The organism is Micromonospora sp. ATCC 39149 (genome assembly GCF_000158815.1).
In the GTDB taxonomy this organism is placed as follows: Bacteria; Actinomycetota; Actinomycetes; order Mycobacteriales; family Micromonosporaceae; genus Micromonospora.
Window position 1 is genome coordinate 6,244,787 of record NZ_GG657738.1, and the last position, 57,671, is coordinate 6,302,457.

General features: G+C 70.2%; 32 protein-coding genes and 3 pseudogenes (1 of these 35 cut by a window edge). 24 read left to right on the forward strand and 11 right to left on the reverse strand.

Going from position 1 to position 57,671, the window contains the following annotated elements:
• The 4 genes and pseudogenes from MCAG_RS29995 to MCAG_RS27070 form a co-directional block, all read left to right on the forward strand.
• A partial coding sequence (locus MCAG_RS29995; RefSeq protein ID WP_232290304.1) for an acyl carrier protein occupies window positions 1-924 on the forward strand: 924 nt, incomplete at its 5' end.
• Window positions 921-5,000, forward strand: a complete 4,080-nt coding sequence (locus MCAG_RS27065) for a type I polyketide synthase (protein WP_050778093.1) — start codon at window positions 921-923, stop codon at window positions 4,998-5,000. The genes MCAG_RS29995 and MCAG_RS27065, both read left to right, overlap by 4 nt.
• 79 nt (window positions 5,001-5,079) lie before the next feature.
• Window positions 5,080-6,450 (forward strand): annotated as a pseudogene (locus tag MCAG_RS36440) (polyketide synthase); the annotation flags it as partial.
• A gap of 61 nt (window positions 6,451-6,511) precedes the next feature.
• Window positions 6,512-9,586, forward strand: coding sequence for a thioesterase domain-containing protein (locus MCAG_RS27070; RefSeq protein ID WP_050778095.1), 3,075 nt, complete (start codon window positions 6,512-6,514; stop codon window positions 9,584-9,586).
• A gap of 170 nt (window positions 9,587-9,756) precedes the next feature.
• Here MCAG_RS27070 and MCAG_RS27075 read toward each other — a convergent pair whose 3' ends face one another.
• Window positions 9,757-13,302 (reverse strand): ThuA domain-containing protein, encoded by a 3,546-nt coding sequence (locus tag MCAG_RS27075; RefSeq protein WP_007076134.1) that lies wholly within the window; start codon window positions 13,300-13,302, stop codon window positions 9,757-9,759.
• 524 nt (window positions 13,303-13,826) lie between these two features.
• Here MCAG_RS27075 and MCAG_RS27080 point away from each other — a divergent pair.
• The 6 genes from MCAG_RS27080 (at window position 13,827) to MCAG_RS27105 (ending at window position 20,100) form a co-directional block, all read left to right on the forward strand.
• Complete coding sequence (locus MCAG_RS27080) at window positions 13,827-15,338, forward strand: sugar ABC transporter ATP-binding protein (protein WP_007076135.1); 1,512 nt, start codon at window positions 13,827-13,829, stop codon at window positions 15,336-15,338.
• A 55-nt stretch (window positions 15,339-15,393) separates the two neighbouring features.
• Window positions 15,394-16,368 (forward strand): ABC transporter permease, encoded by a 975-nt coding sequence (locus tag MCAG_RS27085; protein ID WP_007076136.1) that lies wholly within the window; start codon window positions 15,394-15,396, stop codon window positions 16,366-16,368.
• 2 nt (window positions 16,369-16,370) lie between these two features.
• Window positions 16,371-17,354 carry an ABC transporter permease gene (locus MCAG_RS27090; RefSeq protein WP_007076137.1) on the forward strand — a complete coding sequence of 328 codons (984 nt, stop codon included), beginning with the start codon at window positions 16,371-16,373 and terminating at the stop codon, window positions 17,352-17,354.
• A 20-nt stretch (window positions 17,355-17,374) separates the two neighbouring features.
• A complete protein-coding gene (locus MCAG_RS27095) occupies window positions 17,375-18,556 on the forward strand; it encodes a substrate-binding domain-containing protein (RefSeq protein WP_232290305.1) in 1,182 nt (393 codons plus the stop codon).
• Window positions 18,557-18,562: 6 nt separating this feature from the next.
• On the forward strand, window positions 18,563-19,414 hold the full coding sequence (locus MCAG_RS27100) for a sugar phosphate isomerase/epimerase (RefSeq protein ID WP_007076139.1): 852 nt from the start codon (window positions 18,563-18,565) through the stop codon (window positions 19,412-19,414).
• Between the two features lie 257 nt (window positions 19,415-19,671).
• Window positions 19,672-20,100 (forward strand): GNAT family N-acetyltransferase, encoded by a 429-nt coding sequence (locus MCAG_RS27105; protein ID WP_007076140.1) that lies wholly within the window; start codon window positions 19,672-19,674, stop codon window positions 20,098-20,100.
• On the opposite strand, the gene MCAG_RS34045 is transcribed toward MCAG_RS27105, so the two are convergent.
• Complete coding sequence (locus tag MCAG_RS34045; protein WP_007076141.1) at window positions 20,078-20,476, reverse strand: hypothetical protein; 399 nt, start codon at window positions 20,474-20,476, stop codon at window positions 20,078-20,080. The genes MCAG_RS27105 and MCAG_RS34045 overlap by 23 nt on opposite strands.
• 281 nt (window positions 20,477-20,757) lie before the next feature.
• Between MCAG_RS34045 and MCAG_RS27115 the strand changes: the two genes are divergently transcribed.
• The 5 genes from MCAG_RS27115 (at window position 20,758) to MCAG_RS27135 (ending at window position 28,311) form a co-directional block, all read left to right on the forward strand.
• The gene (locus MCAG_RS27115) at window positions 20,758-23,160 is read left to right on the forward strand and encodes a PEP/pyruvate-binding domain-containing protein (protein WP_007076142.1); all 2,403 of its coding nucleotides are present in this window, start codon (window positions 20,758-20,760) and stop codon (window positions 23,158-23,160) included.
• A 101-nt stretch (window positions 23,161-23,261) separates the two neighbouring features.
• Window positions 23,262-23,837, forward strand: coding sequence for a TetR/AcrR family transcriptional regulator (locus tag MCAG_RS27120; protein WP_007076143.1), 576 nt, complete (start codon window positions 23,262-23,264; stop codon window positions 23,835-23,837).
• Window positions 23,838-24,510: 673 nt separating this feature from the next.
• A complete protein-coding gene (locus MCAG_RS27125) occupies window positions 24,511-26,001 on the forward strand; it encodes a non-reducing end alpha-L-arabinofuranosidase family hydrolase (RefSeq protein WP_036375474.1) in 1,491 nt (496 codons plus the stop codon).
• A gap of 151 nt (window positions 26,002-26,152) precedes the next feature.
• Window positions 26,153-27,193, forward strand: coding sequence for an IS630 family transposase (locus tag MCAG_RS27130; RefSeq protein WP_036372447.1), 1,041 nt, complete (start codon window positions 26,153-26,155; stop codon window positions 27,191-27,193).
• Between the two features lie 293 nt (window positions 27,194-27,486).
• Window positions 27,487-28,311 carry an SDR family oxidoreductase gene (locus MCAG_RS27135; RefSeq protein ID WP_007076146.1) on the forward strand — a complete coding sequence of 275 codons (825 nt, stop codon included), beginning with the start codon at window positions 27,487-27,489 and terminating at the stop codon, window positions 28,309-28,311.
• Between the two features lie 245 nt (window positions 28,312-28,556).
• On the opposite strand, the gene MCAG_RS27140 is transcribed toward MCAG_RS27135, so the two are convergent.
• From MCAG_RS27140 to MCAG_RS27160, 5 genes and pseudogenes are all read right to left on the reverse strand, one after another.
• Entirely contained in the window at window positions 28,557-28,940 is a 384-nt protein-coding gene (locus MCAG_RS27140) for a VOC family protein (RefSeq protein WP_036375477.1), read from the reverse strand.
• Between the two features lie 105 nt (window positions 28,941-29,045).
• Window positions 29,046-31,085 (reverse strand): NACHT domain-containing NTPase, encoded by a 2,040-nt coding sequence (locus MCAG_RS27145; protein ID WP_036375480.1) that lies wholly within the window; start codon window positions 31,083-31,085, stop codon window positions 29,046-29,048.
• Window positions 31,086-31,307: 222 nt separating this feature from the next.
• Window positions 31,308-31,586, reverse strand: a pseudogene (locus MCAG_RS27150) (IS5/IS1182 family transposase); the annotation flags it as partial.
• 613 nt (window positions 31,587-32,199) lie between these two features.
• The gene (gene ectB, locus MCAG_RS27155; protein WP_036375483.1) at window positions 32,200-33,450 is read right to left on the reverse strand and encodes a diaminobutyrate--2-oxoglutarate transaminase; all 1,251 of its coding nucleotides are present in this window, start codon (window positions 33,448-33,450) and stop codon (window positions 32,200-32,202) included.
• Window positions 33,451-33,641: 191 nt separating this feature from the next.
• Window positions 33,642-33,839, reverse strand: coding sequence for an MbtH family protein (locus MCAG_RS27160; protein WP_007076152.1), 198 nt, complete (start codon window positions 33,837-33,839; stop codon window positions 33,642-33,644).
• 177 nt (window positions 33,840-34,016) lie between these two features.
• On the opposite strand from MCAG_RS27160, the gene MCAG_RS27165 reads away from it, so the two are divergent.
• The 9 genes and pseudogenes from MCAG_RS27165 to MCAG_RS27205 all read left to right on the forward strand — a co-directional run bounded on the left by MCAG_RS27165 (window position 34,017) and on the right by MCAG_RS27205 (window position 54,736).
• On the forward strand, window positions 34,017-34,964 hold the full coding sequence (locus MCAG_RS27165; protein ID WP_007076153.1) for an ornithine carbamoyltransferase: 948 nt from the start codon (window positions 34,017-34,019) through the stop codon (window positions 34,962-34,964).
• On the forward strand, window positions 34,961-36,433 hold the full coding sequence (locus MCAG_RS27170; RefSeq protein WP_036378091.1) for an amino acid adenylation domain-containing protein: 1,473 nt from the start codon (window positions 34,961-34,963) through the stop codon (window positions 36,431-36,433). Before MCAG_RS27165 ends, MCAG_RS27170 begins: the two co-directional genes overlap by 4 nt.
• Window positions 36,430-37,317 (forward strand): annotated as a pseudogene (locus MCAG_RS27175) (threonine/serine dehydratase); the annotation flags it as partial. The gene MCAG_RS27170 and the pseudogene MCAG_RS27175, both read left to right, overlap by 4 nt.
• Window positions 37,318-37,483: 166 nt before the next feature.
• Window positions 37,484-38,494 (forward strand): 2,3-diaminopropionate biosynthesis protein SbnA, encoded by a 1,011-nt coding sequence (gene sbnA / locus MCAG_RS27180; protein WP_036375486.1) that lies wholly within the window; start codon window positions 37,484-37,486, stop codon window positions 38,492-38,494.
• Window positions 38,488-39,498, forward strand: coding sequence for a 2,3-diaminopropionate biosynthesis protein SbnB (gene sbnB / locus MCAG_RS27185; protein ID WP_007076157.1), 1,011 nt, complete (start codon window positions 38,488-38,490; stop codon window positions 39,496-39,498). The genes sbnA and sbnB overlap by 7 nt, the downstream gene beginning before the upstream one ends.
• Complete coding sequence (locus MCAG_RS27190) at window positions 39,495-45,935, forward strand: non-ribosomal peptide synthetase (RefSeq protein WP_007076158.1); 6,441 nt, start codon at window positions 39,495-39,497, stop codon at window positions 45,933-45,935. Before sbnB ends, MCAG_RS27190 begins: the two co-directional genes overlap by 4 nt.
• Window positions 45,932-53,089: a non-ribosomal peptide synthetase gene (locus tag MCAG_RS27195; protein WP_036375489.1), complete on the forward strand. Its 7,158-nt coding sequence runs from the start codon at window positions 45,932-45,934 to the stop codon at window positions 53,087-53,089. The genes MCAG_RS27190 and MCAG_RS27195 overlap by 4 nt, the downstream gene beginning before the upstream one ends.
• A 5-nt stretch (window positions 53,090-53,094) precedes the next feature.
• Entirely contained in the window at window positions 53,095-54,378 is a 1,284-nt protein-coding gene (locus MCAG_RS27200) for an MFS transporter (RefSeq protein WP_157548279.1), read from the forward strand.
• A gap of 94 nt (window positions 54,379-54,472) precedes the next feature.
• The gene (locus MCAG_RS27205; RefSeq protein WP_007076161.1) at window positions 54,473-54,736 is read left to right on the forward strand and encodes a hypothetical protein; all 264 of its coding nucleotides are present in this window, start codon (window positions 54,473-54,475) and stop codon (window positions 54,734-54,736) included.
• A 206-nt stretch (window positions 54,737-54,942) separates the two neighbouring features.
• Here the strand turns inward: MCAG_RS27205 and MCAG_RS27210 are convergent, their stop codons facing one another.
• The 4 genes in view from MCAG_RS27210 to dmpG are tightly spaced (each overlapping or abutting the next) and all read right to left on the reverse strand, a layout consistent with a single transcriptional unit that may run on beyond the window.
• A complete protein-coding gene (locus tag MCAG_RS27210) occupies window positions 54,943-55,875 on the reverse strand; it encodes an LnmK family bifunctional acyltransferase/decarboxylase (protein ID WP_007076163.1) in 933 nt (310 codons plus the stop codon).
• Window positions 55,872-56,921, reverse strand: a complete 1,050-nt coding sequence (locus MCAG_RS27215) for a histidinol-phosphate transaminase (protein WP_157548281.1) — start codon at window positions 56,919-56,921, stop codon at window positions 55,872-55,874. The genes MCAG_RS27210 and MCAG_RS27215 overlap by 4 nt, the downstream gene beginning before the upstream one ends.
• The gene (locus MCAG_RS33055; RefSeq protein WP_036375496.1) at window positions 56,914-57,141 is read right to left on the reverse strand and encodes an acyl carrier protein; all 228 of its coding nucleotides are present in this window, start codon (window positions 57,139-57,141) and stop codon (window positions 56,914-56,916) included. Before MCAG_RS33055 ends, MCAG_RS27215 begins: the two co-directional genes overlap by 8 nt.
• On the reverse strand, window positions 57,134-57,671 hold the 3' portion of the coding sequence (dmpG, locus tag MCAG_RS27225) for a 4-hydroxy-2-oxovalerate aldolase (RefSeq protein ID WP_007076165.1). The gene runs 527 nt beyond the window's last position; only the last 538 of its 1,065 coding nucleotides appear in the window; its start codon lies off the right edge, out of view; it ends in the stop codon at window positions 57,134-57,136. Before dmpG ends, MCAG_RS33055 begins: the two co-directional genes overlap by 8 nt.

Here is a 57,671-nt window from a genome sequence, read left to right on the forward strand (position 1 = left end):
CCGACGACGCTGCGCGAGTTGGCCGGTCTGGCGGCCGGGCTGGTCGGCGTCGCCGCGGCCGAGCTGAACCCCGGCGACGACCTCGGCGAGTACGGCTTCGACCAGGTCAACCTAGCCCAGCTCGGCGCCCGCGTCGATGCTCGGTACGACCTGCCCGTCGACCCGGAACGCTTCGCGGCCTGCCGTACCCTCGCCGACTTCGCGGCCGTGCTGCCCTCGGACCGCACCGGAGTGCAGGCGATCACGACCCCGGCCGTGCGACGCGCGCCGGTGGGCTACGACCTCGAATTCGCCCGGCTGGCCTACACGCTCCAGGTCGGCCGCGACCAGATGACCGAACGGCTGGCCATCGTCGCCACCAGCGTCGCCGACCTGCGGGAGCGGCTGGTCCGTCACCTCGCCGACGACCCCACCCTCGACGGCGTGTGGACCGGCGGCGGAGCACAACGCGGAGTCCTCTCCGACCTGCTGCTCGACGGCCGTGAGGGCGCCGAGTACCTGCGCGTGCTGCGCGAGGACGGCAACGTGGACAAGCTGGCCCGGCTCTGGACCGCCGGCGTCGACCTGGACTGGGAGGCGCTGCACGCCGGCCCCCGTCCGACCCGGCTGCCGCTGCCCACGTACCCGTTCGAACCTCGACGCTGCTGGGTCTCCGGCCGGCTGCGGCCCGACGGCCTGATCGACCGGCCCGCCGGACCGCCCGGGGCCGGCGCGGACCCGGCACCCGTCACGGAACCCGCGCCGGCGTTGCCGAGTGCGCCGGCGGCGGCGACCGCCGACGGGACCGCCGACCAGCGGGAACGGCTGTACGACCTGATCGCGGAGGTGCTCGGTTGGCGGCGGGAGGAGATCCGCCCGGACGCCAGTTTCGAGGAACTCGGCTTCACCTCGATCCTGGTGCACGAGCTGTCCGGGACGGCTTGACCGAGCGGTTCGGTCCGGTGCCGGTCACCGCACTGTTCGAGTACAAGACGGTCGACGCGCTGGCCCGGTACCTGACGGCCCTGCCCACCCCGGCACCGGTCGAGGTGCCCGCACCGGCCCCGGCTGTCGTCGCGGCCCGGCCGGCGCCGGCCGCCTCCGCTCCGGCAGTCCCGCAGGGCCCCACGGCGCCCAGCGAGCCCGCCGGGTTCGCCATCGTCGGCATGAGCGGGCGGTACCCGATGGCGCGCGACCTGCACACCTACTGGGAGAACCTGCGGGCCGGTCGGGACTGCGTGGGGGAGATCCCGCTGGACCGGCCGGGTTGGCGGCAGTACGCCGAGCTTGCCCGGGAACGCTACGGCGAGGAGTACCCGCGCTGGGGCGGCTTCCTCGACGACGTGGACGCCTTCGACCCGCTGTTCTTCGGTATCTCCCCGCTGGAGGCCCGGTTCCTGGACCCGCAGGAACGCTTGTTCATCCAGACCGCCTGGGAGTGCGTCGAGGACGCGGGACACACCCCGGCCACCATCACCGCGACCCCGGCCGGCGACGGGCGGGCCCGGGTCGGAGTCTTCGCCGGGGTGACCTACAACAACTACCAGATGTACGCTGCCTCCCAGTTGGAGCGCGGGCAGTGGCTACCGGTCAACTCGCAGACCTTCTCGGTGGCCAACCGGGTCTCGTACCTGCTGAACCTCGGTGGGCCCAGCCTCACCGTCGACACCGCCTGCTCCTCATCGCTGTACGCCGTGCACCTGGCCTGCGAGGCGATCCGCCGGGGTGAGTGCGAGGCGGCCATCGCCGGGGGCGTGAACCTCTCCCTGCACCCCAGCAAGTACGTCACCTTGGCCGAGGCCAACTTCACCTCCCGCGACGGCCGGTGCCGCTCGTTCGGCGAGGGCGGCGACGGGTACGTGCCGGCCGAGGCGGTCGGCGCCGTGCTGATCAAGTCGCTGGCCCGCGCGCTGGCCGACGGCGACCACGTCTACGCGGTCATCCGTGGATCGGCGGTCAACCACGACGGTCGTACCTTCGGCTACAGCGTGCCGAATCCCGTGGCCCAGGCCGAGCTGGTCCGGGCGGCGCTGGACAACGCCGGTGTGGAGCCCGGGACCGTCGGATACGTCGAGGCGCACGGCACCGGCACCAGCCTGGGGGACCCGATCGAGGTGCGGGGGCTCGCCGAGGCGTTCGGCGAGCGGCCCCCCGGTGTCGGGCCCTGCGCGCTCGGCTCGGTCAAGTCCGGCATCGGTCACGCCGAGGCCGCCGCCGGCATCGCCCAGCTGCACAAGGTGGCGTTGCAGTTGGCGCACCGCACGCTGGTGCCCTCGCTGACCCACTCCGCCGGGCTCAACCCGCACATCGACTTCGACCGGGCCGGGTTCCAGGTGCAGCGTGAGCTGGCGCCCTGGCCCACTCCCCCCGGTGGCGCACCGCGCCGGGCGGGGATCAGCTCGTTCGGCGCGGGCGGGGTCAACGTCCACCTCGTGCTGGAGGAGGCACCGCCGCGGACCGCCCCGGTGTCCACCGCCGGGTCCGGGCCGGCGCAGCCCGCCGTCCTGGTGCTCTCCGCGCGCACCGAGCCGGCCCTGCGCGAGTACGCCGCCGCGCTCGCCGCCCATCTGTGCACGCTCGGCGACGGCGCGGACCTGACCACGATCGCGTGGACGTTGCAGGCCGGTCGGCAGCCGATGGCGCACCGGCTGGCGTTGGTGGCCACCGATCCGGTCACTGCCGCCGACCGGCTACACCGGTACGCGACCGGCGGGACCGGCCACGGCCTCTGCATCGGTGTCGTCGCCACCGGTACCGCCGCCGTCGGGACCACTGCCGCCGGCACCTCCGTCGGGGCCGGCGACGCGCTGGCAGGCACCGGCGAACCGGTCGAGCTGATTGGCGCCGACAGCTGGGAGCGGATCGCCCGAGACTGGGTGGCCGGCCGTGTCCAGTCCTGGCGCGCGTTGTACCCGGATGGGCAGCCGCCTACACGGGTGTCGCTGCCGACCTACCCGTTCGTCCGCGAGCGGTACTGGATCGTGGACCCCTTCGCCGAGCCACCCGTCGACCAGGCGACCGGCACGCTCACGCCGTCCCGTGGCGGCGACGCGCCGACGCCCACCGCGACGGGCACCCCGCCGACCAGCACGACGGACACCCCGTCGCCCACCGCGACGGTCAGTGTGCGACCAGGCGACGAGATCGTCGCGTCGGCCGGCGGGGGAAGCGCGTCGGTGACAGCCGTACCCGAATCGGGTGGGATCCGTGCGGAGCTGGCCGGCGCGGCACCCAGTGAGCGATTCGCGCTGCTCGCGGCGTACCTGCGACGGAAGGTGGCGGCGCTACTTGAGCTGCCGGCGGACACCCCGCTGGATCTGCGCTCGGGCTTCTTCGAACTCGGGATGGACTCGGTGTTGGCCACCCGGCTCGGCACCCGGCTCGAACGCGACCTGGACGTGGAGGTCTACGCCAACCTGGTCTTCGACCACCCCAACGTCGCCGAGCTCTCCGCGCACCTACTCACCCTGCTGCCCGAGCAGAAGGCCCCGGAGCCAACCGTCGACGATGGCCTGACCCGGGTGACGTTCACCGCCCGCTGGGAGCCGGCCGACCCGCCCGCCGGCAACCCCGCACCGGCCGACGCCGGTCCGCTGCTGGTCTTCGACACCGACGACGCCGTGCACCGGATCCTCACCGCCGAGCGTGCTCCGGGTTCCGTGCCGCCGGTCCTGGTGCTGCCGGGTGACCGGTACGCCCGGCTGGGTTCGGCCGCGTTCCAGCTGCGACCGGACGAGCCGGACGACCACGCGACGCTTCTGGCCGACCTCGGCGCCGCCCCGTCCCGGATTCTCTACCTCTGGCCGCGCACCGACGCGGACGGACCGGACCGTGCCCTGGCCACCGGCCTGCACCCGGCCTTCCACCTCACCCGGGCGCTGCTGACGGCCCGGCCGGCCAGCCCGGTGACCCTGCTCTACCTGCACCGGTTCGGTGCCGACGGCCCCGACCCGGTGCACGAGGCGTTCGCCGGGTTCGGCCGGTCGGTGCTGCACGAGAACCCACGGCTGTTCCTGCGGACCGTCGGGGTGCAGGAACCCGACGGCGGGCCGGGGGCGCGCCGGGCGTACCTGGTCGACGTCTGTCGCGCCGAGCTGCCCGTCGACTCCTACGAGGACCTGGAGATCCGTTACCGCTGGGGCCGGCGGTGGACCCGCCGGCTGCGGGAACTGGACCCGGCCGGCGGACCGTCCGGGCCGGACCCACTCGCCGGTGACGGAGCCTGCCTGATCACCGGTGGTGCCGGCGGACTGGGGTTGATCTTCGCGCGGCACCTCGCCCGGCGCGGCCCGGCGCGGCTGGTTCTGACCGGCCGCACCGCACCGCAGGACACCCACCGGGCGGCGCTGGCCGAGTTGTCCGCGCTCGGCGCCGAGGCGATCTACCTGCCCGCCGACGTGACCGACCGCGACTCGGTGGCGCGGGTGGTGGCCGAGGCACGTGAGCGGTTCGACCGGATCAGCGGGGTGATCCACTCGGCCGGTATGTTGCGCGACGGGATGCTGGTGTCCCGCACCCTTGCGCAGGCGGAGCAGGTGATCGCGCCCAAGCTGCGCGGCGCGTTGCATCTCGACGCGGCCATCGGTGACGACGACCTCGACTACTTCGTGCTGTTCTCCTCGCTGGCGGCGGTCGGCGGCAACGCCGGGCAAACCGACTACGCCTTCGCCAACCGGTTCCTCGCCGCGTTCGCCGCGCAGCGCGAGGAACGACGGGCCGTCGGCGAGCGGCACGGGCTCACCCGGGCCCTGGTGTGGCCGTTCTGGCGGGAGGGCGGTATGCGGGTCGACGCCGAGACCGAGGAACTGGTGCTGCGCAAGCTCGGTATCGGGCAGCTCGACACCGGGGTGGGACTCGCCACGTTCGACACCGCGCTGGCCACCGCAGAACCGGAGGCCGGCGTGGTCCAGGCCGACCCGATCCGGTTGCAGCGACTGCTGCCGATCCTGCCGCCGGTGGCGGACCCGCCGTCCGCCGCCGAGCAGGCGCTGCGCGAGTTGCTCGCGGAGCTGGACGGGTGAGGGCGGTTGACACCCCAACTTGCGGGACCCAGCAAGACGGAGGAACCGCGACCGACACGGTGGAACAAGGGGACTGTCGATGAGTAACGAGGCGTTGATCCAACGGTCGCTGGCGACGATTCGAAGCCTGCGGGGCCAACTGGCCGAGAGCGAGGCCCGGCGTACCGAGCCGATCGCGGTGGTCGGCATGGCGTGCCGGTTCCCCGGTGGCGCCGACACTCCGGAGCGATACTGGGAGCTGCTGCGCTCCGGGCGGGATGCCATCGTGGACGTGCCCCCGGACCGCTGGTCGGCCGCCGAGCACTACGACCCGGACCCGGACGCGCCGGGCAAGGCGTACACCATGCGGGCCGGCTTCCTCCGCGAGGACCTGCACGCCTTCGACACCGGGTTCTTCACCATCTCCGAGGCGGAAGTGCGGGAGATGGACCCGCAGCACCGGCTGCTCCTGGAGACCGGATGGGAGGCGCTGGAAGCGGCAGGACTGCCGCCCAACCGCGTGCCGGATCGCCGGGTCGGCGTCTTCGTCGGCATCTCCGGTTCCGAGCACGCCATGCTGCCCCGCACGGCCGAGCGGATCGGACCGTACACGGCGACCGGGTCGACGGTGAGCGTCGCGGTGGGACGCATCGCGCACACCCTGGGCCTGCGCGGCCCGGCCATGGCGGTGGACACCGCCTGCTCGTCGTCGCTGGTCGCGGTGCACCTGGCGATGGAGAGCCTGCGCCGCGGTGAGGTCGACGCGGCGCTGGCCGGGGGAGTGAACCTGCTGTTGTCGGCCGGTACGTTCCTGGTGCTGTCCAAGATGCGCGCGCTGGCCCCGGACGGGCGCTGCAAGGTCTTCGACGCCGCCGCCGACGGGTACGTGCGCGCCGAGGGCTGCGGCATGGTGACGCTGCGCCGGCTCTCCGACGCGCTGGCCGACCGGTCGCCCATCCTCGCCGTGCTGCGCGGTGGCGCCGTCAACCACGACGGCCACAGCAGCGGGATGACCGTCCCCAACGGACCCGCCCAGCGGGCGCTGATCACCCGGGCCCTGACCGATGCCGGGCTGAGTGCCGACCGGGTCGGCTACCTGGAGGCGCACGGCACGGGTACGCCGCTGGGCGACCCGATCGAGATGGAGGCGTCGGCCGCCGTGTACGGCGCGGGCCGGGCGTCGGACAACCCGCTGCGGGTTGGCGCGGTCAAGTCGGTGATTGGGCACCTGGAGGCCGCCGCGGGCATCGCCGGTCTGATCAAAGCGGTGCTTGTGTTGCGCGCCGGGCAGGTGCCGCCGAACGCGCACCTGACCACTCTCAACCCCCGCATCCAGGCTGGCCGCTGGGCGGTGCGCTTCCCCACCAGCCCCGAGCCCTGGGCGGCCGGCCAGGACGGTCGGGTCGCCGCGGTCAGCTCCTTCGGCTTCAGTGGCACGAACGCGCACGTGGTGCTCGCCGAGGCCCCACCGCCCGGTGCCGTCGCGCCGGACGCGGACGGCGTCGACGCGCCAGCGCGGGCGGCGTACCCAGGTGCCGCTGTCCGCACGCGACGGTGCCGCGCTGACCGCGCTCGCCGAGCGGCTGCTGACCCATCTGCGCGCGCACCCGGACCTGCCGCTGGCCGCGGTGGCGCACACCCTCGGCGCCGGCCGCGTCCATCACCCGTACCGGCTGGGGCTGGTGGCCACCGACACCGCCGACCTCGTGGCGCGACTGGACCGGGTCGGACAGGAGCCGCCGTCGGTGGTCCCGGCCGGGGCCGGGCACGTCGCGCTGGTCGTCGGCGACGAGCCGGACGACCCGGCGGCGCTGGTCGATGCGCTGCGCGCCGAACCGGTCTTCGTCGAAACCTGGGCGTCAGCCGAGCAGTGGTGGCGGGCCCGCACCGGCCACGGGTTCGACGGCGCGGCCGCCGACCCGGCGACCCGGGCGGCGCGGTCGTTCGCCGCCCGGGTCGGCCTGGCCCGGCAGTGGGAAGCCTGGGGGATCGAACCGGCGGCCGTGGTCGCCACCGGGGAGGGCGACCTGGTGGCGGCGGTGGTGGCCGGGGTGCTGGACCCGGAGACGGCCCTGGCCAACCTGCGTCACCGGCACGGCGGACCGGCACCGGACGGTGCCACCACGCCCCGCGCTCCCCGGCTGCGGCTGGTCTGCGGCGGTACGGCCGAGCACACCGACCCGGCGCGTTGGTCGGCTCCGCCCGCACCGGTGGACCTGCCGGCTGTCCTGGCCGACCTGGCCACCCGGGGGTACCGCGCCGTGGTGCAGATCGCCGGTGCGCCGGTCGCCGTGCCGGCGGGGATGGTGCTGGCACCCGCGCTGAACGGCGTCCCGGTCTGGGTGGCGCTCGCAGAGGGAGTGGCTGCGCTGTACCAGGGCGGGTGGGACGTGGACTGGGCCGGCTACGCCCGCTCCGGGCGGCCCGAACTGCTGACCCTGCCCACGTACCCGTTTCAGCGGCGCCCGTACCGGACAGTGGTGTCGGCGACGGTGTCACCGGTGGCGGCGTCACCGACGGTGCCGGCGGTCGGTGCGGCGGAGCCGGTCGCACCGGTGACGGTGCCGGGTCGGCTGCTCTCCTCGCCGCTGCCGCAGCGGCAGTACGAGGCCCGGCTCAACCACACCGTGCTGCCCGAGTTGGCGCACACCGGCGGTGTGCTGCACGTCGGCTACTACCAGCAGATGCTGGCCCAGGCCACGGCCGAGGTACTGCACGGGCGTGACCACGAGGTACACGGGATGCGCTTCGCCGAGGCGCTGCACGTGGCCCCGGACGCCGATCGGATTGTGCAGTTCGTGCTGGAACCGGCCGACGACGAGGGCTGGCACGACTTCCGGGTGCACAGTCGGCCCTACGACGGGCGGGTGTGGAGCAGCCACGTGCACGGCCGGATGCGGCCGCACCAGGTACCCATGCGGCCGAAGGTCACCGCGGCGGCCCGGGACGAGATCCGCGACCGGTGCTCCGGGCCGCTGACCGGCGAACGCTTCTACGCGGACCTGGTGGCGCGTGGTTTCGCCTCCGGTGCCAGCGTCGAACTCGTCGAGGAGGTCTGGGCCGGCGAGGGGGAGGTGCTGGCTCGGCTCCGGCCCGCGCCGTCCAACACCGCGGCCGCCGGGTCGATGGCCCTGCATCCGGGTGTGCTGGACGCCTGCGCACAGCTCATCGTGGCCGCCGGTGCCGACCGGTTGGCCCCGGACGACCTGTTCATCACCGTCGCGACTGCCGAGTTCGACCTGACCAACCGGCCGCCGCGCGGCGACGTGTGGTGCCACCTGACGCTGCTGGACGACCCGGACGAGGGGCACCTGAGCGTCGACTATCGGCTCTTCGACGCCGACGGCTACTTCCTCGCCCGCGCCGGCGGATTGCGGGTGCGGATCATCCCAGCCGACGCGCTGAAGGCAGGCCAGGCGACGCACGAGGAAGGGGCGACCGGGCCGGCGGGCGACGCCGAACGGCCGGCGCTCGCGGCGGAGCTGCTCGCGCTGCCCACCGACGCCCGGCAGGCGCGGATCCGCGACCACCTCTCCACGGTGCTCGGCGAGTTGCTGCGCCGCGACGCCGGGGACGTGCCGACCACCGTTTCCATCGCGGAGCTGGGCATCGACTCGCTGGCTGGCCTGGAACTGCGCCGCTCGGTCAAACGCGACACCGGCGTGGACCTGGCCATGGAGCTGATCATCCAGGGGCCGACCGTGGACGGGCTCGCAGAGACGCTGACCAACCTGCTGGAGCCCGGCGCGGACCCGGTCGCGGGCGTCGACGGTGACTGGTACACCCGCGATTACGAGCTGGACCGGGACCGCTGGCTGGCCCACCATCGGATCAGTGCCGCCCCCCGGGTACGGCTGTTCTGCGTCCCGTACGGGGTCAAGGGCGCATCGCTGTTCTCGTCGTGGACCGGCTTGTTCGACAACGACGTCGACGTGTGCCCGGTGCAGTTCCCCGGCAAGGAGAACCGCATCCACGAGCGGCCGATCAGCGACATCGACGAGGCGGTGAACGCCCTGGAGGTGGCGCTGGACGGTCTGCTGGACCGGCCGTTCGCGATCTACGGGCACAGCGTCGGCGCGCTGATCGCGTACCGGCTGGCCCACCGGCTGCACCAGCGGCACGGGGACCTGCTGCGGCATCTGTTCGTCGGGGCGTACACGTCCCCGTCGATCGTCCCGAACCCGGTCTACCGGCGGGTCATGGAGTCGTTCCAGGCGTTCGGGTTCGACTCCATCCCGGACATCGAGGAGCTGGCGACGGTGCCGAAGGAGCGCCAGCGGGACTACGAACGGTTCGTCGAGGACCAGTTCGGCATGGAGATCGACGACGAGATGCGCAACGCGATCAAGCCGGTCGGCTACTCCGACTTCCGGATGGTCCACACATACCGGCACGACCCGGCCGAGCCGCCGCTGCCGGCGCCCATCTCCGCCTTCCACGGCAAGGAGGACACCTTCGTCACCGAGGACGAGATGCGGGCCTGGAAGGGGCTGACCGCTAACGCGTTCGACCTGACCGTGCTCTCCGGCGACCACTTCTTCATTCACCCCGACCAGGACGAGCAGGCGCTGGTGCGGGAGATCGCCCGTCGGTTGGCGGCCGAGTGAGGTCAGGCGCATCCGGCCCCGTCACGGGGCCGGATGCGCCTCACCGGCTCGAAGGCGAAGACGGCCGAGCGCCGAACTCGGACGACGAGGTGTCGCCGGTAGGGACCGACTCCGTTTCTTTGGAGCCGGCCCCTACCGGACCATCGCCGTGACTGCGGTAGCGCGGTTCGTCACGCCAAGGTGAACCGCCACTGCTGGTTGGTGCCGCCGTGGCAAGTCCATTGCACCAGCCGGGCGCCGTCAGCGGTGGAGCCGCCGTTGACGTCCAGACAGAGCCCGCTCTGCACGTTGCGCACCGTGTAGATCCCGGAGGTGGTGGTTGCGGTCGCGGTGAACTTCTGCTGGTTGCTGTTGTTGCAGGTGGCCTGCTGGAGGAAGGCCCCCGTCGCGGTGGAGCCGCCGATCACCTCGGCGCACTTGCCGCTGTGCACCGCCTTCAGGTAGACCGCGCCGCTACCGGCGTCGACGGCCTGCCACTTCTGGTTGTTGCCACCGGTGGCTGCCCACTGGGTGAGCTGGGCGCCGTCGGCGGTGGAGACACCGCTGACGTCCATCAGCTTCCCGCTGTGCTGCGCGGTGAGCGTCCAGGTTCGTCCCGCCACGCCGCTACCGGTGCTGGGCACGCCGACGCCGGCGCCGCCGAAGGTGTGCGAGTCGAGATCGAACCAGTTGCTCGAACTGCCCTTGAACACCATGTAGAGCGTCTGTGTTCCGGCCAGGGCGGACACGTTCACCGGCGGGGTGGACTGGTAGTTGTCCCAGCCGCCGGTGCTGGGCACGGGTGTGGTGGCCAGCAGGGTGCCGGTCGGCGAGCCGGCACGCAGCTCGATCGAACCGCCACCGGACGGCGACGACAGCCGGTAGCTGACGGTCGTGATACCCGAAAGGCTCATCGGGGTGAACGAGATCCAGTCGTTGTTGGAGATGTCCCCGACGCGCTTGCCGCTCTGCGCGCCGGCCTGGTCGATGACCCGGATGCCGGACTGGCTGCTGTAGTACTCGGCCTGCTTGTGCTTCGGCTGGAGGATCGCCTGCGCGGTGCCGGTGAGCGGGGACGCGCCGCCCGCGCCACCGCTGTCGGTGTAGCGCGCGTTCAGCACGTAGAACAGGTTCGCGCCGTCGGGGTGCCCGCCGAGCAGGTCGGTGGAGATGGTGCCCGAACAGCCCGGATACTCGGTGGTCTCGTGCGCGTGGTCGTCGTGGCCCAGCGCCGGGTTGAGGAGCACCTTCGTGCAGTCGACCGTGCCGCCGTCCGGGTCGGTGACGCTGATCTGGTACGACACCTTGTCACCGAAGGTGAGCATGCCGCCGTTGGCCGGCGTGGTGATGGTGACCACCGGCGCGGTGTTGCCGACGGTGATCTGGACGTTGGCGAAGCCCGTCTTACCGGTGTTGTCGGTGACCTTGAGCTGCGCGGTGTAGTTGCCGTTGGTGGTGTAGACGTGCGATGGGTTGGCCGCCGTCGACGTGGTGCCGTCGCCGAACGTCCACTGGTAGCTGAGCGTGTTGCCCGGGTCCGGGTCGGCTGTGCCGGCGCTGCTGAACTGGACGTTCAGCGGGGCGAGGCCGCTGGTGGGCGTGCCGACGGCCTTGACGATCGGCGACCGGCCACCCTGGATGTAGTCGATCCGGTAGAGCCCGGAGTCGCTGTTGCCGCCACCGAAGTTGGTGCCCCACTCCAGCAGGTAGAGCGAGCCGTCCTTGCCGAACTCCATGTCCATCGGCTTGTTGAACCTGCCCCCCGGCAGGAACGGGTTGGTGCGGGTCACCGCGGTGGCGGAGTCGAAGTGCACCTCCTTGATGTAGTTGCGCGACCACTCGTAGAAGAAGTGCACACCGTCGTAGTAGGGCGGAAACTTCGTCGCCGACGGGTTCGCCGCGTCGTACCGGTAGACCGGCCCGCCCATCGGCGCGGAGCCGCCGGAGCCGAGCTCCGGGAAGGTCGGCGAGGTGCCGTAGCCGTACCAGATGTTGGGCGCGACGATCGGACGCAGGCTGGTCAGGCCGGTGTTGTTGGGCGAGTTGTTGACCGGTGCGTTGCAGTTGAACTTGGCACCGACGACGCCCGTGTCCGGGTTGAACGGCGCGTAGGGTTGGTTGTCGCCGTGGCAGAACGGCCACCCGTAGTTGCCGGGTGCCTTGATCACGTTCAGCTCGACCAGGCCCTCGGGGCCGCGGTTGGTGGTGGGCGGGTTGCGGTCCGGCCCGTAGTCGGCCAGGTAGACCCAGCCGTTGGCCGGGTCGATCGAGAATCGGAACGGGTTGCGGAAGCCCATCGCGTAGATTTCCGGCCGGGTCTGCGCCGTGCCCTCGGGGTAGAGGTTGCCCGTCGGGATGGTGTAGCCGCCGCCGGCCGAGGGCCGGATGCGCAGCAGCTTGCCGCGCAGGTCGTTGGTGTTGCCGGCGGTCCGGGCGGCGTCGAGGTTGGCCTTGCCCGGCCGCCAGTCCAGCGGGGCGTAGCCCTGCCAGTTGGGGTCGAGGTTCGGCGGCGTGTCGTCTCCGGTGCCGATGTAGAGGTTCCCGTCCGGGCCGAATTCGATGTAGCCACCGGTGTGGCCGGGCTCGGGGAAGGTGCGGTCACGGTAGGCCGGGATGTCGATGATCCGGGCCTCGCTGGAGAGGTTGAGCGTGTCGCCGGTGAGGGTGTAGCGGGAGACGCGGTTGACGTCGGTCGTGCTGCTCGCCGGCGAGTGGTACAGGTACACATATCCGTTGCTGGCGAAGTTCGGGTCCAACGCCATGCCGGTGAGGCCGTCTTCGCCTCCGGTGTAGACACTCAGCGTGGCGGCGGTGACGGTGCTGTTGGTGGTGGGCTTGAAGATCTTGACCTGTCCGCCGCGCTGGACGTAGATGACCCGGCCGTCCGGCAGCGCTGCCAGGGCCATCGGGTCGACCGTGTTGTCGTCCAGGGTGCGCTTCTCGAAGTTGCCCCAGACGGTGCCGCCGCAGTCGCCGGGGGCGTTGCCGGCGGCCCACTTCACGCCACCGAGGACGTGGTTGCGGAAGTTCGTCTCGCTGTAGGACTCGATCGCGTGGCCCATCGCGGTGGCCCACACCCGTCCGCCGCCGACGTTACGGCACCAGGAGATCGGATGGTCCGGGCCCATGGCCCGGGACCCCGGGTTGTACGTGCGCTCGTCGGCGGTCACCAGAACGTGTACGTTGCCGCGCGGGTTGGTGTCGAAGTTGTACCACTCCTCGCTGCGGTTCCAGCGGTCCGGCAGGCCAGCCGTCGACGGGTGTTGCTTGTCGGCGACGATGGCGGTGCCGGGCAGCACGCCGGGGGAGTGCTCGGGCATGTGGGCGCCGCCGTTGAGGGTCTGGTCCCACCAGGGGTACTCGGCCTCGATGCCCATGTCGGTGGCGTTGTGGATGCCGACGATGCCCTTGCCGCTGGCGAGGTAGCCCTCCACGGCCTGGCGTTGGGCGGCCGAGGTCCAGACCATGCCCGAGGTCTGGAACATGATGATCACGTCGAAGGTCGCGAGGTTGGCCGGCGTGAAGACGCTCGCGTCCTCGGTGTGCACCACCTCGAAGTTGTTCGCTGTCGCCTGCTGCTGGAACATGCTGACACCGGCGGGGATCGAGTCGTGCCGGTAGCCCACGGTCTTGGTGAACAGCAGGGCGCGGAAGGTCGGGGCCGCCGAGGCGGGTGGTGCGAGGCCGAGCGACAGTAACAGGGCGGCGATCATGGCAATCCATGTGGTGCGACGCATGCCGTCTCCTAGGTTTCGGCGGGCAACGGAATTACGACCACGGACCCGACGTCGCGCCAGGCGGTGCCTGGGACGCGTGAGGGCACGAGTGTGCTGCTCGGGTCGTCGTGCCGTCCGCCGCAACGGCCGTCGGCCCCCACAGAAATGTCACAGAGAGTAGTGCTGTTGCTGTTCTCGTCCCCGTGGGCCGCGAGGCCAGGATGAGTCAGTCATCGGCAAGTGTCAATGGATTGAAGGATGTTCGACGCCCTGCCGGGATCGCGGTGGCCGCGCCGAACCCCTCGGTGCGGCGCCAGTGCCGAGCGAGTGGCGGACCTGGCAGCCGCCTCAGGTTGAGGATTGTGAACCCGCATCCAAACATCTATCTTCATACGTGTGATGTTTCGTCGATGTCAAGGGAAAGTTCCCGGTGAAACGTAAACGCCCTTGGCTACCAGCGAAAGTTCGCTCTCCAGCACCGCTCGGACGAGCCGAACGCCATGCCCGGATCACGTCGATGACTACTGTCTGTGAGGGTTTCCGGAATGCCTGACCCACCGCCGGCGCCGCTGCTCACCCTTCGGGGCATCGGCAAGTCGTTCCTCGGGGTACGCGTCCTCGACGGTGTCGACCTCGATGTCGCGCCGGGCGAGGTCCACGCCGTCGTCGGTGAGAACGGAGCCGGGAAGTCCACCCTCATGAAGATCGTCTCGGGCGCGTACGTCCCGGACGAGGGCACCGTCGAGCTCGCCGGTGAACCGCGCGCCTTCCGTGGACCAGGCGACGCGCAGCGGGCCGGGATCGGCATCATCCACCAGGAGTTCAACCTGCTGCCGGAGCGCACCGTCGCGGAGAACGTCTACCTGGGACACGAGCCGGTCCGCCGCGGATTGGTCGACCGTCGGGCGATGCTCGACCGCACCGGCCGACTGCTCGCCTCGATCGGGGAGACCGCCCTGCCGGCCGACGCCCGGGTGGGGCGGCTCGGCGTCGCGCAGCAGCAGGTCGTCGAGATCGCCAAGGCACTCGCCCTGGACGCACGGCTGCTCATCATGGACGAACCCACCGCTGCACTGGCCGACCACGAGGTCGAGCTGCTCTACGGGCTGGTGCGCCGACTACAGGAACGGGGCATCGGCCTGTTGTACGTCTCGCACCGGCTCACCGAGGTATTCGACCTGTCCGGTCGGATCACGGTCCTCAAGGACGGCCGCCGAGTCACCACCGTGGACACCGCCGACACCACGGCCGACGAGCTGGTGCGGCACATGGTCGGTCGGGAGCTGTCCAGCTACTACCCGGATCGGGCCGGCCCCGGCGACGTCGGCCCGGTGCGGCTCACCGTCCGCGACGCGGGAAACCAGAAGCTGCGCGGCATCGACCTTCAGTTGCGGGCCGGCGAGGTGCTCGGCGTCGGTGGCCTTCAGGGCTCCGGGCGGTCCGCGCTGGCCCGTGCGCTCTTCGGCGTGTCCCCGTTCACGACCGGCGACGTTACGCTCGACGGCAGACCGGTCCGGCTGCGCTCACCCCGTACCGCGATGCGGGCCGGCATCGCCTACGTCACCGAGGACCGCAAGGGCGAGGGAATCGTGCCCCGGCAGTCGGTGCTCGACAACGCGCTGCTCGCCAGCCGGGCCATCTTCGCGGCCCGGTCCGGTCGCGCCGCCCGCACCGAACGGGTGCGTGAACTGCTCGCCGCCGTCGAGGTCCGCGCCGCCGGCGACGACCAGGAGATCCGCTTCCTGTCGGGCGGCAACCAGCAGAAGGTCGTCCTGGCCCGATGGCTCGCGCTCGACCCGCGGGTCCTGCTCTTCGACGAACCGACCCGAGGCATCGACGTGGGCGCGAAGTCAGCCATCCACGATCTCGTCCGCCGCCTTGCCCGCGACGGCGCGGCCGTGTTGATGATCTCGTCCGACCTGCCCGAGCTGTTGGGGATGAGCGACCGGATCGTCGTCATGCGCGACGGCCGCCTCGCCGGCGAGCTGCCCGCCGGCGCGACCGAGGAGGACGTCGTCGCCCTGGCCGTCGGCAACGTACCGGAGACAGCCCGGTGAGCGTGAGGAGTGAGCTGGGTTTGCGAGCCCCGCAGTCGCGAACGGAGACGACCCGGTGAGTGCCCGGTCGCTCCTGCCGGCCCGACGCCCCGTACCGGGCGTGTTCGTGGCCCTGGCCCTCACCCTCGCGATCGGCTGGCTGGTCGTCCTGGTCGACGGCGGTCAGCTGTTCAACCAGTCCACCACAGTGAGCCTGCTGCACGTCGCCGCCGGCCTCGGGTTCGTCGCCGTCGGCCAGACCCTGGTCATCCTCGGTGGCTCGCTCGACCTCTCCGTGGCGTACGTGATCAGCCTCAGCACCCTCGTCGCGGCCGAGACGATGAACGGCAACGACGGCGCGGTGGTGCCCGCGATCGGCCTGGCGCTCGCGGTCAGCGCCGGCATCGGGCTGCTCAACGGGCTGCTCGTCACCAAGCTCCGGGTCAACGCGTTCATCGCGACCCTCGGCGTCGGGCTGCTGCTCAAGGGGTACCTCGACAGCGGTTACGACGGCCCGGCCGGCACCACCTCACCCACCCTCGTGCAGACCCTCGGCTACCAACGCGTCGGTCCGGTACCACTGTCGTTCCTCCTGCTGGTCGCCGTGACCGGGATGGCCTGGTTCGCGCTCTCCCGGACCCGCTTCGGCCACCACCTGGTCGCCGTCGGCGGGGACGCGGAGGTCGCTCGGCTCTCCGGCGTCCGTAACGACCGGGTCCTCGTCACCGCCCATGTGCTGTGCTCGCTGTGTGCCGGGCTCGCCGGGATCTACCTCGCCAGCCGGCTCGGCTCGGGCGCGCCCCGGGTGGGCACCGAGGGTCTCTACGACCTGGAGTCGATCGCCGCCGTGGTGATCGGCGGAACTGCCCTCGCCGGTGGGCGCGGCGGCGTCGTCGGCACCGTCGGTGGGGTGCTGCTGCTCGCCAGCATCGACGCGGTCTTTAACCAGCTCGACGTCGACGCCTTCTTCAAGCAGGTGATCAGGGGCGCCATCATCATCGCCGCGGTCGCTGTCTACGCCCGCCGGGCCCTGCGAAAGGCGGCGTCCTAGCCATGCAGATCGTCCAGCGTCGTCGGCTGCCACTGCGCCTCATCCGGGTCCGCCCCGGCGGGGTGCTGCCGATCCTGACCATTCTCGCGGTGCTGCTGGTGCTCGTCGGCATCCGGCAGCCCGACTTCCTCGACCCGCCGTCGTTGATGTCCTTCCTCGGCCGTTCCGCGCCGATCATCCTGCTCGCCGCCGGCCAGTACTTCGTGATCGTTTGCGGTGAGTTCGATCTCTCCGTCGGCTCGCTGGTCACCGCGCAGGTGGTCGTCGCCGCCCGGCTGATCGACAGTGACCCGGCACGCACCTGGCCGGTGGTGCTGCTCCTGCTCGCCTTCGGGGCGGCGGTCGGGCTGGTCAACGGCCTGATCACGACGCGACTGCGGGTGCCGTCGTTCATCACCACCCTCGGCATGTTCCTGATCCTCGTCGGGGCGGTGTACCTGTGGTCCGACGGCTCTCCGAAGGGCGGGCTCTCCGAGGAGTTCCGGCGCTTCGGCCGGCGGGCCGTCGAGGACGTGCCGCTGCTCGGCCGTGTGCCGTACGCCCTGCTGGTCCTGCTGGCCGTCGCGGCCCTTGCCGTGCTGCTGACGCGGTCCGACTTCGGCCGGACGCTGGTTGCCGTCGGCGACAATCCGCGTACGGCGGAACTGAGCGGGGTACGCGTCTGGCGTACCCGGACCATCGCCTTCATCCTCAGCGGGCTCGCGGCGGCCGTGGCGGCGATCCTCCTGGGCGGCTACAGCGGGGTGTCGTTCCAGGCCGGTGCGGGCCTGGAGTTCGGTGCGATCACCGCAGTCGTCCTCGGCGGCGTCGCGCTGGGCGGGGGGCGCGGCTCGGTCGTCGGCGCCATGCTCGGCGCGCTGACCCTCGAACTGCTGTTCGCCCTCATGAATTTCTACGGCGTCTCCGGCGCCCTCAGGTCGACCGTCCAGGGCGCGATCATCCTGCTCGCCGTGGCGGTCTCGGCAACGCGTTCCTCGGCGAGATAACGAGACAAGGGGAAACCATAGTGCGACGTTCCATGGCGGCGCTGGCCGCCGTTACCCTGCTGGCCCTCACCGCCTGCGCCACCGACGAGCCCGCCGCGGGCCCCTCCGGCAGCGCCTCCGCCGCCGGATCGGGCACGGGGGAGCAGTCGAAATTCTTCGTGCAGGCCGACTACGACGCCGAGCTCGCGCTGCTCGACGCGGCCCCGACCGGCCCGGCGGACAAGCCGTGGGAACAGGTGCTGAACCCGACGATGGTCGACACCGCCAAGTTCAAGAAGAGCGGTCCGCACAAGATCTGCTTCTCGAACGCGGCGCTGAACAACCCGTGGCGGCAGGTCGGGTTCAAGACCATGCAGGCCGAGGTCGAGGCACAGCGCAGCCGCATCTCGGAGTTCGTGCACGTCGACGCCGAAGGTAAGGACCAGAAGCAGATCGCGGACATCAACGACCTGCTCGGCAAGGGCTGCGACGCCCTCATCGTCTCGCCGAACACCACCGCCACGCTCACCCCGGCCGTCGAGGCGGCCTGCAAGGCAGGGCTGCCGGTGGTCGTCTTCGACCGTGGCGTCAACACGAAGTGCCCGGTGACGTTCATCAACCCCATCGGCGGTTACGGCTTCGGCCACGTCGGAGCCGAGTTCGTCAGCCAGCGGATGAAGCCCGGCGGGAAGGTCCTCGCCCTGCGGATCCTGCCCGGCGTCGACGTCCTGGAGACCCGCTGGTCGGCGGCGAAGGTCGCGTTCGACAAGGCGAAGGTGGACGTCGTGGGTGTCGAGTTCACCGACGGCGACCCGGCCAAGACCAAGAAGATCGTCGACGACTACATCCAGCGGTACGGCACCATCGACGGCCTCTGGATGGACGCCGGAGCGGTCGCTGTCGCGGCGGTCGAGGCGTTCCAGGACGCGGGCAAGCCCGTGCCACCGATGAACGGCGAGGACCAGCTCGACTTCCTGAAGATCTGGAAGGACAAGAACCTCACCGCGATCGCGCCGACCTACCCGACCTACCAGTGGCGTACGCCGATCATCGCCGCGCTGCGGATTCTCGACGGCCAGCAGGTGTCCAACCCCTGGAAGCTGCCACAGCCGACCATCACCCAGGACAACCTGGACCAGTACCTCGATGCGAACATGCCGCCGCTGCACTACGCGATGTGCGGCTGTACCGACCTGCCCGGTTATCCCCAGCGCTGGAAGTAGGTTGCGGTGTACGCCGTCGGTGTCAACCCCTGGGTGTGGGCCTCGCCCGTCAACGACCAGGCCCTCGCCGAGCTGATCCCGCGGATCGCCTCGTACGGCTTCGACGCGGTCGAACTGCCGATCGAGCAGCCTGGCGACTGGGATCCGGTCCGCACCCGGGACCTGCTGGCAGCACACGGCCTCGTCGCGGCCGGCGTCTGCGCGGTCACCCCTCCGGGGCGGGACCTGGTGAACGCCGCTGCGGCCGTCGTGGAGTCGACCGTCGGGTACCTCCTGGGGTGCGTGGCGACCGCGGCGGCCGTAGGCGCGCCGTGCGTCGGCGGCCCCGTGTATGCCGCGGTCGGCCGCACCTGGCGGATGTCGCCGGCGGCTCGGGCGGCCTGTTACTCGGATTTCCGCCGGGCCCTGGCACCGGTGGCAGAGCAGGCCGGTGAGTGGGGCGTGAGCATCGGCGTCGAGGCGCTGAACCGCTATGAGACGAGCGTCGTCAACACCATCGAGCAGACGGTCGAGCTGATCGACGGGCTGCCGCCGAACGTCGGCATCATGATCGACACCTATCACATGAACATCGAGGAGGCCGATCCGTACGCGGCACTCGCCGTCGCTGGCCGGCACATCAAGCACGTTCAGGTCAGCGGCACCAACCGGGGCGCACCCGGTACGGACCACTTCGACTGGCCGCGTTTCTTCGCCGTCCTGCGGGACACCGGCTACCGGGGCGCGGTCTGCATCGAGTCGTTCACGGCAGAGAACGAGACCATCGCCACCGCTGCGGCGATCTGGCGTCCGCTCGCCCCCTCGCAGGACCGTCTCGCCACGGACGGCCTGCGCTATCTCCGGGAGGTCATCGCCTAACTTGATCCTCTAACCTGTGCCTTCCAGCAGACCCGCGCACCAGACCCGCGCACCAGAACGCCTCCACGCATCGTTCCCGTGGCCTCGGCGCTGGTCTGGGGCGTCGGACTGCCGGCAGCCACGTTACGAAGAGATCCACCCCAGCGGTCCCCGGCTGGGGACGGCCGAAAAGACTCCCGATATCCGTTGCGGTCGAGTGTTCTTGCGTCGTGGTGGACCGCTCGTGGGCGAGGTGGCTCAGTACGCTTCGACCTGTGATGGACATGATCTTGCGTAGGGCGAACACCGTGGATATTCCGGCGGTGCTGGACTTCTGGCGGACGGCAGCGGAGGATGCGCACCGTCCGGCAGACAGTGCGCAGGCCGTCGCGGCTCTCATTGCCCGAGATCCTGAGGCGCTGATCCTCGCTGTGGACGACGGGGTGTTGATGGGCACGGTCATCGCCGGGTGGGACGGATGGCGGTGTCACCTGTACCGGTTGGCGGTAGCCCCCGCTTACCGCGGGCAAGGTATCGCCCGCTCGCTGGTGGAAGCTGCGGAGGACCGGTTTCGGCGGCTCGGCGGCATCCGCGTCGACGCGATGGTTCTCGACGACAACAGCGCGGCTCATCCAGCGTGGCGGGCTTTGGGTTACCAGCCGCAGGCTCAGTGGTCACGGTGGGTCAAGCCGCTGCCGGTGCAGTGACGGGACAGTTGGAGCCGGGGAACGCCTTTTCGGGATCGTAGGACTGCCCTGTGGTCAGGCAGTGATGCAGGCATCCGAGAAGCCGGTTGAGCAGGTTGCGTAGCGCTGGGGATGCCGGTCGCCGTGGCCGCGGGAAGAAGCGCGACCAGAGCGCCGCGACCACGACGGCGCCAAGGATGAACGCGGACAGCAGTGCGGTCGAGTTGGCGTCCGGGGGAGTGGCGCTCTCGCCGGGCAGCGCGGGAATGACCAGGATGTGGCCCACGTAGACGGTCAGGGACATGGTGCCCACGGCGATGACCGGACCGGCGAGCCGGCGTAGCCACGGCAGCCTGGCCATCGCCGCGACCGCACATAGCAACACGGTGATCGTCACCCCAGGCTGCCGAGCACGTCGAAGGTCGAACCGCTGTGCGGCACGGCTGCCAGCAGCGACCAGGGGTCGGGCTCGAAGCCCCCTCGGTGGGCGGCGGCCCGGAGCCAGCGGCCGAGCCGGCCATTGCTTCGGCCATGGCCTCGTCTCTGGCGTCGAAGCTGCGGCCCAGGTTGCCGCGGCCGGGGTCGCCCTGTCCTGGGGTGGTCGTTTGCATTGCGATTGTATTGCCAACTAGGTACGGTAGTTCGCGATGCAGTCGTATTGCAAAGAAGGTGGCCCCGATGCGTGTGATCCCGCTGTCCGAGACGTCCGCCGATATGGTCGATCTGGTGGGCGGCAAGGCGGCGGGCCTGGGCGAGTTGATCCGTGGGGGCGAGCGTGTGCCGCCGGGGTTCTGCGTCACCACCGAGGCGTACCGGTCGGGCGTCATCCCGCAGGCGGAGATCGTCTACGCGTACGAGCGGCTCGGTGGGGGCCCGGTGGCGGTGCGGTCCAGCGCGACGGCCGAGGACCTGCCGGACGCGAGCTTCGCCGGACAGCAGGACACCGTTCTCGACGTCACCGGCACCGCTGAACTGATCGCCGCGATCGAGAAGTGCTGGGACTCGCTGCACGACGCCCGCGCGGCCGCCTACCGCGACGCCCACCACATCGACCACGACGCGGTCCGGATGGCCGTCGTCGTGCAACGGATGGTCGCCGCCGAGGTGTCGGGGGTGCTGTTCACCGCGAACCCAGTGACCGGCTGCCGCACGGAGATGATGGTCGACGCCGCGCCGGGTCCCGGTACGGCGGTGGTGGACGGCGGCGCTGTCGTGGACCACTACATCCTCGACGGGTCGGACCAGGATGGCACCGGCTGTCTGGCAACGGCCCAACTGGCCGAGCTGCGCGGCGCCGGCGAGCGCCTCCAGCGGCACTTCGGCTGCCCGCAGGACGTGGAGTGGGCGATCGACGAGGGTGGGACGGTGTGGCTGCTGCAGTCCCGGCCGATCACCACACTCTTCCCCCTCCCTCCGGACACCGACAAACCCCTTCCGCGCGTCTACCTGGAGTTCGGCCACGTCCAGGGCATGCTCCAGCCCGTCACGCCGATGGGCATGTCAACGCTGAAGTCGCTGGTCGCGGCGATGCTCGCCGCGCTCGGCATCAGGGCCGAGATCGTCGGCATCGGTGGACGGCTCTACGGCGACCTGACCGATCTGGCGCGCAGCAGGTCCGCCCGCAGGCGACTGGTCAAGCTCATGGCTGTCGACTTCGGACCGCGCGCCCAAGCGGTCATGCAGCAGGTTCTGGCGGACCCGCGGTTCGCCCCGAGCAAGGACCGCCCGGAACGCCGGCGTGGGGCGGACGGTGCGTCCCTGCGGACGGCCGTGCGGCTGGTGGTCGGGGTCGTGCGGGCGCTGGCCCGACCCGACGCGGCGCGGACGCGGATGTTCGACGCCATCGAGCGGCTTAAGCTCCGGTCGGCTGCGCCCGACGGCCTGCGTACCGCCGTGGAACGGCTGCGCTTCGTGCAGGCCCAGGAGTCGGCGAGCAGCCCCGATGACATCGTCTCACCCATCGTGGCCGGCATGCTCGCGGCCGCGCTGCCGGCTCACCTGCTCAAGGGCGTCGCCCGCGAGGACGAGATCCACGCCGTACTGCGTGGGATGCCCTACAACGTCACCATCGAGATGGATCTCGCGCTGTGGCGGCTCGCCGAGCGCGCCGGCGACCACCGACAGTTGCTGCTGCACACGCCGCCGGACGAGTTGGCCGCGCGGTACCGGCAGGGGACGCTCCCGGACATCGGACTGGCGGCGTTCCTGGACACCTACGGCCACCGCTGCGCTGCCGAGGTCGATCTCGGAGTGCCGCGCTGGGACGAGGACCCGGCGCCGGTCTTCACCATGATCGCCAACTACCTACGGGTCACCGATCCGGAGCAGGCACCCGACCGGCGCTTCGCACGCGCGGCCGCCACGGCGGAAGCCACCCTCCACCAGCTCGTCGCCCGGGCCCGCCGCCGCAGGCCGGTGCGGGGGCGACTCGCTGGGTTCCTGCTGCGCCGTGCCCGGGCGTTGACGGGGCTGCGGGAGGCGGGCAAGTTCGCCGGCCTGTACCGGCTGCGGGAGATGCGGCGGCAACTGCTCTCCGTGGGCGTCGACCTGACCAGCACCAAACTGCTCGATCAGCCCGGCGACATCATGTTCCTCACCCTCGACGAGGTGCGCGACGCCGTGCACCAGAACGTCGACCACCGGCAGACGGTCGCCTCCCGCAGAGCAATCCACCAGCGAGAGTTGCGCCGCCGGACCGTACCGGTGGCGCTGCTGTCGGACGGCACCGACCTGGAGGCGATCCAGCCGACGCTGGCCGCCGCGGATGGCGCGCTGACGGGCGTAGGGGCGGCAGCGGGCCGGGCGACTGGCCCGGCCCGGGTCGTTCACGACCCGGCCACCGCCCACATTGAACCCGGAGACGTCCTGGTCACCGCCACCACGGACCCGGGATGGACCCCACTGTTCCTCACCGCCGCAGCGCTGGTCACCGAAACCGGTGCGGTCATGGCCCACGGCCCCACCGTGGCCCGGGAGTACGGAATCCCCGCCGTCATCTGCGTTCCCGACGCGACCCGGAAGATCTCCACCGGGCAGATCATCACCGTGGACGCCGCAACCGGAACCGTGACGATCCACTGACCGATGCGGGTGGGCGGGGCTCGGGCGGCCGGAGCGCGCGGTGACGCGACCGGCCGCCCAGCCGCACGTCCGCCCGATCGAACTGTGAAAGCATCGGCGTCATGCCCAAGAAGGTCGACCCCCAGGAGCGACGCAGGCTCATCGCCGACGCGTTGATGCGGGTCGCCGCGAAACAGGGCCTGGACGCGATCAGCCTGCGCCACGTGGCTGCCGAGGCCGGTGTCTCCCCGGGAATGGTGCAGCACTACTTCCGCACCAAGGACGAGATGATGATGTTCGCGCTGGCCGTCGTCGGCGAGCGCAGCCAGACCCGGGTCACCGAGGCGGTCGCGCGGCTGGGCGACAACCCGTCGCCGCGTGCGCTGCTGCGGACGATGATCGCCGCCCTGTTGCCGCTCGACGAGCAGACGCGCGACGACGGACGGGTGGCGCTGGGGTTCCTCGCCTACACCGCGGTGCGACCGGCGGCCGCTTCCGCCCTCCGCGAGGAGACCGCGCAGATGCTCGATTTCATGGCCGGCCTCGTGCCGTCCCCGAAGCCCGACGAGGCCGCGGCCGGACTGCTGGCGCTCATGGAGGGGCTCGGTGTCTATCTGCTCGGCGGCCAGTACAGCGCCGAGCAGGCACTGAGCGCGTTGGACGCCCACCTCGACCTGCTCTTCGGCTCATTGAGGTAAGGGCGCAAAGCCCGCATGATCACTGCCGACACCAACCAAACACGACACCAATTAGCCCGATCCCACCCCGATCGCCGCATAACATCAGACCGGATCCCGCGATGGCCGTCTGTTACACCACTCCGCACCGACGCAACCAGCTGGCCGCGTAGATCGGCTTTTGGGCCGGGTGCTGAGGTCGGTGAGCGGCTGGACGAGCAGGGCGATCGCGGCTGTGTCGTCAGACTGGGCCTCAACTTCTTCGATCAAGGCATCAACAGGGCTTTTCCGCACCTTGGCCGCGGTTGGTGATGATCTCCGCAACCTGCCCCAGTCGCGAGGCCGGGGTGTTGACTTGCCCCACGCTGATCGCTGAGGATGTGCCGCAACTTGTTGGACACGAACGTGTAACCGGCCGCACGGGCAGTCGGTCATCGCTCGTCCGGGCCCGATGCGGCAGCGCTGAGCGGTCCCGTCGAGCCGCATGTCGGGGTGCCGGGCGACCGGTGCCGCGGGGGAGCTGCGCACCCAACCCGGGTGCCGCATCGATGGTTGACGCGCCGGGCTGACGTCCGGCCGCCGATGTTAACGCTCACATATATAGACACCTATGTCTGTGTTGGTGGGTCGGCCCATCAGCCACTGCCTGGCTCGCTTCATGTCGGCGGTGCCCAATGATGAAAGGAAAGATGCTATGTCGGTTGGGTTTGCGCGCCCCGTGAGGTGGCGTCGTCGGTGGCGGTCGGGGTTGGCCGCTGCGGCGGTCATGGCGGTCGTGGGCGGGCTGCTCACGGTGGCTACGCCGGCGTCGGCCGCGACGGTGGAGACCACCGCCTGGTACGTGCTGGTGAACCGCAACAGCGGCAAGGCCCTCGACGTCAACGGCGCGTCCACCGCCGACGGCGCCCAGTTCATCCAGTGGACCCGTACCAACACCAACAACCAGCAGTTCCAGTTCGTGGACTCCGGCGGCGGCTACTACCGGCTCAAGGCCCGTCACTCCGGCAAGGTTGCCGCCGTGTCCGGCTCCTCCACCGCCAACGGTGCGGCGATCGTGCAGGCAACCGACAATAACGGCACCAACCAGCAGTTCCAGCTGGTCGACTCGGACGGCGGCTACGTCCGACTGATCAACCGGAACAGCGGCAAGGCCTTCGATGTGGCCGGCCTGTCGACCGCCGACGGCGCCAACGTCCAGCAGTGGGACAACTGGAACGGCGCCAACCAGCAGTGGCAACTCGTCCGCGTCGATGGGGGCACCGGCACGTGCGCGCTGCCGTCGACGTACCGCTGGACATCGACCGGCCCGCTGGCACAGCCGAAGGCGGGGTGGGCAGCGCTCAAGGACTTCAGCGCCGTCGTCCACAACGGCCAGAAGCTCGTCTATGCCACGACGCACAACACCATCGCCGGTGAAGGGGGGAAGTGGGAATCGACGATGTTCAGCCCCTTCACCAACTGGTCCGACATGGCGTCGGCCACCCAGCACACCCTGCCTTTCAATCCTGTCGCGCCGACGCTGTTGTACTTCGCCCCGAAGAACATCTGGGTGCTCGCGTACCAGTGGGGTTGGCCGTACAGCTTCTCCTACCGCACCTCGACCGACCCCACCAACCCCAACGGCTGGGGGCCGCACCAGGAGCTGTTCACGGGCACCCTCCCCACCGGGGCCCCCATCGACCAGACCCTCATCGCCGACGGCACGAACATGTACCTGTTCTTCGCCGACGACCTCGGCAACATCTACCGCGCCAGCATGCCCCTCGGGAACTTCCCGGGCAGCTTCGGCTCGAGCTACACGAAGATCATGAGCGACACGCCGCAGAGGCTGTTCGAAGCGGTCGAGGTCTACAAGGTCCAGGGCCAGAACCAGTACCTCATGATCGTCGAGGCGCAGAGCTCGCAGGGTCGTTACTTCCGCTCGTTCACGGCCACCAGCCTCGACGGCACGTGGACACCGCAGGCCGACACCCTGACCAACCCCTTCGCCGGCAAGGCCAACAGCGGCGCCACCTGGACCAACGACATCAGCCACGGCGACGTGCTTCGCACCAACCCCGACCAGACCAAGACCATTGACCCGTGCAACCTGCAGTTCCTCTACCAGGGGCGCGATCCCAGCTCCGATGGCATGGACTACGGCATCCTGCCGTACCGGCCGGGCGTGCTGACCCTGCAGCGCTAGCTAGTGGCGTGACGCAGGCCCGGTTCGGGTGCTCCTGACGTTCGCGGCAACGACGGACGCCGAACCGTGTGAGCGTTGCCCACGGCTCGCGACGAGGATCGGGTTGAACTATTGACCCGTAACGCAAACATGTGGTGATCGTTGTTTGTGTATGGGTGTTGTGGTACGAGATGCGCGGCGGCTTTCTCCGCAGGCGCAAGAGGATCTGCGTCGTCGGGCGGTCGCGGCGGTGAAGGCCGGGCATACTCAGGCGGCGGTGGCCACAGTGCTCGGCGTGTCGCCGCAGGCGGTGTCCCGGTGGGTCAACGCCTTTGACCGCCAGGGGAACAAAGCGCTCAAAGCCGGTAAGCGAGGGCGGCGACCCGGCGAGCAGAAAGCTCTCGACGCCCGCCAGCAGGCCCGGGTGCGGCGGGCGGTGCTGCACAAAAACCCTGACCAGGTGGCGTTGCCGGGCCTGGTGTGGACCCGCCCGCAGGTACGCCAACTGGTCCGTGACTGGTTCGGCGTCGGCCTGTCCCTGGTGACGATCGGCAAGTACCTGCGCTCGTGGGGCCTGTCGCCGCAGAAGCCGATCCGCCGGGCCTACGAGCAGGACCCGCAGGCCGTTGCCCGGTGGCTGGAGCAGGAGTACCCGGCCATCGAAGCCCAAGCGCGTAAGGAGAAGGCCATCATCTTGTGGCTGGACCAGACCGGACTGCGCTCCGACGCCTCGGTGGGGACCTCCTGGGCGCCGGTGGGACAGACCCCGGTGGTGGCCAAGACCGGCAGGCGCTTCGGTGTCAACGTGATGGCCGCGATCAGCAACAAGGGCGAGTTGTACTTCACCTGCTACCACGGCTCGTTCACCGGCCCCCTCTTCCTGGCCTGGCTCGACCGTCTGGTCCGCCACCTCGACCGGAAGATCCACCTCATCGTGGACGGCCACCCGGTGCACCGCCGAGTGGCCGTCCACGACTGGCTCGCCCCACGCGTTGGCAGCATTGAGATGCACTTCCTGCCCGGCTACGCACCGGAGCTGAACCCCGTAGAACTACTCAACGCCGACGTCAAACGCCATGTGGCACAAGCGAACCCGGCCAACCCGACCGACCTCGCCGCCGCAGCCGCCTCGCACCTACGGCGCCGCCAGAACCAACCCGAAACGGTGAAAGCCCTGTTCCGCAAGCCCGAAGTCCGCTACGCAGCCGGATGAACAGCACATATTTGCCTTACGGGTCAATAACTGGGCGGGCTCGGCGCAAGCCGAGCCGCCCAGCACGCAGAGCCCGTCCCACTGCCGGGCTTCAGCTTTTTCTGCCTGCGACTGAGCGAGCGATCCGACCAGATCAAGGTGCACGGGGCCTGGACCCGGACCGTCGACAGGTTTCCGCTCACCGTCGGCGGAATCGAGCAGGAGAGCGCAGGCTGCGCCCCAGCGCTGGACGCATGACTAGCGTGCGTGATCATCGCTTCTGGTAGGGCTGGCGGAGGCGGATAGTGGAACGTATGAAGACTTGGCTGATTACTGGAACCTCGTCGGGTTTCGGCCGCATCCTCACCGAACTGCTCCTCGACCGCGGGGACCGGGTCGCCGCGACCCTACGCCGGCCGGACGCGCTCGACGACCTCCGCGCCAAGGCCGGCGACCGGCTGTGGGTGGCGACGCTTGACGTGACCCGGCCGGACGACGTGCGCGAGCGGGTCGACGAGGCGTTCGCGCATTTCGGCACGGTGGACGTGGTCGTCAACAATGCCGGGTACGGGCTGTTCGCTGCCGTTGAGGAGGCCTCTCGCGAGCAGATCCAGCGGGTCATCGACACCAATCTGCTCGGCTCGATCGACGTGATCCGTGCGGCCCTGCCTCACCTGCGCGCCCAGGGACACGGTCGGATCCTGCAGGTGTCGTCGGCGGGCGGGCAGACTACGTACCCGAACTTCAGTTACTACCATGCGGCCAAGTGGGGCATCGAGGGCTTCTGCGAGACGGTCGCCGCCGAGGTCGCACCGTTCGGGATCGGCGTGACGATCGTGGAGCCGGGCGCTACCCCGACCGGGTTCGGCGCCGGCATGGACACCGCGCCGATCATGGCGGAGTACGACGCGACCCCGGCGGGCGACACCCGGCGGGCGATCGCGGACGGCTCGTTCGCCCTGGACAACGACCCGGAGGCGATCGTCCGGGCGATGATTGCCAGCGCCGACGGGCCGGACGCGCCGCTGCGGCTGCCGCTAGGCGGGGACACCTATCGGGACGTGCGCGCGTCGTACGTCAAGCGTCTTGAACTTCTGGATGCCTCCCGTGAGATCGCGTTGTCGGTGGTCAAGGCTTGAGTGCGAGGCCGGCCCACGTCTGCCGTCCGGAGACAGCCCGGTCCGGTGGGTTGTGGGCCTGGCTCGTTGACCGTGACTTGAGCTTCCGGCCACCGCCAGCCCGTCGGCTGCATGGCCGGTTGGTCGGTCGTCGGCTGCGCTCGCGTCCAGGCGCAGCTCGCGGAATATCCGGCGCGCGGCGGCCAGGAGGCTGAGCGGCTGTGACCAGCACTCATCCGAAATCGGCCAGGATGGTCGCGGAGGCGTCAGGAAGTCATGGCGGCTCGGTCGGACTCGCTGCGCAGAACGCAGAACTCGTTGCCTTCGGGATCAGCAAGGACCGCCCAGCCAGAGCCATCGGGTTTCCGGTGATCGGTGACAAGGGTGGCGCCGAGGCCGAGCAGTCGTTCCACCTCCTGCTCGCGCGAGGTCTCCGGGCGCAAACACAGATGGATCCGGTTCTTGATCGTCTTGGACTCGGACACCTGGTTGAAGTGCAGCACTGGGCCCTCCGCCAGCAGCACCTGAGCCTCCGGATCACCCGGTTCGTCCTCCGGATGCAGCGGACGGCCGGTCACCCTGCTCCAGAACCGGGCCAGCTCGTAGGCATCCGCGCAGTCAATCGCCACGTTCTGCAATACCGAAACCATGCGCGCCAGCCTCCCTGGTTTCCACTCCGGACGCCATCGAGTTGCGCTCGTTCATCGCGCATACACCTCGGGCACCTGGCAGCACCTTCGATACACGCCCTAGATCTACCCGCTTGACTTCGCCGGGCGGGGGATGGGGTCCACCGCCAGCCGGGTTGCCAGCGCCTCGTGCCGGAACTGGTAGCTGGCGCCCGCCTCCTGCAGCACCCCGAGCCTGGCCAGGTCGTCCAGTAGCCGCAGCAGCCGCAGCGGCAGCAGCTGTTGCCGGGCCGCCGATAGGCGCGCGTCGACGTAGAACGCCCACGGCGACACCCGGAGCTGGATTACGGCCGCACCGGCGGCGATGCAGGCGGCCATGACGGCGGCGTGGGTGGTGAGCCAGGTGAGGAGGCCGAAGCCGCTGCCCCAGATCAGCGCCCCGGCGATCGCCGCGTTGCGGACCCGGCGCAGCAGCCGGCGGGCGGTCAGCACCCGTTCGCTGCCGCCGGTGCGGGCGGCCAGCCGGCTCGTGCCGACGGTGATCACGGTCGCGGCGGCGGCGCCGGACATGACGCCAAGGCTCGGGTCGCCGGCCCAGCGGCCCACCAGCAGGCCGATCAGCGGGCCACCGAGGGCGGCCAGGCCGGCGCCGAGGTTCAGGGCCGGCTGCATGCGGATCCCCGAGTGGAGGTCGGCCCACCGGTGGATCTGGGACGCGATCGCTCCTGCAACGCCGCCCAGTGCGATCTCGAGGCCGGTCGGCAGCACACTCTCGCCCCGCAGGAGCCGGACCAGCGTGGCGGCGGTGATGACCGCCAAGATCGCGACCACCGGGAAGGTGCCACCCGGGGTCGGGAACGACTTCCGCAACGTCCACCACTCGAGGTCCCGCTCGCCGGTGAGGCGCAGATGACGAGCCAGCACCCGGGCGTACGTCTGGGCCTTGGTCTTGCTCCACCTCGCGCGCCGCTCGGAATGACCGGCCAGCTGCGCCTCGATTCGGGAGGTCCCGTCGACGAAGTCGTCGTGCTGACCGATCACGGCGGGCACGAACTCGTCGAGCAGGTGGTCCTCGATGCTGCCCTTGGTCCGGAACCGTTTGCGATCCAGCAGCTCCGCGGGGTCGCGGTCGCCGGACCGGAAGACCCGCAGGGCCAAGAAGACCATCAGGGGCGTGCTGAGTACGCCGGCCAGCGCCCCGATGTCCTCACCGTCCTCGATCCTCCGGCTCAGCGGCCGCCACCGCTCGTCCTGCCCGGCCAGGTAATCGAGCGCGGCGGCGGGGGCGAGCGGCTGGATCTCCAGGATCGGCGTGCCCGCGTGGAGCTTGAGGTCCCCGAACTCCTTGGAACGACAGGTGAGCAGCAGCGGTATCCGCTCTGGAAGGTCCCTGAGCTGCCGGTAGGCCTTCGGGCGGACGGCGGATGGCACCTCGTCGAGGCCGTCCAGGACCGGCAGCAGCTCGCCGTCGAGGAGCAGCTGGCTCGCGGCGGTGCTGCCATAGGCGGCAACGTTGGCAAAACCCGCGAAGTCGGTGCAGATCCGGCGGAGGATCCACTCCAGCAGGTCCTCGTCGGTTGGGTCCCAGGACGACAGGGACAGCACGACCGGGACCGGGCCGGAACCGGTGACGAGCAGCCGGTCGGCGACCAGCAGCGCCAGCGAGGTCTTGCCGGAGCCGCCGTTGCCGAGCAGCACCAACCGCGAGACGCCCGCCTCCCCGAGCCGGACGGCGATGTCGTCGACCGTACCGCTCAGCCCGGCCGTGCTGCCGGCGACCGCGACGCCCTTGCGGCCGTCTTCCCCCCTGCCTCGGCCGCCGGCCGACCAGCGGACCTGCAACGGCACCGAACCGCCGAGCTCACGCCGGCGGATCTCACGCTGGACCAGGAAACGGGAGTCGCGGGCCATCATCGCTCGGGCATGGGTGACCTGCTCCGGGGTGCTGGCGCGTTCGCCGGCCGACTGCCGGCGCGGCAGGGACAGGAAGATCTGCAGGATCGACAGCAGTACGGCGGCCACGGCCGACGCCCAGCTGGCGACCTCCAGCGGCGCCGACGACTGATCCGCAAACGGTCCCTGTCGCAGGTAGACGAGCAGCAGCACGGCCGAGTAGGAGAGCACGAGCAACACCGCCACCGTCACCCGCGAACGGACCCAGCCCACGACTGCCCTCCCCAAGCCACCGCCCACTGTGGAGCCGGGGCAAGGATATGTGCACGGCCCAGGCCCTCAATCACCGAGCGGGGCAGGCCCGTCGACCGCCGGTTCGCCATGATCGCAACACCCGCATGGAACGAACAACGATCATCGATACCTAAGGATCCGCGATCATGCGCGAGGTCGTTAGAGGACGTCTGATTCACGTATTTAGTCAGTTATGTGCTTTTAGTCGTCTCGCCAGGTTGGGGTGGTTTCGGTGGTGAGGCGTTTGGCGCGGTTGTCGATCATGGTGAGGGTGGTCATGCTGGCGGAGTTGTCGGGTCGGGTTTCGTAGTCGCGCACGAGTCGGCGGTGGTGCATGAGCCAGCCGATGGTGCGTTCGACGACCCATCGGCGTTTGACCACGCTGAAGCCTTTGACCTGCGGGTCTTTGGTGACGATCTCGACGTCGACGCCGAGGTGGGCGCCGTGTTCGACGAGGCGTTTCTTGAAGCCGGCGTCGAGGGAGGGCGAGCTGTCGGGGCGCAACGCCCTCGTTCAACACGCCGCAGCCGCGTTCGCCACGGATGATTAGGGTGGACCAGGCCGAGTGCCGCGTCCAGCCAGCCGCGTTCCGCTCGGGACAGCAGCGGCAGCACGCCGGTGAAGTCAGCCTCGTCCTTGTCCCGCGTGTGCTTTGCCTTGAACAGCAGCACGGCCTCGATAGCCAGGTACGGGATCCCGTCGTCGGTGCGCCGGATGATCTCGTAGTACGGCCGGCGGATCCGCCGTTCGTCACGGCGGCAGATCCAGACGTCCCCATCGTGCGGCTCCCGGAAGAGGTCGAAGCGCCACCTGGCTGCCGCCGGATCCCAGGCCCAGGTCTGATGCGAGTCGCCGGCCAAGGTCTCGGCCGCCAAAGGCGCCAGAACGCCCTCGCCCGCCGGCACCCAGAACTCAGGCTCGGGAAACAGCGGCGGCAGGAGCGCAAAACGCGCTGCGGGCACGGCGGCCTCCAGGTCCTCGTGTGCGCGGGTCTGCTCCCCGCGGAACAGATCCACCGACCAGCCGCCTGCGACGTACCAGGGGATCTGCAGGTCGCGGAGGCGCTCGGCCAGCTGTCTTGGGTGCCGTGCACTCAGCGATCGACCGCTGCCGCCACCGCTTCCTCCAGGATGCCGAGGCCCTCGGCCAGTTCTTGATCCGTCGATGTCAGGGGTGGCATGAGCTTCAACACCTCGTCAACGGACCCGGACGTCTCCATCAGCAGTCCACGGGAGAACGTCTCCCGGGCGACCCGTCCGGCCATGCGCGGTTCCCGGAAGGCCAGACCCCACACCAGGCCCCGACCACGTGCGGCCGCTATGTGCGCCGGGTGCCGACCGGCGAGTTCCCCCAGGATCTCCTCGAGCAGGATGTCCCGTTCCGCCGTCTGCTTCTCCAGTTTGCTGTCGGTCCAGAACTCCTTCAGCGCGGCGGCTGCTGTGATGAAGGCGGGGTTGTTGCCGCGGAATGTTCCGTTGTGTTCGCCGGGTTGCCATACGTCGAGTTCGGTGCGGAACAGGGTGAGGGACATCGGCAGGCCGTATCCGCTGATGGACTTGGACAGGCAGACGATGTCGGGGGTGATCCCGGCGTGTTCGAAGCTGAAGAACGGGCCGGTGCGGCCGCAGCCCATCTGGATGTCGTCGATGATCAGGAGTATGTGGCGGCGGGTGCACAACTCGGCGAGGTCGGCGAGCCAGGTCGCGCGGGCTGGGTTGACACCGCCTTCGCCCTGTACGGTCTCCACGATGACGGCGGCGGGTAGGTCCATTCCGCTGCTGCTGTCGGCGAGCATGGCGTCGAGCAGTGTGAGCCCGGATATCTGGCCGCCGGCGAAGCCGTCGTAGGGGATGTGCCAGGTGTGCCCGAGTGGGACGCCGGCGCCTGCGCGTTTGGTGGCGTTTCCGGTGATGGCTAGTGAGCCGAGTGACATGCCGTGGAAGGCGCCGGTGAAGGCGACGATGGTGTGACGTCCGGTCACTTTGCGGGCGAGTTTGAGTGCGGCCTCGACGCTGTTGGCTCCGGTGGGTCCGGTGAACTGTACGCGGTAGTCCAAGTGGCGCGGGCCGAGTACTCGCGTTGCGAATTCGGTGAGGAAGTCCTGTTTGGCGGCGGTAAGCATGTCGAGGCTGTGGGTGATTCCGTCCTGCTCGAGGTAATCCAGCAGGGCTCGCTTGAGTATCGGGTGGTTGTGGCCGTAGTTGAGGGCGCTGGCGCCGGCGAAGAAGTCGAGGTAGACGCGGCCGTCGCGGGCGAACATGTGGCTACCTCGCCCGTGGTCGAACACGACCGGCCAGTTCCGGCAGTAACTACGGACCTCGGACTCAATTGTCGGGGCGATCATGATGTCTCCTCGGAGTTGGAGCTGCCCGTCCACCACGGTCTTGAAGTCGCCGTCGACGTAGATGCAAGCGTCCGCGGCGCTGAACTGCAGGCCTCCGGCGGACTGGAAGTTCTGCTGCCGACCCGCCGCACACCGCGCACGGCGGGTCGGCGGGTCGGCGTGGCAGTGCGGTGCGGTGCGGACTCTGGCCTTCAGGCCTGAGCCATCTGCTCCCGCAGGCTTCGGGGCCGCATGTCCGACCACACCTTTCCGATGTGATCCAGGCACTCCTGCTTCGACCCGGACGTCCCTTCCGCGGTCCAGCCGAGCGGCAGCTCCCGGTCGGCCCACCAGATCGAGTACTGCTCCTCGTCGTTTCGCACGACGCGGTAGACACCGTCGTCAGTCATGGCCCCTCCGGCCTGGTCGGGTGATCCGAATATGTGAGCCCGATATTGCCGGGCCCACCCACACCATCCATAGAGACGAACAGGCAGGCGCGTCGTGCGGTTCCGTCCCTGTTCGACAGTCCCCCGCGTCGCGCAGGCTCTGGTCACGGCGGATCGCCACCTGGAAGGGGCCTCGACATGGCCGAGCGGCGCCACCTGATTTCTATCAACGACCTCACGGACGACCAACTGCGCTGGATCGTCGAGCGCGGCGCTGAGTACTCGCGTGGTTCCGTGAAAGCGGCCCGGCCGCTGTCCGAGACGGTCGTCGGCGTGCTGTTCCGTAAGACGTCCACCCGTACCCGGACCGCGTTCTCCGCCGGTGCGCTGCGTCTCGGCGCCGAACTGATCACGTACGGCCCAGACGACCTGCAGCTGAGCACCGGCGAGTCCGTCGAGGACACCGGCGCGGTGCTGTCCGGCATGCTCGACGTTCTGGTCGCCCGCACCGCCGGGCCGGAGGCCGAGCTTCGGGCGTACGCCGCCCAGAAACGCATGTCGGTGATCAACGCGATGAGCGCGGTCGAACACCCGACGCAGGCCCTCGCCGATCTCACCACGATCGTCCGGCACTTCGGTCGGGTCGAGGGCGTACGGGTGCTGTACGTGGGGGAGGGGAACAACACCGCCTCCGCGCTGACGCTCGCACTGTCCCGGTACCCCGGCACCGAGCTGCACCTGCGCACCCCGCCCGGGTACGGCGTCGAAAAGGGATACCTCGATCAAGCGGCGGCGTCCGCCGGGCGTAGCGGCGCGCGCGTCGAGCAGCGGCACGATCTGTCGGGCCTGCCGCCGGTCGATGTCGTCTACACCACCCGTTGGCAGACCACGGGATCGACGAAGCCGACGCCCGACTGGCGTTCCGAATTCGCCCCGTTCCAGGTCGATGAGGCGCTGATGGCCGCCTGTCCCGGCGCGGTGTTCATGCATGACCTGCCGGCCCACCGGGGCGAGGAGGTGACCGGGGCGGTGCTCGACGGGCCCGCGAGCATCGCCTTCGCCCAGGCCGAGAACAAGTACCACAGCGCCCGGGCGGTCCTGGAGTGGTGCGCCGCCGACCGGCCGAGCGGCGGAGTGGGGCTGTGAGCACCTTCCTCGACGACATCTTCACCCACGCCGCGACCCGGCCCGACGCGTCGGCGATTGTCACCCCGGACACCGTCGTGCGCTACACGGATTTCGCCGCCCGGACCGATCGGCTGGCCCGGGCGCTGGTCGCCCGGGGCGTCGGACCGGAGCAGGTATGCGCGGTCATGGTCGACCGAGGCCCGGAGGCCGTCATCGCGATGGCGGCCGTGCTTCGAGCCGGCGGCGCCTTCCTCACCCTCAACGTCGAGCTACCCGATCAGCGGCTGGCGGCCATGGTCCGCACCGCCCAGGCCAGGTTCCTGGTCACCACGCCAACCCGGGCCGGGCAGCTCGACCTCCCCATCGACGGCCCGACCGTGTTCGTCGACGCGCCTGACGTGCCTGCGACCCTGCGACCGCTGTCGCCCCGTTCGCTCGCCTACGTGAGTCACACCTCCGGCTCGAGCGGGCCGCCGAACGCGGTACTGCTCGAGCACCGCGGCGTCACCAACTACCTACGGTTCATCGTCGACGACTACGAACTCGATCCGGACACCGTGGTGCTGCAATTCGCGCCGTTCGGGTACGACGCCTCGATCCGCGACACGTTCGCCCCGCTCGTCGCCGGCGGGCAGGTGGTCCTGGTACCGCGCTCCACCCTGTTGCGGAACGGCGAGTTCGCCGCGGCCGTCCGCGAGTGGGGGGTGAACACGATCCTCTCGGCTACCCCGACGTTCCTGACGTCGCTGCGTCAGAGCGATCTGCCCGACCTGCGGTTGACCGTTTCCAGCGGTGAGTCGCTGCGTCCCTTCCTTGTCGCCGGCGGCCGGGACTGCGTACGCGGACGGATGGTCAACCAGTACGGTCCGACCGAGACCACGATGACCGCGACACGATTCGACGTGCCGGCGGTCCCCGACGCGACGGTCGACCTGATCGGGAAACCGATCGACGGCGTCAGCGTGCGCCTGCTCGACGACAATCTGCACACCGTGCCCGACGGCGGTGTCGGCGAGGTGTGGATCGGTGGATGTGGTGTCGCGCGCGGGTACAGCGGCAGGCCGGCGTTGACCGCGGCCCGGTTCGTGCCAGACCCCCATGGGACGCCCGGCACGCGCATGTATCGCACCGGGGACCTGGCACGCCGGTTGCCCGACGGTGATCTCGTGTACCTCGGGCGCATCGACCGGCAGATCAAGGTCCGTGGATACCGGATCGACCCGGCCGAGATCGAGGGCGCGCTGCTGGCCCACCCCGCCGTCGCTGGCGCGGTGGTCACCGCGGGTACCGACGTCGACGGCCGGGTCTTCCTCATCGCGCATGTCGCTGGCGCGCCGGCGGAGGTGACGGACTCAGCATTGCGCGCGCATCTCGCGATGACGCTGCCCCATTACATGATCCCGCGACGGTTCGTCCGGATCGACAGCGTACCCACGACCGTCAGCGGCAAGACCGACCGTCGGGCGATCACTGTGGACGGGCCATGAAGACGACGGGCACCGTGCCCACCCTCGCGGACGTGCGCATGGCCGCCGACCGGATCACGGGCCTGGTGGATCGTACCCCGTTGCTGGCCCTGGATTCGCGGCTGCTGCTCAAAGCCGAGCACCGGCAGCGCGGCGGCTCGTTCAAGGCCCGGGGCGCGGCGAACGCGATGCTCGCGCGGTACGCGGACGAGGTGGTGGCCGGTTCGTCCGGTAACCACGGCATCGCCGTCGCCATGCTCGGTGCCGCGTTGGGCATCAGGGTGACCATCGTGATGGCCGCCGGGGCCAGCGACGGCAAGGCGCAGGCGATCCGCTCACTCGGCGCCGGCGTGGTTCAGGTGGACGGCGGCGTGGTCGAACGCGACCGCCGGGCCGAGGACATCGCCGCGGCGACCGGGGCGGTCTTCGTGCCGTCCTCCGACCATGAGCTGGTGGTGGCCGGGGCCGGCACCGTCGGGCTCGAGGTGTTCGAGGATGTGCCGGGCGTGTCGACGATCTTCGTGCCGACCGGCGGCGGCGGCCTGCTGGCCGGCGTGTGCCTTGCCGCGTCGGTGCTGTCCCGGCCGGTGCGGATCGTCGGGGTGGAGCCGATGTCCGCCCGCCGTTACGCCGTCTCCGTTACCCGGGGTGCGCCGACGGAGTTGCCGCCGTCCATGACGATCGCCGACGGCCTCCGAGGTCAACGCCCCGGTGCGGTTCCCTGGCCGATCATTCGGCACCGGGTCGACGATCTGATCGGCGTGACCGACGACGCGATCACCCACGCGCTGGGGGTCCTTCGCCGCGCCGGTGTCAGCGCGGAGCCGAGCGGTGCGGTAGCGCTGGCCGGCGCGCTTCGGCGCGGATCTGCCGGCCCTGCGGTGGCGATCGTGTCCGGTGGAAACGGCACGGTCGGCAACGGCAGCACCAGAACAACAGAAGAACCTCCGGCAGAACTGCTGCCGGCGTCAACTGGTGAGTCTGCATGTTCTTCCCTGCGCTTTCTCGGTGGTGCGGAGGAGTCTCGTAGTAGGCGCATCGCAGAGCGGATGCAATTCGAGGAGCGGCTCTATGACCGAACAAACACCGCCCGGGTCAGGAGTGCTGGCGACCATCGGAGCGACACCGATCATCGAGCTGGTGAAGCTCGACCCGACAAGTCCATTCAGGACGTTCGCTAAGTTGGAGTCGCACAACCCAGGCGGCAGCATCAAGGACCGCTCGGCGCTGGAGATGCTGCAAGAGCGCATCCGCGACGGGCGGCTCGTACCCGGACGGTCGGTGGTAATCGAGTCCAGTTCCGGCAATCTCGGGATCGGTCTCGCGCAGGTCTGCGGATACTACGGAATCCGCTTCATCTGTGTGGTCGACCCGCGCACGAACCGGCACAACATCGCCATAATGCGTGCCCTCGGCGCTCAGGTCGAGGTGGTCACCGACGTCGATCCGGCCACCGGTGAGTACCTACCCGTTCGTATCCGTCGGGTTCGTGAGCTCGTCGCGACGATCGACCATGCCTACTGCCCGGACCAGTACTCGAACCCCCTCAACCCGCAGGCGCACCACACGACCGTGCGAGAAATCGTGCGGGCCCTGCCCGAGATCGACTACCTGTTCTGCGCCACGAGTTCCTGCGGCACTCTGCGGGGGTGCGCCGAGTACATCCGGACGCACAAGCTGCCGGTGACCATCGTGGCGGTGGACGCGTTGGGCAGTGCGATATTCGGCCCAGCGGTCGGTTGGCGGATGATTCCCGGCCATGGCGCATCGGTGCGCCCGAAGCTGTACCGCAGCGATCTGGCCGACATCGTGGTCCGGGTCGACGATCTCGACGCGATCGTGGCCTGCCGCCGGCTGGCCGCCCGCGAGGCGATCGTCGTCGGTGGCTCGTCGGGCGCCGTCGTGGCGGGCCTGGAGCAGATGCGCGATCAGATCCGGCCCGGGGCCACGTGCGCGATGGTCTTTGCCGACGGCGGTGAGCGGTACCTGGACACCATCTACGACGACGAGTGGGTCATGACGTACTTCGGTGACGTGTCGCATCTGTGGAACAAGCCCGACATGCAGGTAGCGCCGTGTTGATCCTCGGGGCAGGTGAGGTCCGTGCCGTCCTCGACGGGGCCGAGCGCGAGGTGGTGGCCGCGGTGGACTCGGCGTACCGGTCGCATGCGTTGGGCCGTACGCAGGTACCGCAGTCGGTGTTCCTCCGCTTCCCGAACGCAGACCGCGAGCGGATCATCGCGCTACCGGCCTTTCTGGGTGGTGCGACGCCGACCTGCGGGGTGAAGTGGGTGTCGTCCTTCCCCGACAACCTCAGGCGGGGTATGCACCGGGCATCGGCCGTGATGATCCTGAATTCGGTACACACCGGTGTGCCGGAGGCGATCCTCGAAGCGTCGGCGATCTCGGCTGGACGTACGGCCGCGAGCGCCGCCCTGGCGGCGTCCACGCTCTCCTCGTCCAGCCCGGAAACTGCAGTGACGCTGGTCGGCTGCGGTCCGATCAACTTCGAGGTGCTGAGGTATCTGCAGACCGTGCTGCCGACGGTGGACACGGTGACGTTGTACGACCTGAGCGCCGAGCGGGCGCAGTCCTTCGCCGCCGAGGCGCGGTCGGTCTGGCCGACGTTGCAGGTCGACGTGGCCGAGAGCGCGGCCGACGCCCTGGCCCGCCACAAGCTGGTGTGCCTGGCGACGACGGCGAGCGCCCCGCACCTGGGTACCGAGCACTGCCGCCCGGGAACGTTGGTGCTGCACCTGTCGTTGCGCGACCTCACCACCGACTCCATCCATTCCAGCGTGAACATCGTCGACGACGCCGACCACGTGTGCCGGGCAGCGACGTCCTTGGATCTGGCTCAACAGGAAGCCGGCCACCGCGACTTCATCTCCTCCTCGCTGGGCCACATCCTGGTGGCCGGTGAGCGGTACGTCAGGAGCGACGACGCCGTGACGGTGTTCTCTCCGTTCGGCCTCGGCTGCCTGGATCTGGCGGTGGCCGACGTGGTCCGGCATGCGGCGTCGGCCCGCGGTCTGGGCACCACATTGGATGACTTCCTACCGACGAAGCAGCAGGTGTTCGCATGACTGACATCCTCGAAACCGGCAACCAGTGCCGACTGTCGTTCGAGCAGGAGCAGCTGTGGTTCCTCGACCAGGTCCGGTCCGGCGCGCAGGAGTACCTGTTGCACTGGGGATTCCGTCTGCGCGGGCCGCTGGACCGGGAAGCACTGACCGCCGCCTTCACTGAGATCGTCGGCCGGCACGAGATTCTGCGTACCCGCTATGCGACGGTTGACGGACAGCCGGTGCAGATCATCGACGAGCCGGCGCCGGCCGAAATCACGGTGGTGGACCTCAGCGGGTACCCGGCGGGTGAACAGGACCAACGGGTACGGGAGATCGGCGAGGTCGCGGTGACCACGCCGATCGATCTGCGCGAAGCCGCGCCCTGGCGGCTGACAGTCGTCCAGCTTTCGCCCAGCGACGCCATCCTGATGATCGTGGTGCACCACATCGCCTTCGACGGCCCGTCGCTGGGCATCCTGGCCAGGGAGTTGGGCGTGCTCTACGCGACTTACGCCCCGGGCGAGGAGCCGCCGCTGGAGCCGCTGGAGCCGTTGGAGCTCCAGTACGCCGACTTCGCCGACTGGCAGCGGACCCGCTGGAGCGCGGACGACGCGGCGCTCGTCCGGCAACTGGACTACTGGCGCGAGCGACTGGCCGGGCTGAAGCCGCTGGAGCTGCCCACAGACCGGCAGCGCCCGGCCGTCTGGGAGCCGGCCGGCGACGTGGTGGCGTTCGCTGTGCCGGCGCCGCTGGCGGCGCGAATCATCGCCGTGGGACGCGCCGCCCGGGTGACCCCGTTCATGGTGTTCCTGGCCGCCTACCAGCTCTTGGTCAGCCGCTACGCGAACCAGCTCGACTTCGGTGTCGGGGTGTCGACCAGTGGGCGGAACCGGGTCGAGCTGGAGCCGGTGATCGGATCGCTCGCCCAGACGGTGGTGCTGCGTACCGACCTGTCCGGCGATCCTACCTTCGTCGAGCTGCTCGCCCGCGTCCGCGAAACGGCCCTGGACGCCTTCGAACACAAGGACGTGCCTCTGCAACGCCTGGCCGCCGAACTGGCGCCGGACCGCGACCTTTCCCGCAACCCGCTATTCCAGGTCGGGTTCGCGGTCCTGAACGGCCAGGGGGAGCCGCTGCGCCTGCCCGGGATCGAGGTCGACTGGGTGCCGACCCCCGTGCTCAGCGCCACCTTCGACACGTCGCTGCAGATGGCCGAGGAGCCGGACGGATCGTGGATCGCCCGGATGACCTATCCAACCGCGCTCTTCGACCGGGCCCGGGTCCAGCGGATGGCCGACAACTACCTGACGCTCCTGGAGAACCTCGCGGCGGCGCCGGAGAAGCCGCTGCGCGATGTGCCGACCGTGACGACCGCGGAACAGGAGCGGCTGCTCGGCTGGAACCCCACGGCGCGCGAGGCGACCGACGCGCTGCTGCCGGACCTGGTCCGGGCGCAGGCCGAGGCCACGCCGGACGCGGTGGCCGTGGTCAGCGGTGAAGTCCAGCTGACCTACGCCGAGCTGATGTCCAGGGCGGACAGTGTGGCCGGCTTCCTGCGCACCCGCGGAGTCGGCGCTGAAACCGCCGTCGGCGTCGCCATGCACCGCGGTACCGATGTCGTGGTCGCACTGCTCGGGACGCTCACCGCCGGCGCGGTCTACGTCCCGCTCGCACCCGACCTGCCAGCCGATCGGCTGGAGTTCATGATCGACAACGCCGGCATCGAACTGGTGCTCACCGAGGCGGCGCTGCGACAGCGGACACCGCAGCGCACACCGGTGGTGGTGCTCGACGAGCAGTGGGACGACATCGTCCGCGCCGCGCCGCCGCCTCCGGTGGCGCTCGACGCCGCGAACGCCGCCTACGTCATGTACACGTCCGGATCCACCGGTCGCCCCAAGGGGGTCGTGATCACCCACGGCGGGATCCGGAACCGGGTGCTGTGGGCGGTGGACCAGCACCAGCTCACCAGCACCGACCGCGTACTGCAGAAGACGACCATCGGGTTCGACGCCTCGGTGTGGGAGTTCCTGGCGCCGTTGGTGTCCGGCGGCTGTGTGGTGATGGCACCGCAGGACGCGCACCGCGACACCGCCGTGATGGTCGGTGCCCTCGCGGCGTACCGGATCACCGTGGTGCAACTCGTCCCGTCCGTGCTGCGTACCGTGGTCGACGAGCCGGAGTTGGCCGCCTGCAAAGCATTGCGGCTGGTGTGCTCCGCCGGCGAGCCGCTGCCGGCCGACCTGTGCGAGCGACTGCTCGGCGTGCTGGAGGTGGAGCTGTACAACACCTACGGCCCGACCGAGTGTTCTATCGACTCGACCGCACGGCGCTACGAGCGCGGCGAGACGGAGGGTACGGTCCCGATCGGTGCCGCGCTGCCCGGCGTGGACGTGTACGTGGTGGACTCCGCCGACCGGCTCGCGCCGATCGGTGTACCCGGCGAGTTGTGTGTCGGCGGCGTCGGCCTCGCCCGCGGTTATGCCGGGCGCGGCGACCTCACCGCCGAGCGGTTCACCCCGAACCCCTTCGCCACCCGGCCGGGTCAGCGGTGGTACCGCACCGGAGACCTCGCCAGGTGGCGTGCCGACGGGACCCTGGAGTTCGTCGGCCGCCTCGACGCGCAGGTCAAGGTGCGGGGCGTGCGCGTCGAACCCGGTGAGGTGGAGGCAGCGCTCCGGGCGCATCCGTCGGTCGCGGCGGCCGTGGTCACCTCCTATCGATCCGCCACCGGCGATCTGGAACTCGCGGGTTACGTGGTGCCGGTCGCAGGGGCGACGGTGGAGCCCGACGAGTTGTCCAGGTTCCTCGGCACCCGGCTGCCCGCCGCGATGGTTCCCGCCGGCATCATCCCGCTGGTCGAGCTCCCGTCGCTGCCCAACGGAAAGGTCGACCGGTCGGCGCTGCCGGCCCCCGACAGCCGGCCACGCGACGACGACCCCGGTCACGTCGCGCCACGGACGGAGACCGAGCGGGCGGTCGCCACGGTCATGGGCGAGCTGATCGGGGTTGAGCGGGTCGGCGTGAAGGACGACTTCTTCACGTTGGGTGGGCATTCGCTGCTGGCGATCCGGCTCGCACATCGGCTGCGCCGCAGGTTCGGGCTGGAGCTGACGGTGGCCACCCTGTTCGAGGGACGGACCGTGGAGCGGGTCGCCGCGGCGATCGACGCGGGCACGACGCTCGACAGCGAGCCGCAGATCGTGCCCGTACCCCGCAACGGCGTCCTGCCGACCTCGTTCGGCCAGCAACGACTGTGGTTCCTGGACCAGCTCGAACCGGGCAGCGCGGAATACCTGATCCCGATGGTGTACCACCTCACCGGAACGCTGGACACCACGGCGCTGCGTCATGCGGTGGAGCAGGTCAGCGCCCGGCACGAGGTGCTGCGCACCCGCTACGTCGGCGACGGCGGTATCCCGTTGCAGATCGTGGACCCCGCCGGCCCGGTGGTCTTCGACGTGGTGGACCTGACCGGCGCCGTGGATGCCGCCCCGCGCGCCAAGGCGATCATCGACGCGGCGAGCGCCCGGCCGTTCGACCTCACCCAGGAGCGCCCGCTGCGGGTCACGGTCGTGCACACGGCGACCGACGAACACCTGGTCGCGATCACCCTGCACCACATCGCCTTCGACAACTGGTCGCTGGGCATCTTCCTGCGCGAGCTGAACGAGGCGTACGCGGCAGACCTCGTCGGTACCCCGTGGCCGACGCAGCCGCTTCCGGTGCAGTACGCCGACTTCGCCGCCTGGCAACGCGACCGGCTGGCCGACGGCACCATCGGCAACCAACTCGAGTACTGGCGAACCCGGCTCGCCGGGCTCGTGCCGGTCGAGCTGACCCCCGACCGGCCCCGCCAGCCCGGGCGTGACCTACGCGGCGACCTGCTGATCGTCGATGTTCCGCAGGCCGCCGGCGCGGCGGTACGCGAGCTGGGCAACCGAACCGGCGCCACGTTCTTCATGGTGCTGCTGGCCGCGTTCGACGTGCTGCTGAGCCGATACACCGGCCGCACCGACATCGCGATCGGCACCCCGGTCGCCGCCCGGACGCGGCCGGAGAGCGCGGACCTGATCGGCTTCTTCGTCAACAACCTCGTGGTCCGGGCCGACCTGGGCGGGGACCCGACCTTCATCGAACTGATCGACCGGGTCCGCCGGACCACCCTGGAGGCGTTCGCCAACCAGGACGTGCCGTTCGAACACCTCGTCGACGCCCTGCAACCGGACCGTGACCTGTCCCGCAACCCGCTGTTCCAGATCATGTTCGAGGTGCAGCACACCACCGGTACCTCGGAGGCCACCCTCGCCGGGTGCGCCGCGGCCGGCCTGGGTAGCGGCGTGTCGGTGGCGAAGTTCGACCTCACCCTGTCCGTGATGGAGCAGCCGGACGGGCGGCTGGAATGCTGGTTCGAGTACGCCACGGCGCTGTTCGACCGCTCGACGATCGAACGCCTCGCCCGCCAGTACCTACGCCTCCTGGGCAGCGTGAGCGCAGACCCGCACGCCCGGGTCAGCGAGCTCGATCTGCTGTCGGCCGACGAACGCCACGCGGTCGTGCACCAGTGGCCGGACCCCGACGCGGACCGGCTGGACCTGCTCGACCCGCCCGGCGAACGGCACATCGCGGTACCGGAGCTGTTCGAACGGTGGGCGGCCCGGACCCCGGACGCGACCGCGGTGGTGTTCGGTGATGAGCGGCTCGGTTTCGCCGAGCTCAACGCGCGGGTCAACGAGCTTGCGCACCATCTCCGTTCGATGGGCGTCGGCCCGGAGGTCGTCGTCGGCTCGTGCCTTGAGCGCGGGTTCGAGCCGGTCGTGGTACTGCTGGCGGTGCTCAAGGCCGGCGGGGTGTACGCGCCGTTCGACCCGGAACATCCGCCGGAGCGCCTGCGCTACATGCTCGCCGACGCCGGCGCGCACCTGGTGGTGACCACAGGCAAGTTCGCCGACCGGTTCGCCGGGCACGAGCGCCCGGTGCTGGTCGTCGACGACGAGGACCGGGTCAGTGGACGGCCGTCGGTCAACCCGACACCGGTGACCGTTCCGGACAACCTCGCGTACATCATCTACACGTCCGGGTCGACCGGCCGCCCGAAGGGCGTGATGATCTCGCACCGGTCGTACGCGCACCACTGCCGGGTGATCGCCGACTACTACGGCATTCACCCCGGCGAGCGGGTCGTCCTGCTCTCGGCGCTCACCTTCGACGTCGCCATGGATCAGATCGCCGCCACCCTGACCGCCGGCGCCACGCTCGTGGTGAGTGACCCGGTCTTCTGGACGCCGAGCGAGCTGCCGCCCAAGCTGGAGCACTACGGCGTGACGATCATGGAGATCACCCCGGCCTACTACCGGGAGATGCTGGAGTCCGGCGTGGACCGGCTCGCCGGGATGAAGCTCATGAACGTGGGCTCGGACGTGGTGACCGTCGCCGATGCCCAACGGTGGGCGGCGACCGGTCTGCCCGGCCGGTTCCTCTGCAACTACGGGCCGACCGAGGCGAGCGTCACCTGCATGCTCAACCCGGTCTCGGGCGACCCCGCCGGCGAGCGCAGCACCGCCACCCTGCACATCGGCCGCGCGGTCGCCGGTACCCGGGTGTACGTGCTCGACGCGGGGATGCGTCCGCTTCCGATCGGGGTCCCCGGCGAACTGTGCATCGGCGGCGTGCGCCTCGCCCGCGGCTATCACGACCGGCCCGCGCTGACCGCGGAGCGGTTCGTGCCCGACCCGTTCGGGACCGAACCGGGAGCGCGCCTCTACCGCAGCGGTGACCTGGTCCGGCACCGGCCGGACGGTACGGTCGAGTTCCTCGGCCGCCTCGACACCCAGGTGAAGATCCGTGGTTTCCGGATCGAACTCGCCGAGATCGAAGCCGTGTTGGCCAAGCACCCCGCGGTGTCCGCGGCTGCCGTCGTCGCGAAGGACGTCGGGCCCGGCGACAAGCGGCTCGTCGCCTACCTGGAGTGGCCCCATGACACCGGACCCGACATCGACGAGCTGCGGGCATACCTACGGGAGTCGCTGCCCTCGTACATGATCCCGTCGGCCTGGGTCACCGTCGCGGCCCTGCCGCTGTCACCGAGCAAGAAGGTCAACCGGGCGGCGCTGCCGGATCCGACACCGTCTCAGCTCGACGGTGCCCGCGGGTACGTGGCACCGCGGGACCCGGCGGAGGAGACGATCGCCGGGATCTGGTCCGACATTCTCGGCGTCGACCGCATCGGCGTCGACGACGACTTCTTCGGACTCGGCGGGCACTCGCTGCTGGCCACTCGGGTCCTGGCCCGGCTGCGGGCGGCCCTTGCCGTCGAGGTCCCGCTGCGTTGCCTGTTCGAGGCGACCACCGTGGCGGAGCTGGCGGTGGTGGTGACCGACCTGATCGCGGCGGAGCTCGACGAACTGACCGACGCCCAGATGAGCGAGCTGCTTTCCCGGGAAGGTGCCCTGTGACTGAGACAATCGATCGAGCCGGTCTGCGCGCGGAGTTGCTTCGGCGCAGGCTCGTAGGTGCCGCGGCCGCCGCGCCGGACGGAGGAATGACCCGGGTACCGCGCGAGACGCCGCTCGCGTTGTCGTTCGCGCAGCGCCGGCTGTGGATTCTCGACCAGGTCCGTCCGGGCGGCACGGAGTATCTGGCCAGCGCCGGCCTTCGACTCTTCGGGCCGCTGGAGCCCGACGCGCTGCGGGCGGCGCTGGACGGGATCGTGGCGAGGCACGAGGTGCTGCGCACCCGCTATGTGGTGCTCGACGGTGAACCGGCCCAGGTGATCGACCCTCCGCAGCCGGCCACGCTGCACGAGGTGGACCTGCGTGGCCTCGACCCCGCCGCACAGGACGAGCGGATCGCCGGCTGGATGACCCACGACCGGGAACCCGTCGACCTCGCGACCGGGCCGGTGCTGACCGGAACCCTCGCGCGGCTGGCCGACGAGGAGCACGCGCTGGTCGTGACAATGCACCACATCGCCTTCGATGGCTGGTCCGAGCAGGTGCTGTGGCGTGAGCTCGACCGGTTGTACACCGCGGCGCTGACCGGCGGACCATCCCCGCTGGCGCCACTGCCGGTGCAGTACGCGGACTTCGCCGCGTGGCAGCGCGGCGTGATGTCCGGCGCCAAGCTGGATCGCCAGCTCGACTACTGGCGGCAGGCGCTGGCCGGCGCCACGGCGGTGGAACTGCCGCTCGATCGGCCGCGCCCGCAGGTCCGGGACAGCGCCTGCGACCTGGTCCCGTTCGCGGTGCCCGCCCCGGACGCCCGAGCCCTGCACGAGCTCGCCCGCCAGGCCGGTGCGACGCCGTTCATGGTGCTGATCACCGTGTACGCGATCATGCTCGGCCGGTTCGCCCGGAGCAACGACATCACAGTCGGCACCCCGGTGGCCTGTCGCGACCGGGCCGAAGTGCAGGACCTGATCGGGCTGTTCCTCAACACGCTGGTGCTGCGCACCGACCTGTCCGGCGACCCGTCCTTCCTCGAGGTGCTCCGGCGGGTGAAGGAGACGGCGCTCGGCGCCTACGCCCACCAGGAACTCCCGTTCGAACGGCTGGTGGACGAGCTGGCCCCCGTACGCGACGCGTCCCGGACCCCGCTGTTCTCGACCATGTTCCTGTGGGCCAGCGGGGACTCCGAGGTCCGCCGCGTCGGCGGGCTTCGCGCCGAGGAGCTGCCGGTCGGCGAGAGCGACGCCAAGTTCGACCTGACCCTGGTGGTCGTCGACCAGCCCGACGGCACACTCACCGGTTTCCTGAACTACGCCACCGCGCTGTTCGACCGGGACACCGTCGAGCGGTTCGCCACCCATTTCGCCGCGCTCATCGGCAACATCGCGCGCAAGCCGGACGCACCGATCAGCCGGCTGGTCGAGTCCCCGCCAGCGGAACGGCAGCTGGTGGTGCGGAAGTGGAACGAGACCGAGGTGGCGTACCCGACCGGCACGCTGCCGGAGCTGTTCGCGCGGCAGGTGGCCCGCACCCCGGACGCCGTTGCCGTCCGCTTCGAGGGCGAGGACGTCTCCTACGCCGAGTTGGACCGGCGAGCCGACCGACTGGCGCGGTACCTGGTCGATGCGGGTGTCGGGCCGGAGTCGATCGTCGGTGTGCGTCGCCGGCGCGGCATCGAGCTGGTGGTGGCCCTGCTGGGGATCCAGAAGGCCGGCGGCGCCTACCTGCCGCTGGACCCGGACCATCCGGCCGAGCGCCGCGACTACATGCAGGCCGACGCCGGTGCCACGATCGTGCTCACCGACACCGAACCGGTCATCTCCGACAGCGGGCCGGCACCGACGGGGGCGGTCGTGGCAGGGCCGGACCACCCGGCGTACGTGATCTACACGTCCGGTTCGACCGGCCGGCCCAAGGGCGTCGTGGTGACGCACCGCGCGATCGTCAACCGGCTGCGCTGGATGCAGGACGCCTACCGGCTGGACGCCTCCGACCGGGTGCTGCAGAAGACCCCGTACAGCTTCGACGTCTCGGTGTGGGAGTTCTTCTGGCCGCTGATCACCGGGGCCACGCTGGTGATCGCCCGTCCCGACGGCCACCGCGACCCGCACTACCTCGCCGAACTGATCGCCACCGAGCAGGTCACCACCCTGCATTTCGTACCATCCATGCTTCGGGTGTTCCTGGCCGAATCGTTCGGGCCGTTGCCGTCGGTGCGCCGGATGATCTGCAGCGGTGAGGCCCTGCCCGCCGACCTGGTCGCCGCCGTCGACGAGCGGATCGGGTGCGAGCTGCACAACCTCTACGGGCCGACCGAGGCTGCCGTCGACGTCACCGCGGTGCGGTGCGTGCCCCGGACGCCGGTCACGATCGGACGACCGATCGCCAACACGCGCACCTACATCGTCGACGACGCCCTGCGACCGGTCCCGATCGGAGTGCCGGGTGAGCTGCTGCTGGGCGGCGTGCAACTGGCCCGCGGGTACCTTGACCGCCCGGGGCTCACGGCGCAGCGGTTCGTTCCCGACCCGTTCGAGGAGTCCGGCGGTGGGCGGCTGTACCGCACCGGTGACCTCGCGAGGTACCTGCCGGACGGCCGGATCGACTACCTCGGCCGGCTCGACGACCAGGTGAAGATCCGTGGGCATCGCGTCGAGCTCGGCGAGATCGAGGCGGTGGCGGCCGAGCACCCGAGCGTGTCCGCGGTCGCCGTCACGGTGCACGACGGCCAGCTCGTCGGCTACCTCGTCGCCCGGGACACGGGCGCCGACATCGATGTGAGCGACGTGGCGACGTTCCTGCGTGGTCGACTGCCCGAGGCGATGATCCCGAGCCACTGGCAGCTGCTCCCCGCGCTGCCCCTGACCACCAGCGGAAAGACCGACCGCCGCGCGTTGCCGGCCCCGACGCCTGGCCGCGTCTGGGCGGCCGGAGCGTACGTCGCCCCCCGCACCGAGGCCGAACGCGTCGTCGCCGACGCACTCGGAGCGGCGCTGGGCGTCGAACGGGTCGGTGTGCACGACCGGTTCTTCGACGTCGGGGGCGATTCCATCCGCGCCATCCGCGCGATCGGGACCCTGCGCCGCGCGGGCCTGGACCTGTCGGTGCAGGACATCTTCACCCACCAGACCGCGGCGCAGCTGGCGACGCTCGCCGACCGGCCGGCGGCCGGTGCGGACGACCCGCTGGTCGGCCCGTTCGAACAACTGGATCTGGGCGACCGCGACCGGCTCCCGGACGGCCTGGTCGACGCCTACCCGATGGGCCAGGTGCAGGCCGGCATGGTGTACGAGATGCTGGTCGACAACTCGCACCCGGCGTACCAGAACGTCACCAGCTTCGACATTGCCGACGACGGCCCGTTCTCGCTGGCCGCGTTGCGCGAGGCCGGGCAACGGTTGGTCGACCGGCACGAGGTCCTGCGCACCACGTTCGACGTGTCCGGCTACTCCGAGCCCATGCAACTCGTTCACGCCGACGTGCGGGTCGAGGTGGGCTTCGACGATCTGCGCGGGCTCCCGGAAACCGAGCAGCAGGACATCCTGGCGCGGTACCGGCACACGATGCAGTCGACGATGCTGCCCATCGACCACGCCCCGCAACTGCGCTGGCACGTGCACCGCACCGGGGAGCGGACGTGGGTGCTGACCCACACGGAGTGCCACGCCATCCTGGACGGCTGGAGCCACCACTCCCTCATCGGTGAGCTGCGGGACACCTACCGGGCGATCCGGGACTCGGACACCGATGCGCTGAAGCCTCCGCCCCCGGGGCGCTACGCCGATTTCGTCAGGTTGGAACGGCGATCGCTGTCGTCCGAGGCGGATGAGCGGTTCTGGCGGGGCCGCGTCGGCGACTACGACCGGGTCAGGTTGCCCGCGGACACCGCCCCGGCCGGCCACGGCGCGGTTCCGGAGCTGCGGATGTCCTGGCGGCATCTCGAACCGGGGCTGCGTGAGCTGGCCGCGCGGACGCAGACCTCGCTCAAGGCCGTGCTGCACACCGCGCACCTCGCGATGCTCGGCGTCATCACCGGCCAGCGGCGGTTCTTCAGCGGTCTGGTCGTCAACGGCCGGCCCGAACTGCTGCGCGGCGACGAGGTCATGGGAATGTACCTCAACACGGTGCCGTTCGCGGTGGACCTGCGCACGCCCCGTTGGCGCGACCTCGTGCGCGCCGTTTTCGCCGAGGAGCTTGCCGTCTGGCCGCACCGGCGCTACCCGATCCCCGCGATGCAGCGCGCCTGGGGTGCCGGGACGCCGCTGATCAGCGGCATCTTCTCCTACCTCGACTTCCACGTGCTCGACGCGCAGCAGGACGTGTTCGGCACGGTCGTCGACGACAGCCCCAACGAGTTCACCCTGGTCACGTTGACCTTCCCGGGCGAGCTGCGACTGGAGTGCCGGGCCGGCTGGGCGACGCAGGAGCGGCTGGCCGCCATTGGGGAGACCTTCCTCGAACTGCTCACCGCGATGATCGTCGACGGCGGCGCGAATCCGGTGGACCTCGGCTCGACCCCGGCGCACCGGTTCACCGTGCCGCAGCAGGTTTGGCCCGCCCTGCCCGAGGTGTGCATCACCGACCTGTTCACGGCCCAGGCACACGCCCGCCCGGACGCGGTCGCACTGGAGCTCGGCGAGTCGCGCCTGACCTACGGCGAGCTCGACGCCCGGGCAAACCAACTGGCGTGGGAGCTTCGCGAGCACGGCGCCGGCCCCGAAACGCCCGTCGCGGTCTGCATGGACCGCGGGATCGACGCGGTGGTCGCGTTGCTCGGCATCCTCAAGGCCGGCGCCTGCTACCTGCCGCTCGACCCGAAGTATCCGGACGGCCGCATCGAGTACCTCCTCGACGACTCCGGCGCCCGGATCCTGGTGAGCGGGCCGAGCCACGCTCACCGTTTCGCGGCGCGTGCCGGGCTGACCACGCTGAGCCTGGACTCCGGCTGGTGGTCGACCAGCAGCCGGCCGACCACCGCGCCACAGGTGACACTGTCACCGGAGAACCTCGCCTACATCACGTACACGTCGGGATCCACCGGCCGTCCGAAGGGCGTGATGGTCCCGCACCGCGGCGTCGTACGGCTGGTGCACGGCCAGGAATACGCGCAGCTGGACGCCGACCAGGTCCTCCTGCAGGCCGGCACGCTCGCCTTCGACGCGTCGACTTTCGAGGTCTGGGGCGCGCTGTGCAACGGGGCACGGCTGGTCGTCTCCCCGGAAACGCCGACCGCAGCCGAGCTCGAAGAGATCCTGCGCCGGCACGGGGTGACCGTGCTGTGCCTGCCCACCGGCCTCTTCAGCACCATCCTGGACGTTCGGCCGCAAGCGCTGGCCGGGGTGCGGGAGGTGGTGGTCGGTGGTGAGGTGCTGTCTCCGCTGCATGTGCGCAAGGCGATGGAGCACGGCGTGATGGTCAGCAACGGGTACGGCCCGACCGAAAGCACCACGTTCGCCACCGTCCACCCGCGGATCCCGCTGCCTGCGGTCACTGATGCCATCCCGATCGGGAAGCCGATCAATCACACCTACGTGCGGGTCGTCGACGAGAACCTCGACCCGGTCCCGTTCGGCGTGCCGGGTGAGCTGCTGCTGGGTGGCCCGGGCGTCGCGCGCGGATACCAGAGCCGCCCCGACCTGACCGCCGAACGCTTCGTACCGGACCCGTCCGGGGACTCACCAGGAAACCGGCTCTACCGCACCGGGGACATCGTCCGCCAGGACCCGGACGGCACCGTCCGATTCATCGGGCGGCGCGATCACCAGGTGAAGATCCGCGGACACCGCGTCGAGCTGGGCGAGGTGGAGGTCGCGATCGCCGAGCTGCCCACGGTACGGGCCGCCGCGGCGGCGGCGTACGAGGGCGTGGACGGGATCAAGCAGCTCGTCGGATACGTCGTTCTCGACGAGGACGGACCGGCCGACCCCGCCCGGCTCGGTGACCTGATGCGGAGCAGGGTGCCCGGCTTCCTGGTCCCGACGGCTTGGGTGCGCCTGGACCGGCTCCCGTTGAACAACAACGGGAAGCTCGACCGGGCCGCGCTGCCCCGGCCGGCGGCGGGATCATCGGCACGGGAATACAGCGCGCCGCGCACGCCGGCGGAACTGGCCGTGGCCGAAGTCTGGACCGAGGTGTTCCACCTGCCCCGCGTCGGCCGTGACGACGATTTCTTCGACCTCGGTGGGCACTCACTGCTGACGTTGCGGGCGATCGCGATGTTGCGGGACCGGCACGGCATCGAGACGACCGTTCGATCCTTCGTCGAGCACCGCACGCTCGCGGCGCTCGCCGAATCGATCGATCGCAAGCGGCTGCCGGCCACGGCGTTGCTCTGGCTGCGCCGTACCGGCGACAAGCCCCCACTGGTCTGCGTGCATCCCGGCGGCGGCAGCGCGCACTGGTACCGGCGGCTGGCCGAACACCTCGACCCGGATCTGCCGGTGGTCGCCTTCGAATGGCCGGGCCGTGACCCGTCGACCGGCTCGGTCCCGTCCACGGAGGAGATGGCGGCCCGCTACGTCGCAGAGTTGCGCGAGGCCGTCCCGCACGGGCCGTACCGGATCTTCAGCTGGTGCGGCGGCAGCGGGGTGAGCACCGAGATGGCCAACCGGCTGACGGCCGATGGTGAGGAGGTCACCTTCATCCTGCTCGACCCGGGGCAGGACGCCTGGCAGAAGGAGCACCTCTGGGACGAGTACACCCTGATCAAGCAGTGTGTGACAAACCTGGAGCGGCTCGACGCGGCGTCGCCGGACGAGGACACGTCGGTGCTTCGGCAGGAGACTCTGGCGCTGCTCGAACACATCGTGGACGACATCGTCGGCAACGACGGGATCACGCTGCCCGAGCGCGGCGCGGGAACGATGTGGCTGCCCGCCGCGCGGATGTGGGAGGAGGTCATGGAGATGGTGCTGTCCTACCGTGATCGCCCGTACGCCGGTCACCTGGATCTGATCGTCAGCGACGAACTGGCGCTGGGCGCGCACGAGGTCGTCAGTTCCGGACAGAGCTTCAGCGACTACCTGCAGCGGTGGCGCGAACGGACCGCCGAGGTGGGGGTCCATCGGATGAGGGGTGAACATTTCTCGGTCATGAAGGAATACGTGGCGGACCTCGCTCGCATCGTGACGGCGCTGATCGACAAGCCGGCCGGGCGACGGTGAACGGGATGCGAACCGGGCAACCGCCCGGACCGGCCCCCGCCAGACGCGCACTCGCGGCAGTGTATGTCGCCGGCAGCGGCTCCGCTTTCGGGACCCAGATGACGATGCTCGCGCTGCCGTGGCTGGTCCTGGAGAGCACCGACTCGGCCCCGCGGGCAGGTCTGGTCTTCGCCGTGTCGGTGTTGCCCATGGCTCTGCTCGGATTCGCGGGCGGAGAGGTGATTCAACGGTTCGGCGCACGCCGAACCATGGTGGTCGCCGACTTCGCGCAGGCCGCGGCCATCGCGGCGGTACCTGCGCTGGCCGCGGTGGGCCTGCTCAGCTTCCCCCTGCTCCTGACGATCGTCGCGGTGATCGGCGTGCTCGGGGTGCCCTATTTCGCCGCGCAACGCGACCTGGCCACCGAGCTCGCCGGCCCGGACCCGAAGGCGCTGATGCGGGCGAACAGCGTGCTGGAAGGGGGCTTCAACGTCGCCGCGCTCGCCGGCCCGGCCGTGGCGGGCGTGCTGATCGCGACGCTCGGTGCGGAGCGGGTGCTGTGGTTCGACGCCGCGACCTACGCGTTGTCCGGTCTGCTGCTGTGGTGGTTCGTCCCGCGCACGTGGCGGACGGAACCGCCGCCGCCACCACAGCAGCAGGAGCAGCGCACCGCGGCCCATACGGGAGTCCTGGCCGGTGTACGCGCGGTGCGCGGGGACGACTTCCTGCGACGGGTGATGGTCTCGACCATCAGCTTCGGCTTCCTTCTGCGGGTCCTGATGCTCGCGCTGCCGCTGCTGGCGTTCGACCGCTTCGGTGGCGATGCCAAGGTCGGTGGGCTGCTGCTCTCGGGCTTCGGTGCCGGCGCGATCGCCGGGGCGGCCGTCAGCTATCTGATCGGCAGCCGGATGTCCCCGGCGCTGGTCTTCGGCCTGGCCGCCTTCCAACTCGTTCTTCCATGGTGGGTGCTGCTGTTCAACGTGCCGGTGCCGGTCCTGGTCGCCGCGCTCGCGGTGTCCGGTGCGGCACTCCCGTTGTCCAACGCCCCGTTCTTCAGCATCCTGGCCACTCGGTTCGCGGCCGACATCCGCGCGAAGGTGATCCAGGCGGTCATGACCATCAGCAACATCGCCGGCCCGCTGGGCTTCCTCGTCGGCGGGATGGCGATCGGCCGCTTCGGCGTGACGACGACCCTGCTCGTCCTCGCGGCCCTGTCCACCCTCGCGGCGGTCAACCTTGTGGTGGCGCTGCGGCGTGTCAGTCCCGTGGCGCTGACCAGCGCGCAGTACGCGACGACAGCTGCTCGATAGCCCGCTCGGGCCCAGTGCCTGCGGCGGACAGTGTGGCAACAGTGCCCGGTTGGTTCCTTGCGGAACAGTTCGCCCAAGATTCAAGGAGGGTGTGATGTCAGTCGACCTCTGCCCGGACATCACCGTGGTGACGACGCGGGAGGAAGCCGCGGTCACGGTCCTGGTAGCCGACTGCCTGGGCCAGGGGAGTTCGATTTGGTGTGGCCGTCGCGCCGGGGCGGACGGCCCACCCGCACCCGTGCTGGCCGCCGGCGAGGGCGACTGCACGGTCTCGCCGGACACGCTCGACCGGTCGCTCGCCGCGTCGGCCGTTCCCGTTGCCGTATCCGGTGATCGGGAGAAGACATGGAAACACTGACGGTGGTGCCCGTCATCTACGACACGATGGGCGCGGTTGCAGGTTCGCAACCGCGCCCATGCGGTGGCCTGTGGGGTGCAGGCCGGGCTGATCTGTCGTGTCGGATCGGCCTGGGCCACTGCTCGCCGCCGGCGAGCTCGAACGCCGGCGGCTGGCCGGTCAGCTGAACTGACCGGCACCGCAACCTGTCGCCGTTGACGCCGTCGTCATGCCGGCGTCGACGGTGTTTCCGTCTCGATCGCCGCGACGGCCAGCAGCCGACCGGTGGTGGAGTCGCGGAGTTCCAGGTCGGCGATCTCGGAGAGCGGGTCGGCGACGTTCTGCCATCTGCGGGCGGTGATGGTGAAAAGCGAGCCCAGGTCGGCGTTGCCGAAGAAGCCCACCTTCTGATCGATCACCCGCCGCTGGAGGAACTGCCGCTCGCTGCGGCCGAGCCCGCGCCACAGACGCAACAGCGCCGTGTCGAAGATCGAGAAGTACGAGGCGAAGTAGACCAGCCCGGCGCCGTTGATGTCCCGTACCGCGTCCAATGCGTATTCGAAGGACTGCTCGTCCCCGCCGACCGTGAATCCCGGCGGCCCCGGAGTGCAGAAGCTGCCCGCATGACGGGCGCGGCCGACGAGCGTACGCGGTGAGAACTGATTCGGAAGTCGCGGCAGGTCGGCGTAGTCGAAATCGTGGGGGACGGTTTCGGTGAGGACCCGGTTGCTGTGCGGATGGCCACGCGCGATCCACCGGTTGAGAGTCTCCGCGTACATGCACTCCGGGTTCGGCGTCTCGTAGACCTCCGCCGGGTCGAGGAACGCGGTGCCGAGGCCGGAGCCGGCGGGCGCGAGCCGATGCAACGTGAGAACCGAGCCGCCGCCGAACTGGAAGACCCTCGACGTCACCTCGAGCTCGTCGCCGAAGGCCAGGCCGTGCGGATGAACGGCCTTCCCGCCACGCACCCGGTAGTAGTAGAACGAGAGGTAGGTCGGTTGGCCCTCCGCGGTACGGGCGGCGTGCACGTTGGTGCGGCAGGCTTCGGCCACCGATTCCCACGTCCAGTCCCCGATCCGTCCGAAGATCAGTGAGCCACCGCTGCACATTCCCGGCGCGACGACCACCTTTCGGGAAAGGGCTGTGTTCTCTGGCGTCATCTCACCGCTCCAGTCGTGAGTGATTCCGGTGCGTTGCGGACGCGCCACTGGTGTGCCGCCGCGAGGAACGCGTCGTTGTCCGAGGGCGAACCGATCGACACCCGGACGCCGTCACCGTCGAAGACCCGCAGCTCGATGCCGGCCCGTGCACACCAACGGCCGAACGGTCCCGCGTTCTCGCCGAGCCCGAGCCACACGAAGTTGGCCTGGCTGGCGGGAACCGTGAAGCCGTCGGCCAGCAGGGCCGCCCGCACGCGGGTACGCTCGGCGATCGTCTCTCGGACACGCGTCAGGAGCACCTCCTCGAGGCCGAGGGCGGCGACTGCCGCGTGCTGGGCCGGCCCGCTCACCGCATAGGGCAGCGACATCTCGCGCAGCGACGCCACGATACGTGGGGCGCCGATGAGATAGCCGACCCGAAGTCCTGCCAGGCCGTACGCCTTCGAGAACGTGCGCAGGACCACCAGGTTCGGATACGTGTCGCACAGCGCCATGCCGCCGGTCCCGACCGGCTCGTCGACGTACTCGAAATACGCCTCGTCGAGGGCCACCAGGCAGGTCGGCGGGACGCGATCGAGGAACGCGCGCAGCCGGTCCAGGCCGACCAGCGTACCCGTGGGGTTGTTGGGATTGCAGATGACGGCCAGCCGGGTGGTGGAGGTGATGCGATCGGCCATGGCGGTGAGGTCGTGCGCGTCGTCGGCCAGCGGCACCTGCTCCGAGTGGATCCCCAGATGGCCGGCGAGGACCGGGTAGTACTCGAAGGACCGCCAGGCGTAGACGGCCGTCGCACCCGGCCCGGCGAGCTGGAACAACGCCTGGAGCAACGCACAGGACCCGGCGCCCACCGCCACCCGATCCGGCTCGACACCGTGCCGGTGAGCGAGCGCCAGGGTCAGGTCGGCACACGCCGGGTCGGGATAGCGGTTGACGTCCCGGCCGCTCGCCGCGACCGTGGCGACGATGTCCGGCAACGGGCTGTGCGATGACTCGTTGCGTGACAGGACCCGCGTGACGGCATGGGGCGGTCCGGCGGGCTCACGCACGACAGCGCTCCGCGACCAGATCGGCGATGTCGCCGACCGTCGCGAGTTCCAGCAGTTCGTAGTCGGAGATCTCGATGTCCAGCCGCTTGCTGAGCAGGGCCGACAGCTCGACCACGGCGAGGGAGTCGAGGCCCACCTCGGCGCGATCGGCCGTGGCGACGACGTCCTCGGTCCGCATCTGCAGATCCTCGACCAGGATGGTCTTGAGTTGGTCAAACATGGCTTGCCATCCGTTCACTCCGGCCCGTGGGCCCGGCACGCAGCGTGAGTGCCACGTCCTCGATGAGGTCCTCCTGCCCGGCCACCGCTTGCAGGCGGCCCAGTTCGAAGAAGACGTCGCGCGGATCGACGCCCTCGCGGGCGGCGACGTCCAGCACCCGGTTCTTGAAGCCGGAGAACACCCCGGCGAGACCACTCACCACGCCGATCGAATCGATGGTGGGCGGTGCGGGCATCAGCTCCCGCTCGGCGATGTCCGCCGCGTCCAGCAGTCGATAGAGGTCGATGCCGGTGTCGTAGCCCAGCCGCTCGAGCACGGGCACGAGAACTTCCAGCTGCGTGTTGCCGGCCCCCGCGCCGAACCCCCGGGCGCAAGCGTCCAGGATGGTGGCCCCTGCCTCGGCGGCGGCGATCGAGTTCGCCACCGCCATACCGAGATTGTTGTGCCCGTGGAACATCACCGGCACGTCGACGGCGGACCGGATGGCCGCGATACGCGTGGTCACATCCGCCGGCAGGTAGTAGCCGGAG

Coding starts and splice junctions, on each gene's coding strand:
- MCAG_RS27200 (WP_157548279.1), top strand. CDS start 53,095: ATGCGAACCGGGCAACCGCCCGGACCGGCCCCCGCCAGACGCGCACTC.
- sbnA (WP_036375486.1), top strand. CDS start 37,484: ATGACCGAACAAACACCGCCCGGGTCAGGAGTGCTGGCGACCATCGGA.
- MCAG_RS27120 (WP_007076143.1), top strand. CDS start 23,262: ATGCCCAAGAAGGTCGACCCCCAGGAGCGACGCAGGCTCATCGCCGAC.
- MCAG_RS27080 (WP_007076135.1), top strand. CDS start 13,827: ATGCCTGACCCACCGCCGGCGCCGCTGCTCACCCTTCGGGGCATCGGC.
- MCAG_RS27160 (WP_007076152.1), bottom strand. CDS start 33,839: ATGACTGACGACGGTGTCTACCGCGTCGTGCGAAACGACGAGGAGCAG.
- MCAG_RS27210 (WP_007076163.1), bottom strand. CDS start 55,875: ATGACGCCAGAGAACACAGCCCTTTCCCGAAAGGTGGTCGTCGCGCCG.
- MCAG_RS27205 (WP_007076161.1), top strand. CDS start 54,473: ATGTCAGTCGACCTCTGCCCGGACATCACCGTGGTGACGACGCGGGAG.
- MCAG_RS27135 (WP_007076146.1), top strand. CDS start 27,487: ATGAAGACTTGGCTGATTACTGGAACCTCGTCGGGTTTCGGCCGCATC.
- MCAG_RS33055 (WP_036375496.1), bottom strand. CDS start 57,141: ATGTTTGACCAACTCAAGACCATCCTGGTCGAGGATCTGCAGATGCGG.
- MCAG_RS27125 (WP_036375474.1), top strand. CDS start 24,511: ATGTCGGTTGGGTTTGCGCGCCCCGTGAGGTGGCGTCGTCGGTGGCGG.
- MCAG_RS27075 (WP_007076134.1), bottom strand. CDS start 13,302: ATGCGTCGCACCACATGGATTGCCATGATCGCCGCCCTGTTACTGTCG.
- MCAG_RS27105 (WP_007076140.1), top strand. CDS start 19,672: ATGGACATGATCTTGCGTAGGGCGAACACCGTGGATATTCCGGCGGTG.
- ectB (WP_036375483.1), bottom strand. CDS start 33,450: ATGATCGCCCCGACAATTGAGTCCGAGGTCCGTAGTTACTGCCGGAAC.
- MCAG_RS27140 (WP_036375477.1), bottom strand. CDS start 28,940: ATGGTTTCGGTATTGCAGAACGTGGCGATTGACTGCGCGGATGCCTAC.
- MCAG_RS27130 (WP_036372447.1), top strand. CDS start 26,153: ATGGGTGTTGTGGTACGAGATGCGCGGCGGCTTTCTCCGCAGGCGCAA.
- MCAG_RS27115 (WP_007076142.1), top strand. CDS start 20,758: ATGCGTGTGATCCCGCTGTCCGAGACGTCCGCCGATATGGTCGATCTG.
- MCAG_RS27190 (WP_007076158.1), top strand. CDS start 39,495: ATGACTGACATCCTCGAAACCGGCAACCAGTGCCGACTGTCGTTCGAG.
- MCAG_RS27090 (WP_007076137.1), top strand. CDS start 16,371: ATGCAGATCGTCCAGCGTCGTCGGCTGCCACTGCGCCTCATCCGGGTC.
- MCAG_RS27165 (WP_007076153.1), top strand. CDS start 34,017: ATGGCCGAGCGGCGCCACCTGATTTCTATCAACGACCTCACGGACGAC.